The 51,673-nt window shown below is 69.7% G+C and carries 53 protein-coding genes, 1 pseudogene and 1 riboswitch; of the genes and pseudogenes, 30 read left to right on the top strand and 24 right to left on the bottom strand.

The genetic code is table 11. The features are described from left to right. Nucleotides 1-235: 235 nt before the first annotated feature. Complete coding sequence (locus Q0A34_RS10755) at nucleotides 236-907, bottom strand: GyrI-like domain-containing protein (protein ID WP_291479989.1); 672 nt, start codon at nucleotides 905-907, stop codon at nucleotides 236-238. Between the two features lie 58 nt (nucleotides 908-965). Between Q0A34_RS10755 and Q0A34_RS10750 the strand changes: the two genes are divergently transcribed. Continuing rightward, a complete protein-coding gene (locus tag Q0A34_RS10750; protein WP_291479988.1) occupies nucleotides 966-1,259 on the top strand; it encodes a hypothetical protein in 294 nt (97 codons plus the stop codon). Between the two features lie 18 nt (nucleotides 1,260-1,277). Here the strand turns inward: Q0A34_RS10750 and Q0A34_RS10745 are convergent, their stop codons facing one another. After that, nucleotides 1,278-2,204: an exodeoxyribonuclease III gene (locus tag Q0A34_RS10745; RefSeq protein WP_291479987.1), complete on the bottom strand. Its 927-nt coding sequence runs from the start codon at nucleotides 2,202-2,204 to the stop codon at nucleotides 1,278-1,280. A gap of 102 nt (nucleotides 2,205-2,306) precedes the next feature. On the opposite strand from Q0A34_RS10745, the gene Q0A34_RS10740 reads away from it, so the two are divergent. Both Q0A34_RS10740 and Q0A34_RS10735 read left to right on the top strand, forming a co-directional pair. After that, nucleotides 2,307-2,696, top strand: a complete 390-nt coding sequence (locus Q0A34_RS10740; RefSeq protein WP_291479986.1) for a metalloregulator ArsR/SmtB family transcription factor — start codon at nucleotides 2,307-2,309, stop codon at nucleotides 2,694-2,696. Beyond that, entirely contained in the window at nucleotides 2,693-3,325 is a 633-nt protein-coding gene (locus Q0A34_RS10735; protein ID WP_291479985.1) for an SRPBCC family protein, read from the top strand. Before Q0A34_RS10740 ends, Q0A34_RS10735 begins: the two co-directional genes overlap by 4 nt. Nucleotides 3,326-3,343: 18 nt before the next feature. Here Q0A34_RS10735 and Q0A34_RS10730 read toward each other — a convergent pair whose 3' ends face one another. The 15 genes and pseudogenes from Q0A34_RS10730 to Q0A34_RS10665 form a co-directional block, all read right to left on the bottom strand. After that, on the bottom strand, nucleotides 3,344-4,165 hold the full coding sequence (locus Q0A34_RS10730) for an LLM class flavin-dependent oxidoreductase (RefSeq protein WP_291479984.1): 822 nt from the start codon (nucleotides 4,163-4,165) through the stop codon (nucleotides 3,344-3,346). A 143-nt stretch (nucleotides 4,166-4,308) separates the two neighbouring features. Then, entirely contained in the window at nucleotides 4,309-4,611 is a 303-nt protein-coding gene (locus Q0A34_RS10725; RefSeq protein WP_007321360.1) for a hypothetical protein, read from the bottom strand. Between the two features lie 12 nt (nucleotides 4,612-4,623). Next, nucleotides 4,624-6,591: a cation-translocating P-type ATPase gene (locus tag Q0A34_RS10720; protein ID WP_068256101.1), complete on the bottom strand. Its 1,968-nt coding sequence runs from the start codon at nucleotides 6,589-6,591 to the stop codon at nucleotides 4,624-4,626. Continuing rightward, nucleotides 6,588-6,956, bottom strand: a complete 369-nt coding sequence (locus Q0A34_RS10715) for a metalloregulator ArsR/SmtB family transcription factor (protein ID WP_007321358.1) — start codon at nucleotides 6,954-6,956, stop codon at nucleotides 6,588-6,590. Before Q0A34_RS10715 ends, Q0A34_RS10720 begins: the two co-directional genes overlap by 4 nt. Before the next feature lie 87 nt (nucleotides 6,957-7,043). Beyond that, complete coding sequence (locus tag Q0A34_RS10710) at nucleotides 7,044-7,586, bottom strand: hypothetical protein (RefSeq protein ID WP_007321357.1); 543 nt, start codon at nucleotides 7,584-7,586, stop codon at nucleotides 7,044-7,046. Next, nucleotides 7,537-8,823: a relaxase/mobilization nuclease domain-containing protein gene (locus Q0A34_RS10705; RefSeq protein ID WP_138175222.1), complete on the bottom strand. Its 1,287-nt coding sequence runs from the start codon at nucleotides 8,821-8,823 to the stop codon at nucleotides 7,537-7,539. The genes Q0A34_RS10710 and Q0A34_RS10705 overlap by 50 nt, the downstream gene beginning before the upstream one ends. Further along, on the bottom strand, nucleotides 8,820-9,407 hold the full coding sequence (locus Q0A34_RS10700; protein ID WP_068256103.1) for a hypothetical protein: 588 nt from the start codon (nucleotides 9,405-9,407) through the stop codon (nucleotides 8,820-8,822). The genes Q0A34_RS10705 and Q0A34_RS10700 overlap by 4 nt, the downstream gene beginning before the upstream one ends. Further along, a complete protein-coding gene (locus Q0A34_RS10695; protein WP_229119931.1) occupies nucleotides 9,404-10,816 on the bottom strand; it encodes a Rep family protein in 1,413 nt (470 codons plus the stop codon). Before Q0A34_RS10695 ends, Q0A34_RS10700 begins: the two co-directional genes overlap by 4 nt. A gap of 351 nt (nucleotides 10,817-11,167) precedes the next feature. Next, on the bottom strand, nucleotides 11,168-11,380 hold the full coding sequence (locus Q0A34_RS13740) for a hypothetical protein (protein ID WP_007321352.1): 213 nt from the start codon (nucleotides 11,378-11,380) through the stop codon (nucleotides 11,168-11,170). Nucleotides 11,381-11,561: 181 nt separating this feature from the next. Continuing rightward, nucleotides 11,562-12,998, bottom strand: coding sequence for a recombinase family protein (locus tag Q0A34_RS10690; RefSeq protein ID WP_291479983.1), 1,437 nt, complete (start codon nucleotides 12,996-12,998; stop codon nucleotides 11,562-11,564). 46 nt (nucleotides 12,999-13,044) lie between these two features. Next, nucleotides 13,045-13,311, bottom strand: a pseudogene (locus Q0A34_RS10685) (LLM class flavin-dependent oxidoreductase); the annotation flags it as partial. Between the two features lie 54 nt (nucleotides 13,312-13,365). Beyond that, a complete protein-coding gene (locus Q0A34_RS10680; RefSeq protein WP_291479982.1) occupies nucleotides 13,366-14,508 on the bottom strand; it encodes an NAD(P)-binding domain-containing protein in 1,143 nt (380 codons plus the stop codon). After that, a complete protein-coding gene (locus Q0A34_RS10675; RefSeq protein WP_291479981.1) occupies nucleotides 14,509-15,912 on the bottom strand; it encodes an alpha/beta hydrolase in 1,404 nt (467 codons plus the stop codon). It abuts the gene before it with no gap. Continuing rightward, nucleotides 15,912-16,235 (bottom strand): hypothetical protein, encoded by a 324-nt coding sequence (locus tag Q0A34_RS10670; RefSeq protein ID WP_291479980.1) that lies wholly within the window; start codon nucleotides 16,233-16,235, stop codon nucleotides 15,912-15,914. The genes Q0A34_RS10675 and Q0A34_RS10670 overlap by 1 nt, the downstream gene beginning before the upstream one ends. Nucleotides 16,236-16,395: 160 nt before the next feature. Continuing rightward, nucleotides 16,396-17,871 carry a SulP family inorganic anion transporter gene (locus tag Q0A34_RS10665; protein WP_291479979.1) on the bottom strand — a complete coding sequence of 492 codons (1,476 nt, stop codon included), beginning with the start codon at nucleotides 17,869-17,871 and terminating at the stop codon, nucleotides 16,396-16,398. A 36-nt stretch (nucleotides 17,872-17,907) separates the two neighbouring features. Between Q0A34_RS10665 and Q0A34_RS10660 the strand changes: the two genes are divergently transcribed. Further along, nucleotides 17,908-18,798: a carbon-nitrogen hydrolase family protein gene (locus tag Q0A34_RS10660; protein WP_291479978.1), complete on the top strand. Its 891-nt coding sequence runs from the start codon at nucleotides 17,908-17,910 to the stop codon at nucleotides 18,796-18,798. A gap of 15 nt (nucleotides 18,799-18,813) precedes the next feature. On the opposite strand, the gene Q0A34_RS10655 is transcribed toward Q0A34_RS10660, so the two are convergent. Then, nucleotides 18,814-20,025 (bottom strand): hypothetical protein, encoded by a 1,212-nt coding sequence (locus Q0A34_RS10655; RefSeq protein ID WP_291479977.1) that lies wholly within the window; start codon nucleotides 20,023-20,025, stop codon nucleotides 18,814-18,816. Nucleotides 20,026-20,214: 189 nt separating this feature from the next. Between Q0A34_RS10655 and clpB the strand changes: the two genes are divergently transcribed. Continuing rightward, nucleotides 20,215-22,806 carry an ATP-dependent chaperone ClpB gene (gene clpB, locus Q0A34_RS10650; RefSeq protein WP_291479976.1) on the top strand — a complete coding sequence of 864 codons (2,592 nt, stop codon included), beginning with the start codon at nucleotides 20,215-20,217 and terminating at the stop codon, nucleotides 22,804-22,806. A gap of 109 nt (nucleotides 22,807-22,915) precedes the next feature. Here clpB and Q0A34_RS10645 read toward each other — a convergent pair whose 3' ends face one another. Then, a complete protein-coding gene (locus Q0A34_RS10645; protein ID WP_291479975.1) occupies nucleotides 22,916-23,899 on the bottom strand; it encodes a DUF559 domain-containing protein in 984 nt (327 codons plus the stop codon). 402 nt (nucleotides 23,900-24,301) lie between these two features. On the opposite strand from Q0A34_RS10645, the gene Q0A34_RS10640 reads away from it, so the two are divergent. From Q0A34_RS10640 to Q0A34_RS10610, 7 genes are all read left to right on the top strand, one after another. Then, the gene (locus tag Q0A34_RS10640) at nucleotides 24,302-25,258 is read left to right on the top strand and encodes an ABC transporter ATP-binding protein (RefSeq protein WP_291479974.1); all 957 of its coding nucleotides are present in this window, start codon (nucleotides 24,302-24,304) and stop codon (nucleotides 25,256-25,258) included. 11 nt (nucleotides 25,259-25,269) lie between these two features. Then, the gene (locus Q0A34_RS10635) at nucleotides 25,270-26,121 is read left to right on the top strand and encodes an ABC transporter permease (RefSeq protein WP_291479973.1); all 852 of its coding nucleotides are present in this window, start codon (nucleotides 25,270-25,272) and stop codon (nucleotides 26,119-26,121) included. 33 nt (nucleotides 26,122-26,154) lie between these two features. Next, on the top strand, nucleotides 26,155-27,345 hold the full coding sequence (locus Q0A34_RS10630) for a histidine kinase (RefSeq protein WP_291479972.1): 1,191 nt from the start codon (nucleotides 26,155-26,157) through the stop codon (nucleotides 27,343-27,345). A 3-nt stretch (nucleotides 27,346-27,348) separates the two neighbouring features. Beyond that, nucleotides 27,349-27,963, top strand: a complete 615-nt coding sequence (locus tag Q0A34_RS10625) for a response regulator transcription factor (RefSeq protein ID WP_291479971.1) — start codon at nucleotides 27,349-27,351, stop codon at nucleotides 27,961-27,963. 99 nt (nucleotides 27,964-28,062) lie between these two features. Beyond that, nucleotides 28,063-28,971: a rhodanese-like domain-containing protein gene (locus Q0A34_RS10620; RefSeq protein WP_291479970.1), complete on the top strand. Its 909-nt coding sequence runs from the start codon at nucleotides 28,063-28,065 to the stop codon at nucleotides 28,969-28,971. A gap of 103 nt (nucleotides 28,972-29,074) precedes the next feature. Beyond that, the gene (locus Q0A34_RS10615) at nucleotides 29,075-29,623 is read left to right on the top strand and encodes a PTS glucose transporter subunit IIA (protein WP_291479969.1); all 549 of its coding nucleotides are present in this window, start codon (nucleotides 29,075-29,077) and stop codon (nucleotides 29,621-29,623) included. A gap of 25 nt (nucleotides 29,624-29,648) precedes the next feature. Then, the gene (locus Q0A34_RS10610; RefSeq protein WP_291479968.1) at nucleotides 29,649-30,041 is read left to right on the top strand and encodes a hypothetical protein; all 393 of its coding nucleotides are present in this window, start codon (nucleotides 29,649-29,651) and stop codon (nucleotides 30,039-30,041) included. A 10-nt stretch (nucleotides 30,042-30,051) separates the two neighbouring features. Here Q0A34_RS10610 and Q0A34_RS10605 read toward each other — a convergent pair whose 3' ends face one another. Then, a complete protein-coding gene (locus Q0A34_RS10605; protein ID WP_291479967.1) occupies nucleotides 30,052-30,924 on the bottom strand; it encodes an SDR family oxidoreductase in 873 nt (290 codons plus the stop codon). 100 nt (nucleotides 30,925-31,024) lie between these two features. Here Q0A34_RS10605 and Q0A34_RS10600 point away from each other — a divergent pair, with 100 nt between their 5' ends. The 14 genes from Q0A34_RS10600 to Q0A34_RS10535 all read left to right on the top strand — a co-directional run bounded on the left by Q0A34_RS10600 (nucleotide 31,025) and on the right by Q0A34_RS10535 (nucleotide 44,970). Next, nucleotides 31,025-31,210 (top strand): hypothetical protein, encoded by a 186-nt coding sequence (locus Q0A34_RS10600; RefSeq protein WP_291479966.1) that lies wholly within the window; start codon nucleotides 31,025-31,027, stop codon nucleotides 31,208-31,210. A gap of 257 nt (nucleotides 31,211-31,467) precedes the next feature. After that, nucleotides 31,468-31,560, top strand: a riboswitch (glycine riboswitch). A 50-nt stretch (nucleotides 31,561-31,610) separates the two neighbouring features. Then, entirely contained in the window at nucleotides 31,611-34,514 is a 2,904-nt protein-coding gene (gcvP, locus tag Q0A34_RS10595; RefSeq protein WP_291479965.1) for an aminomethyl-transferring glycine dehydrogenase, read from the top strand. Further along, the gene (gcvT, locus tag Q0A34_RS10590; RefSeq protein ID WP_291479964.1) at nucleotides 34,514-35,689 is read left to right on the top strand and encodes a glycine cleavage system aminomethyltransferase GcvT; all 1,176 of its coding nucleotides are present in this window, start codon (nucleotides 34,514-34,516) and stop codon (nucleotides 35,687-35,689) included. Before gcvP ends, gcvT begins: the two co-directional genes overlap by 1 nt. Nucleotides 35,690-35,741: 52 nt before the next feature. After that, a complete protein-coding gene (gcvH, locus tag Q0A34_RS10585; protein WP_291479963.1) occupies nucleotides 35,742-36,134 on the top strand; it encodes a glycine cleavage system protein GcvH in 393 nt (130 codons plus the stop codon). Between the two features lie 81 nt (nucleotides 36,135-36,215). Then, nucleotides 36,216-37,994 (top strand): hypothetical protein, encoded by a 1,779-nt coding sequence (locus tag Q0A34_RS10580; protein WP_291479962.1) that lies wholly within the window; start codon nucleotides 36,216-36,218, stop codon nucleotides 37,992-37,994. 58 nt (nucleotides 37,995-38,052) lie between these two features. Further along, nucleotides 38,053-38,604, top strand: a complete 552-nt coding sequence (gene pyrE / locus Q0A34_RS10575; protein ID WP_291479961.1) for an orotate phosphoribosyltransferase — start codon at nucleotides 38,053-38,055, stop codon at nucleotides 38,602-38,604. Further along, the gene (locus Q0A34_RS10570; RefSeq protein ID WP_291479960.1) at nucleotides 38,604-39,323 is read left to right on the top strand and encodes a lysoplasmalogenase family protein; all 720 of its coding nucleotides are present in this window, start codon (nucleotides 38,604-38,606) and stop codon (nucleotides 39,321-39,323) included. Before pyrE ends, Q0A34_RS10570 begins: the two co-directional genes overlap by 1 nt. Next, nucleotides 39,320-40,015 (top strand): TrmH family RNA methyltransferase, encoded by a 696-nt coding sequence (locus tag Q0A34_RS10565; protein ID WP_291479959.1) that lies wholly within the window; start codon nucleotides 39,320-39,322, stop codon nucleotides 40,013-40,015. The genes Q0A34_RS10570 and Q0A34_RS10565 overlap by 4 nt, the downstream gene beginning before the upstream one ends. Nucleotides 40,016-40,057: 42 nt before the next feature. Further along, nucleotides 40,058-40,327, top strand: coding sequence for a hypothetical protein (locus tag Q0A34_RS10560; protein WP_291479958.1), 270 nt, complete (start codon nucleotides 40,058-40,060; stop codon nucleotides 40,325-40,327). Between the two features lie 59 nt (nucleotides 40,328-40,386). Next, on the top strand, nucleotides 40,387-41,151 hold the full coding sequence (locus Q0A34_RS10555; RefSeq protein ID WP_291479957.1) for a hypothetical protein: 765 nt from the start codon (nucleotides 40,387-40,389) through the stop codon (nucleotides 41,149-41,151). A 445-nt stretch (nucleotides 41,152-41,596) separates the two neighbouring features. Then, nucleotides 41,597-42,382, top strand: coding sequence for a hypothetical protein (locus Q0A34_RS10550; RefSeq protein ID WP_291479956.1), 786 nt, complete (start codon nucleotides 41,597-41,599; stop codon nucleotides 42,380-42,382). A gap of 46 nt (nucleotides 42,383-42,428) precedes the next feature. Continuing rightward, complete coding sequence (locus Q0A34_RS10545; RefSeq protein WP_291479955.1) at nucleotides 42,429-43,283, top strand: hypothetical protein; 855 nt, start codon at nucleotides 42,429-42,431, stop codon at nucleotides 43,281-43,283. Beyond that, nucleotides 43,280-44,011: a MerR family transcriptional regulator gene (locus tag Q0A34_RS10540; RefSeq protein WP_291479954.1), complete on the top strand. Its 732-nt coding sequence runs from the start codon at nucleotides 43,280-43,282 to the stop codon at nucleotides 44,009-44,011. The genes Q0A34_RS10545 and Q0A34_RS10540 overlap by 4 nt, the downstream gene beginning before the upstream one ends. A 95-nt stretch (nucleotides 44,012-44,106) precedes the next feature. Further along, nucleotides 44,107-44,970, top strand: a complete 864-nt coding sequence (locus Q0A34_RS10535; RefSeq protein WP_291479953.1) for a GDSL-type esterase/lipase family protein — start codon at nucleotides 44,107-44,109, stop codon at nucleotides 44,968-44,970. 47 nt (nucleotides 44,971-45,017) lie between these two features. Here the strand turns inward: Q0A34_RS10535 and Q0A34_RS10530 are convergent, their stop codons facing one another. From Q0A34_RS10530 to Q0A34_RS10520, 3 genes are all read right to left on the bottom strand, one after another. Then, the gene (locus tag Q0A34_RS10530; protein ID WP_291479952.1) at nucleotides 45,018-45,371 is read right to left on the bottom strand and encodes a DUF1801 domain-containing protein; all 354 of its coding nucleotides are present in this window, start codon (nucleotides 45,369-45,371) and stop codon (nucleotides 45,018-45,020) included. Between the two features lie 327 nt (nucleotides 45,372-45,698). Further along, nucleotides 45,699-46,046, bottom strand: coding sequence for a hypothetical protein (locus tag Q0A34_RS10525; protein ID WP_291479951.1), 348 nt, complete (start codon nucleotides 46,044-46,046; stop codon nucleotides 45,699-45,701). 210 nt (nucleotides 46,047-46,256) lie between these two features. Then, nucleotides 46,257-46,853 (bottom strand): DUF1707 domain-containing protein, encoded by a 597-nt coding sequence (locus Q0A34_RS10520; protein WP_291479950.1) that lies wholly within the window; start codon nucleotides 46,851-46,853, stop codon nucleotides 46,257-46,259. Between the two features lie 56 nt (nucleotides 46,854-46,909). Here Q0A34_RS10520 and Q0A34_RS10515 point away from each other — a divergent pair, with 56 nt between their 5' ends. The 4 genes from Q0A34_RS10515 (at nucleotide 46,910) to Q0A34_RS10500 (ending at nucleotide 50,689) form a co-directional block, all read left to right on the top strand. Then, nucleotides 46,910-48,070: a glycoside hydrolase family 76 protein gene (locus Q0A34_RS10515; RefSeq protein ID WP_291479949.1), complete on the top strand. Its 1,161-nt coding sequence runs from the start codon at nucleotides 46,910-46,912 to the stop codon at nucleotides 48,068-48,070. A gap of 86 nt (nucleotides 48,071-48,156) precedes the next feature. After that, a complete protein-coding gene (fbaA, locus tag Q0A34_RS10510; protein WP_291479948.1) occupies nucleotides 48,157-49,194 on the top strand; it encodes a class II fructose-bisphosphate aldolase in 1,038 nt (345 codons plus the stop codon). 13 nt (nucleotides 49,195-49,207) lie between these two features. After that, nucleotides 49,208-49,681, top strand: a complete 474-nt coding sequence (locus tag Q0A34_RS10505; protein ID WP_291479947.1) for a DUF3151 domain-containing protein — start codon at nucleotides 49,208-49,210, stop codon at nucleotides 49,679-49,681. Between the two features lie 6 nt (nucleotides 49,682-49,687). Continuing rightward, nucleotides 49,688-50,689, top strand: coding sequence for an endonuclease/exonuclease/phosphatase family protein (locus Q0A34_RS10500; RefSeq protein ID WP_291479946.1), 1,002 nt, complete (start codon nucleotides 49,688-49,690; stop codon nucleotides 50,687-50,689). Nucleotides 50,690-50,714: 25 nt separating this feature from the next. Here the strand turns inward: Q0A34_RS10500 and Q0A34_RS10495 are convergent. Further along, nucleotides 50,715-51,673 (bottom strand): alpha/beta hydrolase (locus Q0A34_RS10495; RefSeq protein ID WP_291479945.1); only part of this gene is annotated, 959 nt, incomplete at its 5' end.

Raw genomic sequence — 51,673 nt, 5'->3', positions numbered from 1 at the left:
CCAGGGGTGCGGTGAGGTGGTGCTCCCGGACGGTGTGGCCGTGGCGGCGGGTCGATGTGGTCCGCAGGTCGGGCGAGGCGCTGGAGTTCATGCCGTCCAGTCATACCGGAGATGCCCCGGAACAGTTCCAGGCAGGTGTACGCGTCCGGCCCGGAGGCGTGCACCGGGCCGGGACAACTCCCCGGACGACTCCCCGGGACAACTCCCCGGCACGGGGTCGGGAGGCCGCGTGCGGTCACCGGTGTGCCGGGGCGACCGGCTGGCGCAGCAGTGTCCGGAGCTTCGCCGGTGCGGTGCGGCGCGGGTCGCTGAAGTAGATCTCGTGGTGGGTCCCGGCCAGGCGCAGTCCGTGGGAGGGGAGGAACTCCCGGTGCATCCGTTCCAGGACCCCGGCCTCGTCGTCGAAGGAACCGGTGTGGAGGGTCTGCACGCACAGGCCCTCGGAGAGCTCCTCCAGGCGCACGTCGGCCAGCCGGTCCGGTGCCTTCGTCGTCGCGACCCGGTGCACGGCCGCGTCGAACAGGTCGCGTCCGACCCACTCCGGGACCATGACCATCATCGTCCAGTGCCACCGTGACTTGTCGCGGGCGGTGGTGAACGCGGCCATGTCCTCCGCCCACCACAGTCCCTCCAGCGGCGGGACGACGTAGTCGCGGCCCAGGACGCGCCGGCTGGCGAACTTCATCGCGTAGGCCACCGGGTAGAGCGATGCCAGGGCCGAGGCGTAGGCGGGTGAGGTGTTCGGGTCGCCGTGCCCGTCGACCATGAGGTAGCGGAACGTCGGCACCTCGACGACGCGGAACGCGCCGCGTGGGGCGCGGAAGGTGTCGAGCGTCTTCTTGAGGTCGACTTTGGGGGCGCCGTCGGGGACCTTGTTGGTGTCCTTGCCGGGGTCCAGGGTTGCCAAGGAATCGGGCCTCTCGCTGACGTGGTGACGGCTAGACTGCCGGTGGAGGGCAGAGACCATGCCTGTACCGCGTAAGGATACCCGTGGACACGAAAGGCGCCTGGACGCTGATCCACGCCGAACGCCGGCGGAGACCCTCGCGAACTTCCGTGCCGTCACCGGGAACACGGTGGCGCCCAGCAAGGACCACGCCGCGTGGCTGGGTGAGGTGATCGTCCACGGTCAGGACATCGCACGGCCGCTGGGGATCGACCTCGTGCCCGACCCCGCCGCCGTCCTCGAGGTCGCACGGTTCTTCGCCGCCCGGAACTTCACGGTGAACAACCTGCGTCGGTGGCGACGGAGCCGCTGAACTCCGGAGCAGGGTCGGTCACGCCAGGTCGTAGTCCACGACCACCGGGGAGTGGTCGGAGAGCCGCACGCCGTGGTGGTCCCGGTCGACGGTGGCGCACACCGCGGCACGTGCCAGACGGGGAGTGGCGAGGTGGTAGTCCAGCCGCCAGCCGGCGTCCTTTGCGAAGGACTGGCCGAGCCACGACCACCACGAGTACGGTCCGTCGTCGTCGGGGTGCAGGTGCCGGACGACGTCGACGAGCGTGCGGGGGGACAGTTGCCTGCCGAACCAGTCACGTTCCTCCGGCAGGAAGCCGTCGTTGTTCTGGTTGCGGCGCCACGCCGCGAGGTCCTGACGGGTGTGCGCGATGTTGAGGTCCCCCATGAGCAGGAACTCCCTCCCCGCCGCCGTGGCTGCGCGCCGGGTGCGGGTGAGGTAGCGGGAGAAGCCTGCCATGAACGCCATCTTGCGCCTGTAGCGGGCGCCCCCGTCGGGGGCCTCGCGCATCCGTCCCGGCCGCTGGAGCTCGGCGGGAAGACCGCCTTTGGGGAGGTAGAGGCTGGCGACGGTGACGGGGAGGTCGGCGAGGTCGACCTCGAGGTAGCGTCCCTGGTCGGCGAACGCCCGGAGTTCGCGGGCGGGTGCCACGTGGTCGGGTGCGGGGACCGGACGGAGGTCGTCGGGGCCGGCCCCCGGTTCGCCGAGCAGGGCGGTGCCGCCCCAGCTGCGCACCGCGTCGGGTTCCCGCCGGGTGAGCACGGCGACCCCGTTCCGCCCCGGGACGTCCCCGGTCTCCAGTGCGACGTGGTAGTCGCCGAAGGCGCCGGCCGGGACCTTGTCGGCCTGCGCCCGCACCTCCTGCAGCGCCACGACGTCGCAGTCACGGGTGGACAGCCAGTCGGCGAACCCCCGGCGGTGGGTGGCGCGGATCCCGTTGACGTTGGCGGTGGCGATGCGGAGCATGCACTGAGGCTACATTCCGGGGCCCTGGCACGGGTCGGGCGTCGTCGACGCACCCTTGTATAGCTGTTGACTTATATAACTCGCACCTGTATTAATGGGGTGGTGCACGCATTCGACATCCTCGGCGACCCGGTCCGCCGGCGCATCCTCGAACTACTGGCGGACGGCGAACTGACCTCCGGGTCGGTGACCGCCACCGTCCGGGAGGAGTTCGGCATCTCCCAGCCGGCGGTCTCCCAGCATCTCCGGGTGCTTCGGGAGAGCGGTTTCGCGACGGTGCGGCCCCAGGGGACCAGGCGGCTCTACGCCGTCGACCCCGGCGCCTTCCGCGACATCGACGCCTGGCTCGACCGCTTCCGTGGACTGTGGGATCAGCACCTGGACGCCCTGTCCACCGAGCTCGCCCGCGGCAGGCGTGAACGCCGCCGCGCCCAGGGGCCGGACAACCCCGGCACCACCCGTGCCGACCGAGAGGACACCGATCAACAATGACCATCGACATCCCGACCCACATCGCCGCCATCGCACGCGCCGTCTCGCGGCTCCCGGAGGACGGTGCGACCGGTGAACGCATCGGCGTCTCGCTGCGCCGTACCTACGACGCCCCGCCCGAGGACGTCTGGGACGCCCTCACCGACCCCGACCGGATCGCACGCTGGTTCATGCCGGTCACCGGAGACCTGCGCGTCGGCGGCACCTTCGAGGCCGAGGGCAACGCCGCCGGGGAGATCCTGGCCTGCGACCCGCCGCAACTGCTGCGGGTGAGCTGGGGCGGGCCGACCAGCATCGTCGAACTGCGTCTCGTCGCTGACGGTGGGCGTACACAGCTCGAGCTCGCGCACAACGTCCCCGTCGAGATCGCGCAGAACGGGGCGGGTGCGCTGTGGGTCGGCCCGGGCTGGGACGGGGCCCTGATGGGGCTCGCCCTGTATCTCGGCGGCGAGCCGATCGGCGACCCGGCGGAGATGGCGGCGTCCCGGGAGGTCCAGGAGTTCTCCGGGGCGTCGGTCCGGGAGTGGGCCGCCGCCGTGGAGGCGTCCGGCACGGCGACCGGGGAGGAACTCGCACAGGCGACCGAGATCTCCCTGGCGCAGTTCGCCCCCGACGTCAGCGGACGGTGACCTGCCGGGGCCACCGGCTCAGAGCGGGTAGCCCTGCACGGGGCCGGCGGTGTTCGGCTCCCACCCCAGCGCCGGGGCCACGTGTTCGGCGAAGGCGGAGAGGATCCGCAGGTTGGCGTCCACGCCCAGTTGGCTGGGGATCGTCAGCATCAGCGTGTCGGCTTCCGTCACCGCGGCGTCCTTCTGCAGCTGCTCGATGAGCCGGTCCGGTTCGTCGGCGTAGGTCCTGCCGAAGGTGGCGGTGCCGTCGTCGATGTAGCCGACCCCGCCGTCGTCGCCGGACCCGAACATGCGGCGGTCGGTCTCCGAGAGGATCGGGAAGATCGACCGGGACACCGAGGTCCGCGGGGTCCACGGGTGCCCGGCATCCTTCCACGCCTGCCGGAACAGCCGCAGCTGGTCGGCCTGGAGGTCGGAGAACTCGTCCCCGTTGGCCTCGGTCAGCAGCGTCGAGCTCATCAGGTTCACGCCTTTCTGTGCAGCCCAGACGGCGGTGTCCCGCGAGCCGGCGCCCCACCAGACGTGCCTACGCAGAGACGGTGACGTGGGCATCACCGGCACCTGTGCATTCGGCTGGTACATCCGCGGGTACTGCTGGTCGAGGGGGAGTGCGGTGGCGATCCCTTCGCCGTCGACGGCGGACATGAAGCGGTCGAACTTCTGACGTGCCATCTCCGCGCCCTTGGGGTCGTCGGCCTCCGGGTGGTAGCCGAACTCGGCGTAGCCGCGGTCCACCGGCTCGGGCGATCCGCGGGAGACGCCGAGGGCGACCCTGCCGTCGGCGAGCAGGTCGAGCTGGGCCGCCTCCTCGGCCAGGTGGAGGGGGTTCTCGTAGCGCATGCCTGGGTTGTAGCACTTGTTGTCAGCGTCGGCGCGCTCTACAGCACAACGTTGACGGCAATCCTGGCTGGTTTTCGATGAAGGCGGCTCTTCCTGCGCTGAGCGTCGGTGCGATGATCGCGCAACCCGGCGGTGCTCCACCCTCATAGAGGCGCATCGAGTACTTCGCGCAGCTGATCGACGGTGGGCGAACCAGCCAGCCCGGCAGGAGTGCGGAACACTCGACAGGCGAGCCCCACCGGCGTGTGCTCGTCGGCGAAGGGGTCGGAGCCGTCAATGAGGACGGTCGGGGACCCGTGGAACCCGAGGCGGGCGGCGTCCTCGGCAGTCTCGACTCGCTGATGCACGACGCGGACGTCCGATCGGCCGTCGAGGGCCTCGGTGAGCCGCCGGTCGAGCACCTCCCAGTTCGGGCACCCGTCGAAGTACTGCAACGTGATCTCCACGATCCACTCCTCTCAGGCTCTGTCCGCGCGGACCGCGGCCGGTGACGCCGTCTCAGGCGACGCAGCCGCCGCTTGGCTCTTGCGGGCACGCGCGGCGCGCAGCCCGTTGGCGATGACGACGACCTCGGCGACTTCGTGGACGAGGACGACTGCGGCCAGGCCGAGCACGCCGGTGATGGCCAGCGGCAGCAGCACGGTGATGATCGCCAGGGACAGCACGATGTTCTGGTTCATGATCGCCCGGCCTCGGCGGGCGTGCCGCAGAGCCTGCGGGATCAGGCCGAGGTCGTGACCGGTGAAGGCGACGTCGGCGGACTCGATCGCGGCGTCGGATCCGGTCGCGCCCATCGCGATGCCCACGGTCGCACCGGCCAGGGCGGGGGCGTCGTTGATGCCGTCGCCGATCATCGCCGTCGGCGAGGCCTTAGAGAGCTGGGCGACGATGCGGGCCTTGTCCTCGGGCCGCAGCTCGGCGTGCACGTCGCCGATCCCAGCGAGCTGCGCGAGCGCGTGCGCGGTGCGGGCGTTGTCGCCGGTGAGCATGCTCACCTCGACGCCCTGGGCCCGCAGCGTGCGCACGACCTCGGGGACCTCGGGGCGCAGCTCGTCGCGGACGCCGATCGCCCCGGCCAGTTCGCCGTCGACGGCCACGAGCACGCAAGTCTGGCCCTCGGCCTCCAGGTCCTCGACCCGGGCCTTGAGCGGCCCCGCGTCGATCCAGCGGGGGCTGCCCACCGTCACCCGGCGGCCGTCCACCATGCCGCCAATGCCGTGCCCGGCCTCCTCCGTCACGTCCTGCGCGGCGGGCGCTCCTTGGCCCGCGGCGGCGATGGCGGCGGCGAGCGGGTGCGTCGAGTGCTGCTCCACGGCCGCTGCCCAGGCGAGCACCTGGGCGTCGTCGAACCCGTCGGCGGCGACGACGGCGGTGACCTCGGGCCGGTTGCGGGTCAGGGTGCCGGTCTTGTCGACGGCGAGGTGGCGGATGCCGCCGAGGCGCTCGAAGGCGGCACCGCTCTTGATGACGACGCCGAACTTCGTCGCCGCGCCGATCGCGGAGACCACGGTGACGGGCACCGCGATCGCCAGCGCGCACGGGCTGGCGGCGACGAGGACGACCAGGGCGCGGGTGATCCAGGTCTCGGGGTCGCCGAGCAGCGAGCCGAGCACGCCGACAAGGACGGCGAGGACCATCACGCCGGGCACCAGCGGGCGGGCGATCCGGTCGGCGATGCGGGCCCGGTCGCCCTTCTCGGCCTGGGCCTGCTCGACCAGCTCCACAATGGTGGTCAGCGAGTTGTCGGTGCCCGCCGCGGTCGCCTCGACCTCCAGGACTCCGGCGGTGTTGATCGCGCCCGCCGACACTGCATCATCGGGCGCGACCTCGACCGGGATCGACTCGCCGGTGATCGCCGACGTGTCCAGACTGGAGCGGCCAACGCGGACCAGGCCGTCGGTCGCGACCCGCTCGCCCGGGCGGACCAGCAGCACGTCGCCGACGGCGATCTCCTTCGCCGGGATCTCGACCGAGGCACCGTCGCGCAGCACGGTGGCGGTCTCCGGCACGAGCTTGAGTAGCGCGCGCAGGCCGCCGCGGGCGCGGTCCATCGCCTTGTCTTCCAGGGCCTCGGCGATCGAGTACAGGAACGCCAGCGCGGCGGCCTCTTCGACGTAGCCGAGGATGACCGCGCCGACGGCGCTGATCGTCATCAGCAGCGCGATCCCCAGCTTCCGCTTGACGAACAGGTTCCGCAGCGCGCCGGGCGCGAACGTGTACGCGCCCAGCAGCAGGCCCGCCCAGAACGCGACCAGCGCCGCGACGTGCAGCCCCAACCACTCCAGCAACAGGCCGATGCCGAACGCGACGCCGGAGAGGATCGGCACCACCAGGCCCGGGTCGCGCCACCACGGGCGCTCGGCCTCCTCCTCCACCTCCTCGGCGGCGCTGGCGGCCGGCTCGTCGCAGCCGCAGGCCGCGCTCACGAAGCGTCCTCCGAGCCTGTCGCGGCGCAGCAACCGGGCACCGAGCAGTGCGGGTCGATGCACGGCGCGCTCTCGTCCACCGCCAGCGTCACGTCCACCAGCGCCGTCAGCGCCGCGGCCAGGTGTGGGTCGGCGATCTCGTAGCGGGTCTGGCGGCCCTCGGGCTCGGCGACCACGATCCCGCAGTCGCGCAGGCAGGTTAGGTGGTTCGACACGTTCGACCGCGTCAGCCCCAACTCGCGCGAGAGCACGGCGGGGTGGCTCGGGCCGTCGAGCAGGGACATCAGTATCTTGGAGCGCGTCGGGTCCGCCATGGCCCGGCCCAGCCGGTTCATGACGTCGAGGCGCGAAGCAATAGTCAGCATGCACTGAACTATACAGTGTGTGCTGACCTATCGTCCAGTTGCAGGGCTGCCGCACGCGCTCCGCGCGCTTGCCCTCGGGAATCACGGTCACCTCTTGCGCCAGCTCGGCCACGTCGGCATCCCGCGACCCTTCCACGTCTCCACGAGACCGGCGGCCCACCGGACGGACGCGAAGAGCCCGTAGCCGGACCCGGCAAGGCCAGCGCCGACCGCGAGCCACCGCCCGATGCCGAGCCACACGCTCCCGTCCACGTCCAGCGCCCACTGAGCGCCGGTGATGAGCCCGGCGATACCCATCCAAAGCCCGGCGACGACCACGACCACCGGCAGGAGGGCGAGGCACATCGCCGCGGCCGCCGACCAGAGCTGACGCGCTTCCAGCTTCGCCGTCGCCGCGATGATCCGCTCGGCCCGTTCGTTCGACGCATCGAGGTTCGCGGTCATCGTGGTCGAAGCCTCCCCGGCGACCTGCTCGACGGCCTTCTCGACCCGTTCCTCGGTGCGCTTCTCGATCCGCTGCACCGCGCCGCCGACCTGGCTCAAGAGCTTCTGGTTCGCCGCGGCCTGCGCCTTGAGCCCCTCAATCGCCGAGGCCGTAGCCGCGCGATTCTTCTGCGCCTCCGCGACCAAGCTCCGCGACGCGGCGTTCAAGCTCTCGCCGTTGAGACTCTGCGCGAACTCGCCGAGCGTGCTCGCGATCTCGTTCTGCCTGCTCTCGATACTCGCGATCCTCGCGGACACGTCGCTGGAGGGCGAGGAGGTCGACGCCGGGGCCGTGATCCGCTCCAGCCGCCTCGTCGTCTCCTCGTCCATGACCTTCACGAACCCCGCGAGCTTCTTCTGCTGCTCGGCCAGCGTGGCGATCCTCGTATTCTGCGCCTCGACGGCGGCGAGGATCGAGGTCAACAGCTCCATCGTCTCCGGACTGCCGAGCGGCGGCGGCGACTGCACGGGCCCGTTCTGCTGCTTCAGCCTGTCGAGTGCTGCGCTCATGTTCCTGCTCCTTCTGCTGCTGGTGGTAGTCGAAGAACGCCTGCGCGCCCTCCGGGGTGAAGTCCGCCGAGAGTGCGCTCGCGCGCTTGCGGCGCTCGGCGCGCCCGGACTCGCCGCGGCGGTCCTCGATGTAGAGCGTCCAGGTCTCCTGCCCGGCGCGCTTGCCCTTCTTGCTGACGGGGCTGTGCAGCCGCATCCGCGGCACCCTCTCCCCGTCATCGCCGAGCTGCTGGTTCTGCTCGTCGATCACCGCTTCGAGACCGGCCTTGTCCACCGCGCGGGGATCGGTCAGGGCAGCGCTCATCCGGTCGCCCATCTCGCGATCGAGCGATCCCTCGGCGAAGTCCTCGCGGCGCAGCTCCCAGTCCTTCGGCGCGTGCTCCAGACGCTTCACGACCGAGAGGCCGTGATCGCGCATCAGCTCGTCGTTCGCCGACTGCACGCCTTTCTGATTCCCGGCCTTGCGGTCGTGGAACGTGCGGTAGTCCGAGAGCGCCTTTCCCGTGCGGTTGTTGTGATTGAGGACCAAAATATGGTTGTGCGGCTTCTTTCCCCGCCCATCCACATGACTGACGATGAGGCAGTCGGAATCCGGGTGCATCTTCTTCGCGAGCTGGTAGCCCAGATCGTTCACCCGCTGCACGTGTTCGGGGTTCTTCGGGTCGAACTCCTCGTCGCTGAACGACTGGCGGTAGTGCAGCGCCTCGACCTCGCGCGTCGTGTTCTGCGTGAGCGCCCGAGCGCGCGCCGAGAACGCGCCGGGGCCTCCCGGCACGTCGCACGTGATCGCGACGCCCCGCTCGTCCTCCTTGCCACGGATGTAGCGCTCGGTGTCGGCGGCGCTGGCGCTCGGACTGTAATGCGTCGTGCTCATGAGGCCGCCCGATCCCCGAGCAGCGCGCGGACCTCGCGCAGCAGCTCGATCAGCTCGGGCACCTCCGCCGACAGCGCCACCGGCTCACCCGCGCGAGCACGGCGGTCCAGGTCGTTGACGTTGATCGCGAGCGGGCGCACCTGGGCGGCCAGCTCCCGAGCATCAGCAGACGCCTGCACGCGCTCCTCGACCCCGAGCAGGTGCGCGGCCACGGCGGCGTCCAGCTCCTCGCTCCGAGAGGCATGGAGCGCATCGCGCACGACGGTCCGCACCCACGTGCTCGGAGCCAGCCCGAGCCGCTTCGCACGAGTGCGAAGCGCCATGAGCGTCTCCTCTCCGAAGTCGGTATCGAGCTTCGCGCGGCCCCCACGACGCTTCGCGCCGCCGTGACTCTGCCGCACAGCCTCCGCATCAGTCCGACCGGTGTTCACCTGGGAGTCGGTCTGCTGCTCCACCTGTACGCCAGAGTGGCAAGCAGTAGCCGTGTCGGACATTTCGCTGGCGCTCATGTCCTCCCCGGCTGCTTGCGAGGGGCCTCCGGCCCCCTCGACCCCCTGGAAGAGCGCATCGCGTTCGGTGCTCATGCGGCACCTCCGATCAGCGCCAGCGGCACGTCAGGGCTCCGCACCGCGAGCCCGCCCAGCAGCTCAGCAACCGCGCCCTCCGCGTCATGTTCCGCCGAGGTCTCCGGACCGTAGGTCAGTTCCCGCGACCCGACGTTCTGGTGATACGCGTTGCCGTACATGCCGGGCGTGTGTGCGGCGGTCGGGATGCTGCACTGGTGCCACTCGTAGGGCTCGATCTTCCCGATGTGCTGCACGAGGTAACGATTGATGTCGTCGGCACGATAGACCTTCACGACCGAGGCCAAGCGGCGGATGAACTGGTCCAGCGCCTCGTCCACGTTGCCCTTCTGGCGGGCGTAGTAGAAGAACTCGACAGGCTCGATCGTCGCCGTGATGACGATGAGCCGCGGGGCCACCTCGCCCTTGTTCTTGTACCGAGCCTTCGCAGGCGAGGCGTTGTACGGATCAAGCAGCAGCAGCCAGTCGTTCGCATCCATCGCCGAGGCCCGCAGATCGTCCAGCAGCAGCACCTCCTCGCCTCGCCAGTCATCAAGCGGGTTCCCCGTCGCAGCCCGGTAGACCTGCCACCGTTCGCCGTGCGCGTTCGCCGCGTTGATCGCCTCGGTGATGAAGTCCGTGGCGAACCGGGTCTTACCGATCCCGGCATCCCCATGGACGAACACCACGTGCGTCGAGAACTCACCGGCGCGGAGCTTCGCCGCTGCCCGGTATGCGCGACGCTGGCCGTAGGCCGACAGCGCGTCGTCGATCTCCCGCTGATGCCGCGAGTAGATGTCGAACAGCTCGTCCGTGAGCATGATCTGATCCCGCGTGATCTCACCCTGGAGCACGCGCTCCCGCATGTCCTCGAAGTTCTCGGCGACGACCTTCTTCTTCACGTGGGCGCGGCCCTTCAGCCACGTCTCCCGGCGCTGGGCGTCGATCCCGAGATACTCAGGCCCGCGCACCGTGGCAACCTCCGAAGGCGCGTACTGGTGCTTGTCCGCGTACTTCACGTGCGTCAGATACGACAGCATGTTGTCGAAGGCGTACCGCCCGCGGCCAGGCTTCTCGACGTACTGAGGCTCGACACCGATGCCGAACGCGAGCCGATCCAGCGGCGCACTCTTCGCACGGCTGGCGAACTTGATCACGGCGTGCAGGTGCTCGGGCTTCAGTTCGACCACCAGGGCCTTCTCCGTGTCGCTCCAGACCTCGCGCTCGTCCTTGTCGTGCACGATGCCGTAGGCCTCGACGACCTCGCAGCCGGTGGCCTCGAGCCGCTGCACCACGTAGGCGAGGATCGCCTCGGCACCCTGCTGGAGCAGCGCGGCCCCGTTCGGGTCCTCGGCAGCCCAGGCCCAGTACGACGGATCGAGGTATTGCGTGAGCCCGATGCTCGTCGGGTTGTTCTCCTGCTTAGCCACGGCGACCACCCCCGCCGCGGGCGGCGCGGAGGGTCTCAGAGGGAGTGCGGCGCCTAAATGACCCCCTATTGACCCCCAAATGAGACCCAAAATGATCCCACGAGGCCACGCGACGGAGCGAGGGCGGAACCGGCTGCTGACCAGGCACGTTGTTGCATGGCGCGGCAATCGACAAGCCCTTGCCGCGCCCGTAGGAACGAATGAGGGTCTCGTAACTCTTGGAGTGCGAAGCACGGCTACGGGCAGTCATCACGACGACGGGCAGCCCGCCTTCGGCGGGTGCCAGGCCAGGCCCTCCGGGCGGGGTCAGGTCGGTGGGAGCGGTGCTGAGGTTGCGTGCGTCGGCGTACATCAGCGACCACCACCCATCACAGAGGCAACGGCGGCGCGCTGGCGCGGGGTCAGCGGAGTGAGTGCCAGGCGCTCACCGGCTCGGCGGCCAGCGGCACGGGCGGCGGCGATGACGGGATCGTGGCCGTCTGCCTGCGGCGAAGGAGTGGAGCCCTGATCGAGGCGAGGGTGGTCGAGCGCGGATGCGCGGGGGACGTCGATAACGACAGACATCGGAAGTCCTCAGACATGAGTATCTTCCGGTTCCCCGCCACGGTAATTGGGCTGTTTGACCGGCTACTCATCCGGGAGCAGAACCCCGCGCTTCTAAGTCGCGGCCCCGGTGGGATCTTCTTGTCTGCAACCATTCTCCCATGACTCGACTCACCAGTGCAATGACGAGTCGAGTCATGAGTCAGTCGCTTCTCGGCTCGATCCGCACGAGATCGGGGTCGAACTTCACGTGACCCGGCATTATGGGCTCGATGGTCACCGTCACCAGCTCGTCCACGAGCATCCGGCGACGGTCCATGTCCAACGCCTTCCACTTCGACTCGACGACCTCACGACGCTCCGCGGTGCCGACCGCCTCCTCCACGCCCGCCAGCAGCTTCGCCGCCACCGACACCGAGCGGTCCAGCAGCTCCGTGTCGATCTCATCGATGCGGGCCTTCACGTCGTTGATCGCCGCGGTGATCTCCAGGACCGGCTGATGGATGTCGCGCAGCAGCGGGCTCAGCTCTTTCACACGCTCGACCAGGGCGTTCCGCTCGGTCAGCAGTTCCTCGCGATCCGGCCCGTCGTCCTCCTGCGGCATCACGAGGTCGTGCACGTCCACGGACGACAGGCGCGTGAGCACCGCCTCGGTGACCATCGCATCGACGGGCTTGCGCTGGCGGGTGAGGTGGAACTGCTCGCCACAGCGGTACGTCGGCTGCTTGCGGCTATTTGTCCCCGAGACGAGCGTCGCGCCGCACTTCCCACAGAGGCCGATCGTGGACAGGAGGTACTTCGGCTGATTGCCCTGCCTCGCCGACCTCCGCACGTTGTCCTCCAGCTTCGCCACCGCGGCCCGCCACGTCTGCTCGCCGACGATGGGCGGGAACGCCTCGCCCTGCACCGGGTACAGCTCGCCGGTCTTGTAGTGGCGGATGAAGCCAGCGTAGAGCGAGTTCGCCAGCAGGTACCGCACGGCATCGACGGAGAACTCGGACCCGCGCGCGGTGAGATGACCGGCGTTGTTCAGGTCCTCTCGGATGCGCCGGATCGACAGCGATGGCTCGCCGAGGAACGCGTCGAAGGCCCGCCGGACGGCGGCGGCCTCCTCCTCGATCACTTCGCCCTCCCTCGTCCAGCCGAACGCCTTCCATGTGGACGCGGGGATGCCCTCGGCACGTCGGCGCTCGTTCGACCTGATCTGCCGCTCCGCCTTCCGCCGTGCCTCGAACCGGGCGAGTGCTGCGAGCATCGTCGCCCGAAACTCTCCATCTGCTGTCGAGAGATCGATCTCGCCGTCCACTGTGACGACGCGCAGGCCGAGGTCGATCAGCGTGTTGAGGTCCTTCGTGCTCCGCAGCAGTCGGTCCATGTCCACGGCGACGACCATCGAGAACCGACCTGCTCGGGCGTCGTCCAGCATCTCGGCCCAGCGGGTACCAGCTCGACGCTTCTTCGTCGCCGACACCGCGTTGTCCTCGTAGACCTCGACCACGGTCCAGTCCTTGGCCTCGGCCAGTGCCCTGATCTTCCTCAGTTGCGTATCGACCGTCCAGCGGTCGCCCTTGCGGTCCATGGAGGCGCGGACGTAGGCCGCCACCTCGTTCGTCTTCCTCAGCGCTACCAGTTCGACCATGCAACCAAGCTTACGTGGACGAGTGTTGTAACCACGATATGCGCTAACGCAGGTCGATCACCCCGGTTCCGACCTCGATGTGCCTGGTCCTGGCAGCGGCGGCGGCGAGGATCGGCATGGGTGCGGCGTGCTGCGGGGCGAAGTGGTGCACGCGCCAGTAGGCGCCGTTCACGCCGATCTCGTCGGCGCCGACGGCGATCTCCACCGCGTTCCTGATGTTCTCCTTCGCGCCGGGCATGGTGCGGCCCGGGGTGGAGCGTCCGGATGCTCCGAGGTCGTAGTGGCCGAAACTGAGGAAGCCGAAGCCCTTCATGGTGTCTCCTGGCGGACAGTAGTAGTTGACATGTCAACTATATGGCAGTTCCGGTCACTCCACAAGGCGTTCCGCGGCGACCCGGCCGGCAAGGCGCCCCGCACGGTTCGCCCCCACCGTCGAGGCCGTCGACCCGTACCCGGCGAGGAGCACGCGACGGTCGCGCACCACCTCCACCTCGTTGACCACGGTGATCCCGCCACCGGGTTCGCGCAGGTGCAGCGGCGACAGGTGGTTCAACGCCGGCCGGAAGCCGGTGTTCCAGAAGATCACGTCCACCGGTTCCCGGTGCCCCGCGGGGAAGGGCCGCCAGCTGCCGGGCTGCACCAGCTCCTTCCCGTCGGCGGGGTCGGCGCCGCCGAAGGTCACCGCCGAGTCGTCGATGCGGGTGAACATGCCGCGGGAGACCAGCGTGCCCGCCGCCACCGCATCCAGGTACTCCGGCAGAGCGGGGATGCCGGTGTTGTGCACCACCGAGGCCGGCCGTCGGCCACGCTCGGTGTCCGCCCGGACCCGGCGCTCCACGTCCCGCCCCCAGGCCCCGTCGTCGTTGCTGAAGGTCCGGTCCACGAAGCCCGGCGGGCGGCGCGTCGCCCACACCGTCGACGCCGCCCCGCCGGGTTCGTTGAGCTCCAGCAGGAACTGGACGGCGCTCAGACCACCACCGGCCACCAGCACCCGCTGCCCGGCGAAGTCCTCCTTACGCGTGTAGTCCACGGTGTGCAGCTGACGGCCGGTGAACCTGTCGATGCCGGGGATGTACGGGATGTACGGGTGGGTCCAGGTGCCCGTGGCGCTGATCAGCATCCTGGTCCGCAGGCGGGTGCACGTGCCGTCCGCCACCACCGTCACCGTGAGCGGCCCCGGCGTGTCGCCGTCGCCGTCGACGCGGATGACGCGGGCGGGGCGGACGACCTGTAGGTCGAAGGTGTCCTCGTAGGAGCCGTAGTACTCCGCCACCAGCTCGGACGCCGGGACGCCCGCACCCGGCCGGGGCATCGGCATCCCCGGCAGGTCGGCGATGCCGTGGGCGCGCCCCAGGGTCAGCGAGTCCCACCGGTGCCGCCACGCGCCGCCGGGGCCGTCGTTGCCGTCGAGGACGAGCATGTCCCGGCCCGGGGTGAACCCCCGGCGGACGAGTGCGTGGGCGGCGGCGAGTCCCGCCTGACCGGCACCGACGATGACCACCGAGTACATTCAGCGCACCTGTCCTAGGACGTGGTCGTCGGAGAGGTAACTGCTGTGGGAGTCCCATTCACCCCGGAACCACAGGTAGCCGTCGGTCATGCGCTCCAGGATACGTCCGACGGCACCACCCCGTCGGTCGGCGTCGACCCCGTTGACCGAGTCCGCCCCGAACCCCGCGGCCGTCGGGTCCACCCCGTGCACGCCACCCGCGCTCCCGGCCGCCGCACCGATGAGGTCGCCGGGTGCCCGCCAGGTGTGGACCTCCGCACGCCCGTCCAGGGCGTCGACGTGCAACTGGTCGGCACGCTGGACCCCGACACCGGGACTGCCGAGCAGGTGCAGCGTGTCCGCGGCCAGAGGTGCGGACGGGTCACGGGCGGCGGCACCGACCAGGGTGGTTCCGTAGCTGTGGGCCACGACCTGGAGCTCGGTGCCCCGGGCAGACGTGTCCCGCAACGACGACTGCAACTCCCGGAGTGCCGGCGCCCCGACACCGGCGAAGGAGGGGTTCATCCCGTGGCTGACGGACCCCGGTGCGGTGTAGCCGTGCCAGGTGACCACCGCGTGCCCGGGACCGGCGATGCGTCCGGCGCCCCCGGCGGAGCCCACCAGAGCCCCGTCTGAGGACGAGCCGACCCCACTGACCAGCGTGGAGATCTTGTCGGCCGTCCGGATGTCACCGACGACGACCGTCGGCTCCCCGCCGACCAGCTCCACGGCCACCCCGACGGCGTCCGGGTCCAGCCCGCGGAGGGCGAGTTCGCGGCGGGCCGCCACCACGGCCTCGCGCAACGCCGAACCACGGGGCCCGTCCGCCGTCCCGGCAGGCAGCGTCACCGCAGCAGCGGTGGCCGCGGGGTCCGCGAGGAGTTCGGTCACAGCGGCACCGGCAACCGAGATCCCCCGGTCCCCGGCGACCAACACCGTGTCCACCACCGGGGCGTCCCGGACCGCGCACACCGCCGAGACCACCGACGCCGGCGCCTCGTCCAGTGTGGTGGCGAGTGCACGGCAGGCGTGCAGCACCAGTGACGCAGCCGCAGCCTGCACCGTCCACGGCGGCAACGCGACCGGAGGGGTCACCGTCCCGTCGGGGGAGACCACCATCCCCGTCGCCAGGGACATCGTCAGGATCGGGGCGACCTGGGCCCTGAGCCGGGCGAGCACCGCGGCATGGTTGCGCAGGACCACGCCTGCCCACCGGGCGGCCACCGACACGGCGAGCAGCCGGTTCCCGGAACTGTCGAGGCGGTGGCGCATGGCGTCCGACGCCGTGCCGCTCCACCCCGGCAGCTCCGCGTGCCCGCGTACCGCCGTCCCCGACGACTCCGTCCCGCGCGCCACCTCCGACCACTGTTCGGCGGCGTCGGCGGCCGCCTCCACCGGCGCCGCGGCGAGGTCGTGGACGTCCATCAGCGTCCACCCCGCTGTGCGTCCTGCGCCGGGGTGGACAGGGACGCCGCGGCGTCCAGTTCGGCGGACTCCACCGCCCGGGAGAAGGAACGCAGGTCCCCGCCGATGACCTCCAGGACCCGGGCCTCACCACCCACCGCGTCAGCGACCCGGCGGGCCCCCTCCGCCAGCGCCGCCACCGTACGACCACCCGGCAGGGCCGCCGCCTGAGGTACCGCCGCCGGCAGTGTCCCGGCGGTCTCCTCCACCGCGGACGCCTGCACCTCCAACCCGCGGGCGGTGTCTCTGACCTGCGACGGGTGGATACCGAACACGGTTGTCATGCTGCCTCCTGGACGATCCGGTGAACTGTGGTCCACGGAGACTACGACACCCCGACGGCACGGCGGAAGGACGGCGTCCGGACCAGCCGAACCTGTGGACAACTTCCGTCGGATTCGGCCACCGGTCCGCGCCGGCCTGTGGACAACCCGTCCCGCGCCGTCAGCCCAGGCGCCCCTCCAGTCTCTCGATGTACGCCCGGCTCGTGGCGTCCAGACCCGTGAACCTCACCGACTTCCCCCGCCGTGCGTACTGCTCACGCACCCCCTGCAGTGCCGCGACCGTGGAGGAGTCCCACACCGTGGCACCCGAGAAGTCCACCGTGACCTCGTCCGGGTCGTCCGCGTAGTCGAACTGGTACACCAGGTCGTTCGACGAGGCGAAGAACAGCTGGCCCTCCACCCGGTACCGGCCACTGCCCGGGTCGCCGACCCTCACCACCCTGGTCAGGTGCGCCACGCGCCGGGCGAACGCCACCATCGCCGTGACGACACCCAGCACCACCCCGACCGCCAGATTGTCCGTGACCACCGTGGACACCACCGTCACCAGCAGCACCACGGTCTCGGACAGCGGCATCACCCGCAGGGTACGCACACTGTTCCAGTCGAAGGTGGTGAACGCCACCACCAGCATCACCGCCACCAGCGCGGCCATCGGGATCTGTCCCACCAGGTCCGACAACGACACCGACAGGACGATAAGGAACGCCCCCGCCAGGAATGAGCTGATCCGCGTCCGGGCGCCGGCCTGCTTCACGTTCACCATCGTCTGCCCGATCATCGCGCAGCCGCCCATGCCACCGAAGAACCCGGTCACCACGTTCGCCGCACCCTGCCCCAGCGACTCCCGGGTCTTGTCCGAGTGCGTGTCGGTCAGGTCGTCGACAAGCTTCGCCGTCAACAGAGACTCCAGCAAACCGACCAGGGCCAGGGCCACCGCATACGGTGCGATGACCCCCAACGTCTCCACCGAGAACGGGACGGACGGCACACCGAACCCGGGGAAGGACGACGGCAGCTCCCCCTGGTCGCCCACCGTCGGAACATCCCAGCTGAACACCGCCACAGCCAGGGTGATCAACAGGATCGAAGCCAGCGGGGCAGGGAAGTGCGTGGTCAGCCGGGGGAACAGGACGATCACAAGCAGCCCGGCAGCGGTCAACGGGTACACCAGCCACGGCACCCCGACCAGGTGCTGCAGCTGCGCGGAGAAGATCAGCACCGCCAACGCGTCGACGAAGCCCACCATCACCGACCGCGGGATGAACCGCATCAGCCTCGCCACCCCCACGGCGCCCATGACCATCTGCAGAACACCACCGAGAATCACCGTGGCCAGCAGGTACTCCACCCCGTGGTCGCGGGCCACCGGGAAGATCACCAGGGCGATCGAGCCCGCCGCGCCGGACACCATGCCCGGGCGCCCGCCGAGTACCGCGGTCACGCACGCCATGGTGAACGCCGCGTACAGGCCCGTCATCGGGTCCAGTCCCGCCACGATCGCGAAGCTCAGCGACTCCGGGATGAGGGCGAAGGCCGTCACCAGACCACCGAGGATCTCGACGGTGAGCAGTCGGGGGCTCCTGAGTGCGTCGGAGACGCGGGCCGGGGAGCGTTCGGCGGCAGAAGAACTCACCCGACAATCGTAGGTCGGTCACGTACCCTTGGCAGCATGCGCATCGCCGTCATCCAGATGAACTCCGTGCCGGACGTCGACAAGAACCTCGAGAAGATCAGATCCTATATCGCCGGGTCCGCCGAGAACGGCGCTGACCTGGTGGTCTTCCCCGAGGCGGCGATGTTCCCCTTCGACGCGGGAAGGCTGGACGTCATCGCCCAGCCGCTCGACGGCCCCTTCGCCCGTGCCGTCGAGAAGGCGGCGAAGGACGCCGGGACGACCGCGGTGGTCGGGATGTTCACGCCCGCCGACACGGTGTACCGGCTGCCCTCCGGGGAGGCGCAGACTGAACCGGTGGAGGGGTCGGGGCAGGCGAACAAGTTCCGTCGCGTCCACAACACCCTGCTGGTCACCGGGCCGCAGGGCACCGACCACTACCACAAGATCCACACCTTCGACGCCTTCGGGTACCGCGAGTCCGACACGGTCAAGCCGGGGACCCGGCGGGTCACCTACGACATCAACGGGGTGACCATCGGCCTGGCGACCTGCTACGACATTCGTTTCCCCGGCCACTTCTACGCGCTGGCGGAGGAGGGCGCCACGGTGATGGTGGTGCCCACGGCATGGACGGACGGCCCGGGGAAGCTCGACCAGTGGCGCACCCTCACCGCCGCCCGGGCCCTCGACACCACCAGCTACGTGGTGGCGGCCGGTCAGGCGCGCCCCGGTTCACCGGACCGCTACGGGCAGAACGACGGCCCGACGGGCATCGGGCACTCGGTGATCGTCAGCCCCGGAGGCGCACGGCTGGCGGAGACCGGTTACGTCGCGCAGATCCTCATGGTCGACATCGACCCGAACCACGTGGAGAAGGTGCGCAAGGGACTGCCGGTGCTCAAGGGGCACCGGCAGGACGTGGAGATCGGCCGCACGGGCGCGTGACGGACACCGGCCCCGTCACGGCTCGGCGATGATCTGTTCCGGGTCGACACCGGCGTCGGTGAGGGTACCGACCTGGGCCCCGACCGACGCCGGGTCTTCACCGGAGACCAGGACGAAGGTGCCGTCGCGGTGGGGCGGGGCCAGCGACGGGGCCGACGGGTGGGCGAGAGCCGCCTCGGCGGCGGTGCAGTGGTCCTCGTCGGCGACGACGGGGGTGAAGGTGAGCCACGGGAACCCGCTCTCGAGCCCCCGCAGGTCGCTGAGACTGTGCAGGTCCCGGGAGCTGTCGGTGCCCCAGAACAGGTGGACCGGGGGCGGGTCGTCCATGGTGGCGACGTCCAGGACCAGAGAGCGCAGCGCCGCGAGGCCGGTGTTCAGGGCGATCATGACCACGGCGGCGGGCGTGTCGGCGCCGGTGGGGACGCCGAGGCCGCCGGTCGGGTTGGCGACGACCCAGGTCTCGCCGACCTCGGGCTCACCGGCGGACGCGGGGCAGTGGAACTCGAGGTAGCCGGCCGGGTTCGGCGGCAGCGCCGAGGCGTACTGGTGCCAGACCTCCGGTGCGGACGGGGTGAGGACCTCCAGTGCCTGCCCCGCCCAGCCGGTCTCCGGCGAGGACGCCTGGAGCCGCACCACGGTGGTCTGCGCGGTCCGGTGCAGTACCTCGAGCACCGTCGCCGACAGGCTCGCCGGGACGCCGGCCTCGTCGTCCTCGACGGCCCCCAGGGCGACGATGCGCACGGCGTCGTCGACGACCTGCAGGAGCTCCGTCAGTCCGTCCGGGATGCCCAGTTCGGCGGCACGCCGGTAGGTCAGGTCGACCCCGGGGTAGGGGACGCCGAACTCCTCGCAGAGTGCGCGGCCGGCCGCCGCGGCCGCGGCCTCGTAGTGTGTCACGGTGACCCCGTACTTGCGCAGGTCCCGCCCGAGGTCGGCGAGGTAGGCGGTGTGCTCGGCGGTGAACTCCGCCTGGTTGTCGTCGATCCCCTCCGAGGCGTACAGGACGGCCCGCCGCAGCATCGCGGGAGGCACCGGTGACGGCGGCAGGACCGTGCCGTGGGCGGTGGACGGCGAGTGCTCGGGTGTGAGCGGGGAGGCCAGTGCGGTGAGGTGGCCCCGGGCGCGTGCGGTGATGTTGTCGATGCGTCGGCGCGCGGCACGTACCGTCGACTCGAGCGAGCCCAGCTCGGCGAGGTCGGTGGCGGCGCGTCCCCTCTCGTCTGTCATGGGGACCATTGTGACACGTCCGCGGGGTCCTTCCCGGCAGGGCGGAAAAAGTGATGCACATCACACCCGGGTACCGTGGTTGAGTGGAACAGACTCAACATTGGCGGCGTTGGAATGACCGTAAGCGAAAGTTGACACGAACGCGCTAAAGTAGATTCCGGCACGCACACGCAGAACAGGAGACTGACGATGAGCGGATTCACACCCACCACCCGTACCCAGGAGGCGATGCAGGCTGCACTGCAGTCGGCGAGCGCCAACGGGAACCCGGACATCCGTCCGGCCCACCTTCTCGTGGCGATCCTCGACCAGGAGGACTCCATCGCCCGTCCCGTCCTGCAGGCGGCCGGCGTCGACGCCGACGACGTCCTGCGCGACGCCCGCGACCTCGTCGCCGGCTACCCGCAGGCCTCCGGCTCCGGCCTGGCGAACCCGAACTTCAATCGGGACGCACTCAACGCCCTCACCGCCGCCCAGGAACTCGCCGAGGAACTCGGCGACACCTACGTCTCCACGGAGGTGCTGCTCGCCGGCATCGCCAAGGGAGACTCCGAGGCGGCCAAGGCACTGCACGCCCGGGGCGGCACCTTCGACGCCGTCCGCGGCGCCTTCGAGTCCGTCCGCGGCAACCGCAAGGTCACCTCGGAGGAACCGGAGGGACAGTTCCAGGCGCTGGAGAAGTACTCCACCGACCTCACCGCACGGGCCCGGGAAGGCAAGATCGACCCGGTCATCGGACGTGACCAGGAGATCCGCCGCGTGGTCCAGGTGCTGTCCCGCCGCACGAAGAACAACCCCGTGCTCATCGGTGAACCCGGTGTCGGCAAGACCGCCATCGTCGAGGGGCTGGCCCGGCGCATCGTCGCCGGCGACGTCCCCGAGTCCCTGCGCGGCAAGAAGCTGATCAGCCTCGACCTCGGTTCCATGGTCGCCGGTGCGAAGTACCGCGGCGAGTTCGAGGAACGGCTCAAGGCCGTCCTCGACGAGATCAAGGAGGCCGAGGGCGAGATCGTCACCTTCATCGACGAGCTGCACACCATCGTCGGCGCCGGTGCCACCGGTGAATCCGCGATGGACGCGGGCAACATGATCAAGCCCCTGCTCGCCCGTGGTGAACTCCGCCTCGTCGGTGCGACGACCCTCGACGAGTACCGCAAGTACATCGAGAAGGACGCCGCCCTGGAACGCCGCTTCCAGCAGGTCTACGTCGGCGAGCCGTCGGTGGAGGACACCGTCGGTATCCTGCGCGGCCTCAAGGAACGCTACGAGGTCCACCACGGCGTCCGCATCCAGGACTCCGCGCTGGTCAGCGCCGCATCCCTGTCGGACCGCTACATCACCAGCAGGTTCCTCCCGGACAAGGCCATCGACCTTGTCGACGAGGCGGCGTCCCGGCTGCGCATGGAGATCGACTCACGCCCCGAGGAGATCGACGACTCCGAACGGATCGTCCGACGCCTCGAGATCGAGGAGATGGCGCTCAGCCAGGAGACCGACGAAGCCTCCAAGGAACGCCTCGCCAAGCTCCGCGCCGAACTCGAGGACGAGCGCGAGAAGCTCAACGGGCTCATGGCCCGCTGGGAGAACGAGCGCGGGTCCATCGACCGGCTGCGTGAACTGAAGGAGGAGCTCGACAACCTCCGCACCGAATCCGAGATCGCCGAGCGCGACGGCGACTACGCCCGTGTCGCCGAACTGCGCTACGGCCGTATCCCGGAGCTCGAGAAGCAGGTCGGCGAGGCCGAGTACGAGGCGGCCCAGGCCGAGGAACAGCGCATGCTCACCGAGGAGGTCACCCCGGACACCATCGCCGAGGTCGTCTCCGCGTGGACCGGAGTGCCCGCCGGCAAGATGCTGGAGGGCGAGACCGAGAAGCTGCTGGCCATGGAACAGGTCCTCGGCGGGCGCGTCGTCGGCCAGGACGAGGCCGTGACCGCGGTGTCCGACGCCGTACGGCGCTCCCGCGCCGGTGTCGCCGACCCGGACCGTCCGACCGGTTCCTTCCTCTTCCTCGGGCCGACCGGAGTGGGCAAGACCGAGCTGGCGAAGTCGCTGGCGGAGTTCCTCTTCGACGACGAGCACGCCATGGTGCGCATCGACATGTCCGAGTACGGCGAGAAGCACTCCGTGGCCCGGCTGGTCGGTGCACCCCCCGGATACGTCGGCTACGACGCCGGCGGCCAGCTGACCGAGGCGGTGCGGCGTCGCCCGTACACGGTGGTGCTGTTCGACGAGGTGGAGAAGGCGCACCCGGATGTCTTCGACGTGCTGCTGCAGGTCCTGGACGAGGGACGCCTGACCGACGGCCAGGGCAGGACGGTGGACTTCCGCAACACCATCCTGATCCTCACCTCGAACCTCGGCGCCGGCGGCACCGACGAGCAGGTGATGAACGCGGTGAAGGCGGCGTTCAAGCCGGAGTTCATCAACCGGCTGGACGACGTGGTCATCTTCGACTCGCTGTCGGCCGAGCAGCTGACCTCCATCGTGGAGATCCAGGTCGCGCAGCTCGCCGAACGCCTGGCGGCCCGGCGCCTGGACCTGCAGGTCACCGAGGACGCCAAGCTGTGGCTCGCCGAGCGCGGCTACGAACCGGCCTACGGTGCCCGTCCGCTGCGCCGGCTGATCCAGAAGGCGATCGGCGACGCGCTGGCGAAGAAGCTCCTGGCCGGCGAGGTCCGCGACGGTGACACCGTGAAGGTCGACGTGCCGCGGGTGGACGGGGTCGCCGACCCCACCGCCGACGCGCTGGACATCGAGCCGGTGGCGCACGAGGCGTAGTTCCTCGCGCCCCCACCGGAACACTGGGAAAGGCACCGTCCCGGACACGCATCACACCCTGATCGCGTGCCCAGGGCGGTGCCTTTCTGTGTCGGTGTCAGGGGCGGTGTCAGTGCCCCGGGTGCAGGCGCAGGGCCGTGGCGACGGCGTGCCGCACATGGTCGAGCATCTCCTCCCGGTCGCGCAGGAGTTCCTTGTTGACCCGCACCGCCTCCCACCCGAGGGTCTTGAGCTTCTGGTACAGGCGGAAGTCGGTCTCCTGCTGTTCCGCACCCGCGTGGTGCCTGCCGTCGTAGTAGAGCGCCACCTGCAGTTCACGGCAGACGAGATCCGGTGTGGTCCGCCTGCCGCGGAAGTGCCGCTCCTCCTCCCCGTCGAGCGTCCCACCGTCCTCCAACGAGATCGTGACCTGGGACGTCCAGGCGCAGTGCGCGGGGAGTTCGTCCCGGACGACGAGCCGCAGGACCGTCTCCATGGGGGACTGCGCTCCTCCGTCACTGAGCTCGAGGAGTCTCGTCAACCGGCGTCGGTCCACGATGTGCCTCGCCCCGGTCAGGAAGTCGCCGGCGGTGAGGGTCGTGCACTGGCGGAACGCGTCGATGAACTGGGCGGCGCGGACCTCCTCGTCGGGCAGCCCCGGTACCCCGGGCGTCCACCAGGTCTTCTTTCCGGCGAGGATGGTCGCCACACACTGGGCGGCGGCCGTCGGGGCGTCCACGACGTGGAGTCCGGGGAACCGGGCGTCGACGTTCACGGTCGGTTGGCCGTCCCGCAGCCTGCGGAACACGGCACCGCCCGGGGTGGTCGGGTTGCGGCGCAGCGTGCGGGACAGCAGCAGGACCGGTTCGCCGTCCGCCCAGTAGGGCAGGCCGTGTGCGGCCGCCGCGCACCAGCCGGCTCCCACGCAGTTCTGGGCCAGCAGCCAGTGGCAGCGCAGTCGAGTGAGGATGTCCCACCGGTAGGGGTCGGGGTCGCACCCGCTCCACCCGTCGGGGCCGAGGCGGTGCCCGTCCATCCCCGCTGCTGTCGGAGCCGGCGGCAGCAGGACGCCCCGGACCGGCGCGTCCCACCTGTCGGCAGTGCGTCGGGGCACGCCGGACGAGAGTGCCTCCCTGCGTAGTCTCGGTGTCCGCGACGGGTAGACGCGCCGGGTGAACAGCGGCCCCCTTCCCGGTCTGATGCGCCCGTGCCGGACGGCCGTGTTCCAGTGGTGTCCCCCGAACTGTGTCCCCATGGGTCCGATCTAACACCACCGGGGCAGGAGGGCCGCCGGGTTGTCCACAGCCCCCGGGAATGGCCACCATCCTGGGCACACGATCCGGGCCGTTCGCGTACCCGGGCCGGTGGTGATTTCCGACGGGCAGGGGCGGGGCAGGGGCTTTGCGGTGCGGATGAGAGCGGATGACATCTGTCACCCGGAACCGGTGACATCCGCGCCGGAAGCGGTGACAAACCCCTCTACCCGCCCCGGTGCGGACCCGGGAAGATCGGTGTCATGACCACGACAACCAAGTCACCAGCCATCAGCGTCAACGACCTGACACGTACCTACCAGGCGAAGAAGAAGGGCGACTCCTACACCGCCGTGAAGGGCGTCTCCTTCGACGTACACCACGGCGAGGTCTACGGCCTGCTCGGTACCAACGGAGCAGGCAAGACCTCCACCCTCGAGATCGTCGAGGGGCTCGCCGCCCCGACGGCCGGCACCGTCCGCGTCCTGGACAGGGACCCTGTCGCCGACCGTGCGCTGATCCGTCCCGAACTCGGCATCATGCTGCAGTCCGGCGGGTTGCCCAAGGAGCTCACCGTCGCTGAGACGATGCGCATGTGGGCCGGTACCTGTTCGACCCCGCTGCCCGTCGACGGGGTTCTCGACGAGGTGGACCTCGCGCACCGCACCGACGTCCGCGTCGGTTCCCTGTCCGGTGGTGAGCAGCGGCGGCTCGACCTCGCCTGCGCCCTTCTCAACGACCCCAGCATCATCATCCTCGACGAGCCGACCACGGGTCTCGACCCGGAGTCACGCAGCCGGACGTGGGAGTTGCTGTCCTCGTTGAAGGACCGTGGGGTGACCATGATCCTCACCACCCACTACCTGGAGGAGGCGGAGCGGCTCGCCGACCGGGTCGCCATCATGAACCGGGGTGTCATCGCCGTGGAGGGACGGCTGGACGACCTCGCCGCCACCGAGGGTGCGGAGATCAGCTTCACCCTCCCTGAACCCGGACTGTCCGACGGCGGCACGCAGGACGTCTTCCCGGCGTTCCCGGGGGCGCAGGTCACCAGGGACGGTGACCGTCTGCGGATCGAGACCTCCCGGCTGCAGGAGGACACCCACCGCCTGCTCGACTGGGCCGCCGCCAACAACGTCTCCCTGGGCCACTTCTCCGCCCGCCCTGCCAGCCTCGAACGTGTCTTCAGCAAGATCGCCGGCACCGACTCCTCCGTCTGAAAGGACCAGCCATGAGTACCGCAACCGCTTCATCCTCCGACGTCACCGCCACCCGTTCGGGCGGTTCGCCCGTCCGACGGTTCGCCGCCCTGGCCCGCGCCGAGACCCTGCAGTTCCTCCGGAACAAGACCCTTCTGGTCAACGCGATCGTGGTGCCCATCGGTGCCGCCACGGCGATGTTCTTCATCATCTCCGGCGACGACGAGGCCTCGCGCATCGACGCCAGTGCGATGGCGATGGAGTTCTTCCTCGTCTTCGCGCTGATGTTCGTGCAGTTCTACACCGTGTTGTCCATGGTCACGACGCGCCGTGACGAGGGCGTGCTCAAACGTCTGCGTACCGGCGAGGCCCGCGACGTGGAGATCCTCAGTGCCTCGTCGTTCCCCGGGGCGGTGCTGACCGTGCTGTTCACCGTGGTGATGTCGGTGCTGCTCATGGTCTTCGGTGCCCCGGGCCCGGTGAACGTGGTGCCGATCATCGTCGCCGTCCTGCTCGGGCTGGTCGTTGTCAGTGGGCTCGCACTGGTCACGAGTGGTTTCACGAAGAACCCCGAGGCCGCCCAGATCACCTCGTTGCCGGTGATGCTGCTGTTGTTCGCGTCGATGGGGAACTTCCGCCAGATCTTCCCGGAGGCGGTCGACGACGTGGTCGCCCGGACGCCGTTCGCGTTGATCTTCGACCTCACGCAGTACGGGTGGGCCGGCAACACGATGACCGACCGTATGGCCGAGGGCGGTGCGGCCCCGCTGGCCTCCGGCGAGGTGTTCGGCGAGACGTGGCAGATGATGCTGATTCTCGTTGCCTGGGCGGCGGTCTGTGTGTGGGCGGGTGCGCGCTACGTCCGTTGGGACGTCCGGCACTGATGATCACTGATGATCACTGATTAGATGGAGTCCATGAACCCGACAGTGCTGCAGTCAGTCACCAGCCCGCGCCGGACGTGGCGCGGGCTGGGCGCGGGTGCGAAGCTGGCGGTGTACACCCGGTTGTCGGTGCAGTCGGCGGTCCTCGCCTTCGGTGTCCTCGCCGTCCTGCTCCCGGTGCTCGCCGCCCGGAGGGGCGGGGTGCTCGGCACCGTGCAGCAGGCGGTGGTCGCCGGTTGTGCCCTGGTGCTGGTCGTCGCCGGTCTGGTGATCGTCGAGTGGCGTCCGGAGTTCAACACCCGGCCTCGGCGGCGGTCGGAAGGGCTGGTGGCGGCGACGGCCGCTGTCAGCGCGGTCGTCTGGTCCGCGGGCATGGTCATGTACGCGACGGGTGACGGGGCGACGGCGCTGACCGGCATGAGCCTGGCGTTCACCACGGTGATGCTCACCCCGTTGACGGTGCTGGCGTGGCTGCCCTGGCGCTGGACGGTCACTGTGCTGTTCTCGCTGGCGACGTCGGTGCTCATGTGGCGGGAGGTGAACTGGCTGCCGCTGTTCTTCGGCACCTTCCTGTTGTGCACCTCGACCCTGTCGGCCTGGACGGTGGGGATCGCCAAGGAGCTGGACCGTGCCCGGCTCACGGAGTCGGCGCTGCAGGTCAGTGAGGAGCGGCTGCGTTTCTCGCAGGAGTTGCACGACACCCTCGGGCAGCGGCTGGCGGCGATGTCGGTGAAGGCGGAGCTCGCCCGCGCCCTGGCCAGGCGTGGCGACGGCCGGTTGGACGGGGAGCTCGCCGAGCTGCAGGAGCTGGCCCGGACGTCGGTCACCGAGATGCATGAGGTGGTGGACGGCTACCGGGCGGTGAACCTGTCCACGGAGGTGGAGGGTGCCCGGCAGCTGCTGGACAGTGCCGGGATTCACCTGGAGGTCGACGGGGACCCGACGGAGTTGTCGGCGTCGATGCGTGAGCTTGCCGCCTGGCTGGTCCGGGAGGGGACGACGAACGTGGTGCGCCACTCCGCCGCCACGCGCGTGCGTCTGGTGTTCACCGGCGGTAACGGTGGCTCCGAGTCCGTCAGGATGAGCAACGACGGCGTGACGCGCGGGATTGAACGGTTGTCGGGCCTGGCGGGGATCCGGCGCCGTGCGGAGCCGCTCGGGGCGACCCTCGTCGCCGAGCGTGACGGTAGTCTCTTCCACGTCACCCTCACCCTGAAGGAGTAGGTCATGAGCGACAGTGCCGCCATACGGGTCGTCGTGGTGGACGACGAGTCCCTGGTCGCCAGTTCCCTGTCGACGCTGCTGTCGCTGGAGGACGACCTGGACGTGGTCGCGACCCTCGGTTCCGGGGAGGAGCTGATCGACTGGTGCAGCCGACGTGCTGCGGTGGACGTGGTGGTCATGGACCTTCAGATGGGCGGGATGGACGGCATCGAGACCGCGGAGTCGCTGCCGGACGGGGTGCGGGTGCTCATCGTCACCAGTCACGGGCGGCCACGGCAGCTCCGGCGCGCCCTGGCGGGCGGGGTGCTCGGGTTCGTCCCGAAGACCTCCTCGGCGGAGGAGTTCGCCACCGCGGTGCGCACGGTGCACGCCGGTCGCCGGTACCTGGACCCGGAGCTCGCGGCGGCGGCGATCGGGGCGGGGGAGTCGCCGTTGACCGAGCGGGAGTCCCAGGTCCTGGAGGTCGCCGGGCAGGGTGGTTCGGTCGAGCAGATCGCCGCCTCGGTGCATCTGGCGGCGGGGACGACGCGCAACTACCTGTCCTCGGCGATGGGCAAGACGGGGGCCTCGACGCGTTTCGAGGCCTGGCGTATCGCCCGTGAGCGGGGCTGGTTGTGACACCGGTTCGGACACCTTTCCGGACACCTGTTCGGACCTGTGACCGGGGTGGACGACCCTGCGCGGCACGGGGACGCTTTCCCTCGTAAACTGGCCTGCATGACGCCGAGCCACACTGACCTTCCGTCCGGAACCCCCGCCGAACCGTTCATCTCCGCCCGGGAACTCTTCGAGGCCAGTACCCGTGGCGAGCCCGTGACAGTCCTCGACTCGGACTGGGAATGGGGCGAGAACGCCGCATGGAACCTCTACGTGACCCGGCACATCCCGGGCTCCTTCTTCTGCGACCCGGGCACCATGCTCTCCGGGTCGCCGTCCGCGGAGGCGGGTCGTAACCCGCTGCCGAACCGGCACGTCCTGCAGCGGTACGTGGACGACTGGGGCATCCGTCCGGGGCAGCCGGTGCGTATCTACGACCGTGGCGGACTGCTCTACGCCGCCCGCGCATGGTGGGTCCTGCGGTGGGCCGGGGTCACCGACGTGCGGATCCTGGACGGCGGGACGCCCGCCTGGCTCGCCGCCGGGGGCGACATCGCGGCGGGGATCGGTTGCCTGCGCGGGCGCGGGACGTTCGAGATCCTCGCCGGTGGTGCGCCGACCATGCCCACCGCCACCCTGGACGAGGTCAGGGAGATCTCCGCGTCGGCGGCCGGCGGTGCGGCGGCGCCGCTGCTGGTGGACACCCGCCCGGCGGACCGTTTCGAGGGGCTGCGGGAACGTCTCGACCGGCGGGCCGGCCACATTCCCGGGGCCATCAGTGTCCCTGTCGGTGACCTGTTGGACGGGGGTCGTGTCCCGTCCCCGGAGGTCGTGCGTGAGCGGCTGGCCGCCCACGGCATCACCGGTGACGACGTCGCCGCGGAGGCCGTGGTCTACTCCGGTTCCGGGGTGAGCTCGGCGCTGTTCATCGCGCTGATGGAGCACGCCGGTCTGCCGGTGGCGCGGCACTACGTCGGCGGCTGGTCGCAGTGGGCGTCCGACCGTTCGCGGCCGGTGGCGCTGGGCTGACACTTTTATCGGCGAAATTACGCGGTAACGCCACGCCGGGACTTCCTGACGGTCTATCATTTTCCCAGCGCCACACATGCACCGCACGAGGATCGGAGGTCCCATGAAGGACGCACGGGACACAGTCAGGCCGGGTACGACGGACACCGCCGGGGAGCCCGGGGAGTCTGGGGAGTTCGGGGCGAGCCGGCGTCTGGGACCGCTCGACGTCGTCACGCCCATGCCGGGCACCGTGGCACCGCTGTCGGCGGTGCCGGACCCGCTGTTCGCGGCGGGGACCGTCGGCCCGGGCATGGCGGTCGTGCCGGACCCCGGCGTGGAGTACGTGACCGTGTGCGCCCCGGTGGAGGGGGTGGTCACCCGTCTGATGCCGCACCTGTTCCTCATCCTCACCGACGACGGTCTCCCGGTGCTGGTCCACATCGGCATCGACACCGCCCAGCTGGACGGGCAGGGCTACTCCCTGCACGTGGAGCAGGGGCACCGTGTCCGGGTCGGCGAACGCGTCACCACCTACGCGCCGCTGTCCATCGGCCGGCTCGGCTTCGACCCCATCGTGGCCGTGGTGATGATGCAGCAGGACGGCGGCGTGGAGGAGGGGCTCATGCCGGGGGAGCCCTCCGAGCCCGGGGACGTGTTGTTCCGGTTCTGACCCGGACAACGCCTATGCTGGTGCCATGCTCCGTCGATTCACCACTGTGGCGTGCGTCCTGCTGATGCTGCTGGGGGTCACCCGTCTCGGGGACCGGGTGGACCCGCAGTGGGGGGAGCTGATCTTCTACACCTACTTCGGCGTCCTGATCCTGCTGATGCTCAGTGCGATCGTGTTCACCGAGCGCGGCTACTTCGGCCCGGCCCGGCACCCGGTCAACCGCGTCTTCACCGGCCTGAGCTGGGTGGGTACCGTCGGCGCTGTCGTCCTGATGCTGGAGCTGGTGCTGGGCAGCGGGATGCTGCTGTGGGTCAACGTGATCGCCAGCGCCTGCATGTTCACCGGTATCGTCGGTGCCGCGGTCGTGGCACTGTCGGCCCGGCCGTGGCGGGACCTGTTCTACTCCCGGAGGCCCTGAGCCGGGGGCGTCACAGGCCGTGCTTCGCCGCGATGATCCCGCCCATCGTGTCGCGGGGGAGCAGGCGGGCCGCCGGGAAGGCGATGCCGGCACTCGACCCGGCGGCGTAGAGCGGACGGGGACGCCTGTCGGTGACCGCCCTGAGGATCTCGGTGGCGACCTCCCCGGCGGAGATCCCCTTCGCCTCGTTGTCATTGAGGTGGGTCAGCATCGTCCGGAACTCCTCGGCGTAGTGGCCGTGGTCGTCGACGTAGATGGTGCGCCGCTCCGACAGTCCGGTGTTGATCGCCCCGGGCTCCATCACGCTGACGCCGATGCCGAACCGGCTGACCTCGCGCCGGGCGGAGAAGGCGAAGGCCTTCACCGCGGCCTTGGACGCGCCGTAGCTGCCGCGGTAGGCCAGGGGGAAGCTGCCGAGCATGGAGCCGACGAAGACGATGCGCCCGCGCCGGGCGTCCCGCATCGGGGGGAGCAGCAGCTGGGTGAGCTCGACGTGGCCGATGACGTTCACCTGGAACAGCCGGACCAGGGCCTCCCGGGGGAGTTCCTCGAGAGGGCCGTTCTGGCTCTCGCCGGCGTTGTTGACCAGGACGGTGACCGGGCCGGCGTCGAGCTTCTCCAGTTCGGCGGGGACGGCGGCTATGGAGTCCGGGTCGCCGAGGTCCAGGGGTATGAGCTCCACACCGTCCGGGGTGTTGGCGCGGGCGGCCTCGGAGCCGGGGTCGCGTGAGGTGCCGATCACCCGGAACTGCCTCTTGAGCAGTTCCTCGGCAGTGGCCCGTCCGATACCGGAGGTGGCCCCGGTGACCAGGGCGGTGTCGCCCTGACGGGGGACGGGGAGCCGGGGGGTGCGGTAGCGGGAGAGGAAGGACGTTTTCTTCATGTAACCAGTGATACCCGTTTCGCCGTCGTCCCGTGGGCCGGAACCCGGAACTCGGATCCCTGACCCCGGCACCCGGAGCAGGGTCAGGTGGACGCTGGACGTGGGCGGGCTCGCCGCGGTGGCGATCGTCTCGGGCGCGCTCCACCGGGGACGTCCCCGCACGAACGACGACTTCACCGTCATCGAGGACGGGTTGTCCGGCGGAGTGCCCGCCGGGATGCTCAGCTACTGGCTCGCCGGGTGGGTCGCGGCGGTCCCGGCCGTGCTCGCCGTGGGAGTCGCGTGACCGGGTGTCGGCGCCGCCGATCGTGGGGCAGGTGTCGGGCTCGGCGATACGTCGTCGAGGGGGGAGTGGCCAGGGGTCCGCAATCTCGCGATGAGGGTGTGCCACGTCACGCCTACGGTTATACTGACCCCGATCGCCGCATCATCCACAACTGAATCCGCCGTTCGCAGCCACTGTGGGAGAGGCCAGGCCCAGCGCCGGCCGCCGTAGGAGCAACACCTCCCCGTCGACACTCTCAGGCACCAGCACCACTGTGGCGAGGCAGCTCTGGAAAGAGCCGGTCACCGTCGTCCGTGACCCGGCCGCCGAAGGAGAAAAAGCTCTCAGGCACCATCGACAGAGTGGGGAGGGAGTACACCCGTGTCCGCACGACAGCACACAGGAAGAGACCCCCTGACACATGGCAACGCCCCACGACGCATTCCCGAACCGTCATATCGGCCCTGACGCCGACGCCACCTCCGAGATCCTCGCGACCCTCGGTTACGGAAGTTCGCAGGAGCTCGCCGCCGCAGCCCTGCCGGCCAGCATCGCCCAGAAGGGCCCCATCGGCCTGGCCCCGGCGCTGGACGAGACGGAGGCGCTGGCCACCCTGCGTGGTTTCGCCGCGAAGAACACGGTCAAGAAGCAGCTCATCGGCGCCGGCTACTACGACACGGTCACCCCGGCGGTCATCCGCCGCAACGTGGTCGAGAACCCGGGCTGGTACACGGCCTACACCCCGTATCAGCCGGAGATCTCCCAGGGCCGTCTCGAGGCCCTGCTGAACTTCCAGACGATGGTCGAGGACCTCACCGGCCTGCCGATCGCCGGCGCCTCCCTGCTGGACGAGGCCACCGCTGTGGCCGAGGCCGTGCAGATGATGGCCCGCCTGAACACGAAGGCGGCGAAGAAGGGCGGCGTGGTCCTGCTGGACGCCGCGCTGCACGCCTCCAGCATCAACATCACCCGTGCCCGCGCCGCCGCGGTGGACATCCCCGTGGAGGTCGTGGACGTCACCGCCGAGGCGGTCGCCGCGCGTGAGGACGCCCTGATCGGCGTCGTCGTCTCGAACCCGGGCACCACCGGCGGGGTGCGCGACGACCTGGCGGAGGTCATCGCCGCGGTCCATGACAGGGACGGCCTGGCCACCGTGGCCTGCGACCTGCTGGCGCAGGTGCTGCTCACCTCGCCCGGTGAGCTGGGCGCGGACATCGCCGTCGGCTCGGCGCAGCGTTTCGGTGTGCCGCTGTTCTTCGGCGGCCCCCACGCGGCGTTCCTGGCCTGCCGGGAGAACATGCAGCGTAAGCTGCCGGGCCGCATCGTCGGTGTGTCGGTGGACGCCGAGGGCACCCCTGCCTACCGGCTGTCCCTGCAGACCCGTGAGCAGCACATCCGTCGTGACAAGGCGACCTCCAACATCTGCACCGCCCAGGCGCTGCTGGCGGTGGTCGCCAGCTTCTACGCCGTGTGGCACGGCCCGCAGGGTCTGCGTGAGATCGCCACGGCGGTGCACGGCCGGGCCACCGCCCTGGCCGTCGGCCTGTCCGGGGCGGGGCTGACGCTGGCGCACGACCGCTTCTTCGACACGGTCACCGTCGAGGTGCAGGACGCCGCGGCGACCGCCGCCGCGGCCTGTGAGCGGGGCTTCAACCTGCGGCACGTCGACGACACCCACGTCGGTGTCTCGGTCGGCGAGTCGACGACCGACGGCGACATCTCCGCACTGCTGCAGGTCATCGGCGACGTCGACGGCTCGGTGTCGACCGCGGAGTTCACCGCGCAGGACGGCCCCCTGGCCGACCTGCTGCGCACCGACGAGATCCTGACCCACCCGGTGTTCCACTCGGTGTCCTCGGAGACGCAGATGATGCGCTACATGCGTCGCCTGGCCGACCGCGACCTGGCCCTGGACCGCACCATGATCCCGCTGGGCTCCTGCACCATGAAGCTCAACGCCGCGGTGTCGATGGAGCCGATCACCTGGCCGGAGTTCGCCGGCATCCACCCGATGGTCCCGGCCGACCAGGCCACCGGCTGGTGGGAGCTCATCGACGACCTGGAGGACCGGCTGGCGAAGATCACCGGTTACGCGGCGGTCTCCGTCCAGCCCAACGCGGGTTCCCAGGGGGAGCTCGCCGGCCTGCTGGCGATCCGCCGCTACCACGTCGCCAACGGTGACGACCAGCGCACCCTCGTCCTGATCCCGGCGTCCGCCCACGGCACGAACGCCGCGTCCGCCGCCCTGGCGGGGCTGAAGGTCGTCGGCGTGAAGAACGCCGCGGACGGGTCGATCGACCTGGACGACCTGGACGCGAAGATCGCGAAGTACGCCGACGAGATCGCCGGCATCATGATCACCTACCCGTCCACCCACGGCGTCTTCGAGGAGCACGTCCGCGAGGTGTGCGCGAAGGTGCACGCCACCGGCGGGCAGGTGTACATCGACGGTGCGAACCTCAACGCCCTGGTCGGGCTCGCGCAGCCGGGTGAGTTCGGCGGCGACGTCAGCCACCTGAACCTGCACAAGACCTTCACCATCCCGCACGGCGGTGGCGGCCCGGGCGTCGGCCCGGTGTGCGTGGGCGAGCACCTTGTCCCGTTCCTGCCGTCCGACCCGTGGGCCGACGTCACCGCCGAGCCGGGTGTGCACGAGGGACGTCCGGTCTCCGCCGCGAACCAGGGCTCCGCCGGTGTGCTGCCGATCTCCTGGACCTACATCGCGATGATGGGCGACGAGGGGCTCACCGAGGCGTCCCGCATGGCGCTGGTGAACGCGAACTACATCTCCCGCCAGCTCGCCGACAGCTTCCCCACCCTCTACACCGGGGAGAACGGCCTGGTCGCCCACGAGTGCATCCTGGACCTGCGTGAGCTGACCAAGCAGTCCGGTGTCACCGCCGCGGACGTGACCAAGCGGCTCATGGACTTCGGTTTCCACGCGCCCACCCTGGCCTTCCCCGTCGCGGGCACCCTGATGGTGGAGCCGACGGAGTCCGAGGACAAGCACGAGCTCGACCGCTTCATCACCGCGCTGCGCACCATCCGCGCCGAGATCGACGAGGTCATCGCCGGGGACGTCGCCGTGGAGGACTCCGTCCTGCGCCACGCGCCGTTCACCGCCGAGTCCGTGGTCCGCGACGACTTCGAGGACGCCGTCTCCCACGGCCACTTCTCCCGCGAGAAGGCGGCCTTCCCGGTGCGCACCCTCCGCCGCGACAAGTACTTCCCCGCCGTGCGCCGCATCGACGACGCCTACGGCGACCGCAACCTGATGTGCTCCTGCCCGCCGCTGGAGGACTTCGACATCGAGAGTGAGAACTGATGACCAAGCACACCGCACTGCACCCGGTCCACGAGAAGCTCGGCGCGAAGTTCACCGACTTCGGCGGTTGGGACATGCCCCTGAAGTACGACCGGGAGCTCGAGGAGCACCGGGCGGTCCGTGAGACCGTGGGCGTCTTCGACCTCTCGCACATGGGCGAGGTCCGCGTCACGGGACCGGACGCCGCGGCATTCCTCGACCACGCGCTGGTCTCCCGCCTGTCCGCGGTGAAGGTCGGCAAGGCGAAGTACTCGATGATCTGCACCGAGGAGGGCGGCATCATCGACGACTTGATCACCTACGTCCTGGCGGAGGACGAGTACCTGGTGATCCCCAACGCCGGCAACGCCCCCGCCGTCGCTGAGGCGCTGCGCGAGCGGGCCGCCGGCTTCGACGTCACCCTGACCGACGAGACCGACGACATCTCGCTCATCGCCGTGCAGGGCCCGAAGGCCGCGGCGGTGATGCTGGAGATCGTCGACAGCGTCACCGACGCCCCTGAAGCCTCCGGCGCCGGCGACTCCGTGGAGACCGCGGTCGCCGGACTGGGCTACTACGCCGCCTTCCAGGGCACCGTCGCCGGCGTCCCGGCGATCATCGCCCGCACCGGCTACACCGGCGAGGACGGTTTCGAGATCTTCGTCGGAAACGGAACCGACGGGGCACAGGCGACCGCCGTGTGGGACGTCGCCCTGACCGCCGGCGAGCCCCACGGGGTGCGCCCCTGCGGGCTGGCCGCCCGCGACACGCTGCGCCTGGAGGCCGGCATGCCGCTCTACGGCAACGAGCTCAGCGTGGACCTCACCCCGGTGGACGCCGGGTTGGGGATCCTGGCAGCCACGAAGTCCAAGGACTCCTTCGTCGGGCGCGACGCCATCGTCCGCGCCAAGGAGGAGGGCACCCGGCAGACGCTGGTCGGCCTCGTCGGCGAGGGGCGTCGTGCCGCCCGCAGCGGCTACGAGATCCGGGACGCCGACGGCAACCGGCTCGGGGAGGTCACCTCCGGTGCCCTGTCGCCGACCCTGGGCTACCCGGTGGCGATGGGCTACGTGACGGCCGACGCCTCCGCCGAGGGCGGCGCCGCGGCCGTGGGGTCGACGGTGACCGTCGACATCCGTGGCAAGGCACATCCCTACACCGTCGTTGCGCTGCCGTTCTACTCGCGCGACAAGTAACATCCACCCTGACTGTCCCCACCCCTGACTGCACTTTCCCGAGGAGAGAATCATGACCGCACTGCCCACCGACCGCCTGTACTCCGAGGAGCACGAGTGGGTGAACTCCACCGACGTCTCCGAGGGCGACACCGTCCGCGTCGGCATCACCCACGTCGCCGCCGAGGCACTCGGCGAGATCGTCTTCGTCGAGCTGCCTGAGGTCGGCACCGAGATCGAGGCCGGCGAACCCTACGGCGAGGTCGAGTCCACCAAGTCCGTCTCCGACATCTACGCCCCGGTGTCCGGCGAGATCACCGCGGTGAACGAGGACCTGGAGGACAACGCCGGGGTGATCAACGACGACCCCTACGGTGCCGGCTGGCTCTACGAGGTCGCCGTGTCCGCCACCCCCGCCGACGGTGACCTGCTCGACCACGAGGCCTACGCCGCCGCCAACCAGTAGGTTCCGGGAGCGGGGCTCCCCGGCCGGTGGTCGCGCCGTCCGACGGTGTCTGCCGGGGCCGCCTCGTTTATGCTTGGCATGATGACTGTCGCTGTTGTCGCACTGGTGCTCGGGCTCGCGCTGCTGGTTCTCGCCGCGGGCCTGTTCTGGCGTGCGTCGGATCAGCCGCAGGGCCGGGGGGCGCGGCAGACACAGCGGACACAGGCGGCGGAACAGGGTCAGGTGGCACAGGACGTCCCCGGCGGGGACTCCGCGGCCACCATCACCCCTGCCCAGGAACCGGCCACAGGACAGGCCACAGGACAAGCTCCGGAAGAGGCCCCGGACCAGTCTCAGGAACCCGCGTCCGAACCTGCTCCCGCTTCGGACCGGTCCCCGGACCCGGCGGGGGAGGACGTCCCGCCGGAGCAGGGCGCCCCCGCCGGGCGGGACACCGTGGAGGAGCCGGCCGGGGAGCCGATCCCGGAGTCCAGGAACACCGACGCCGCGTCGTCGGAGACGGCTCCCACCTCGGCGACCGCGGCGACCGCGGCATCTTCGGCGACGTCGCCTGCGTCCGGGCTGTTCGCCGGGCGTCGTGCCCGCCGGCAGTGGGCGCAGTCCCACGGCTACGAGTACGCCCGGGAGGACCGCTACCTGCCGGGGGAGTGGCCGGACAGCCTCATGTCCCTGATCAGGGACGACGCCACCGCAGGCTCCGCCACCACCGTCGCCCGTGACCTGGTCTCCGGGTTCACCGGAGGCCACCAGTTCCACCTCGCCGAGGTCAACGGGACCACCGTGGTGGCGCTGCGCCGCGAGGTCTACTCCCCGGTGCAGGTGCACCTGTCGGACGGGGCGGCGATGCCCGCGGGGATGCGGCACTCCGAACTGTGCGACCGGCCGCCGTACACCGGCTACTCCTCGGACAACAGGGCGTTGGACAGGATGCTCGACAGCCGGGTCGACGCGGCCCTGCACGCCCTGGCCGGCAGCGTGTCGGACATCGCGTTCAGCACGACGTGGGTGGCGATGAAGATGTCCCGCCGTACCGACCCGCCCATCTGGGACCACGTGATCGTGCAGGGGCGTGCCCTGGTGGCGGCGTCCCGTGTGCTTCCTCCACGGGTGACCTCCCAGGAACTGGACATGACCAACGCCGACCCGACGCGTCCCCGCGTCCGCGGCACGGTGGAGGCCGCCGTCGTCGACGGTGACGCCGCCGACAGCACCGACGGAGGTGACGGCGCCGACGGGGCACCGACGCAGCGGGGCCACCTGCGCGCCGTGCCGGACGCAGGGGCGGCGCCTGCTACGCCTGCTGCGACTGCTGCGTCCGGGGCATCCGACGTTTCTGACGAGACCGGCGATCCTGAGGGGACCACCGGCGTGGACGCCCCCGCACCGGAGGACTCACGCCCGCGAATGGAGCGTTCAGCCACACCTGTCGACTTCCCCACCCGCGCCGAGGCCCGGACGATGGGCGACGTCTCGGGCTTCCCCGGGTACCCCGGGGACGGGGACGACGGAGAGGACGGCGAGGCCCGGGCCGCCGACCCGATCCCGGCGGTCGGGGAGGACCCGGAGCACAGCCGCACGATCTCCGGCGGCGGGCCCCGGGTGATCCGGGCGTCCGAACAGCGGTCCACCATCTTCGGGGACGATCCCGAGACTTCCGGGACCTCTGACGGGTCCGACGTCCCCGGTTCCCCCCGCACCACCTCCGCCGAGGTGGACATCATCGGCCGGGTCCCGGGGCAGGCGTCCCGCGGCCGGCACCGCGCGCCGTCGGCACGCCACGCACGTCGTGCGGGGGAGGCGGGGGAGGACACCGACTACCCGGAGGTCGACGCCGAGGTCGTTGATCCCGAGGACACCTGAACCCCGTAAGATCCACACCAGTAACCGCCACAGCCGCACGAGATGTAAGGACGCCTCCATGAGCACGCCCACCGTCAACGCCGACAAACTGCAGCGACTCGCCGAGCTGGTCACCGAGCTGGCCGTCGTCCACGGACGGGTCACCCTGTCCTCCGGCAAAGAGGCCGACTACTACGTGGACCTGCGCCGGGCCACCCTGCACCGCGAGTCGTCGAAGCTGATCGGTGAGCTGCTGCGCGAACTCACCGCCGACTGGGACTACGTCGCCGTCGGCGGGCTGACCCTCGGCGCGGACCCGGTGGCCACCTCGGTGATGCACGCCGGTGACGGCGTGGACGCCTTCGTGGTGCGCAAGGAGACCAAGAAGCACGGCATGCAGCGGCGGATCGAGGGGCCGGACATCGAGGGCCGGCGCGTCCTCGTCGTCGAGGACACCACCACCACCGGAAACTCCCCGCTGACCGCCGTCGCCGCCGTGCGTGAGGCCGGGGCGACGGTCGTGGGCGTGGCCACCGTGGTCGACCGGGCCACCGGCGCGAAGGACGTCATCGAGGCCGAGGGTGTGGAGTACCGCAGCCTGCTCGGCCTGGAAGACCTGGGACTGGCCTGATGCGTCTGTGGCGTGCGGTGTACCTCGCCGCTGGTGCGGTGTCGGTGGCGGCGGCAGCGGCGGGACGCCGTGGCGACGGGGTGACCCGGGTGGTCAAACCGGCGCTGATGCCCCTGCTCGGCGCCCACGCCTGCGCGCGTGCCTCCCGGGCCCCCGGGGCCTCTCACGGTGACCGCCTGCCCGTGGTGCTCGCCGGGCTCGCCGGTGGCCTGCTGGGCGACGTGATCCTCATGGGGAAGGACGGGCGCAGCGACGACCCGTCGGTGCGGGCCCGCAACCTCAACCTCGGGTCCGCCGCGTTCAGCGTCAACCAGCTGGCCTACATCAGTGAGCTGTGGCGGCGGGGCCACCGTCCGCGACGGTCGACGGTGGTGCTGCGCGCCCCGGTGCTGGCGTCCGGGGTGGTCACCGCTGCGACGGGTGCACCGGCCGCACTGCCCGCCGCCGCCGGCTACGGCACGGCACTGGCGGCGACCTCGGTACTGGCCGCGGACCCGGAGGCACATACGGGCGGTTCGTCGGCGGACCTGTCCGGGATCGGTCTGGGCGGCAACCTGTTCGTCCTGTCGGACGGGCTGATCCTGGCCCGCCTGGCGTTCCTGCGCGGCGAGTCCCCGCTGGTGCAGCGGCTCGACGGGGTGGTGGACGGCATGGTGATGGCCACCTACGTGGCGGCGCAGCTGCTCATCGTCGAAGGCCTGACCGGACGGAAAAAGTGAGCGGGGAGACCCCCGGCCAGTCTTCGGGCCAGTCTTCGGGCCGTGGCCCCACGGAGTGGTTCGGGCACCCGGTGGGCGTCGGCCCGTGGAGCGAGGAGCACCCGGGCGTCCCGGTGCCGGAGGACGAGCGTCTCGACCCGGAGCTGCTGGCGGACGGCGACCGGCGCAACGTCGTCGACGGATACCGCTACTGGCGGCTGGAGGCGATCGTCGCCGACATCGACACCCGACGGCACACGCTGCACATCGCGATCGAGAACTTCGAGAACGACTCCAACATCGGCACCGTGGTGCGCACGGCGAACGCGTTCGCCGTGGACACGGTGCACATCGTGGGGCGCAGGCGGTGGAACCGGCGCGGTGCGATGGTCACCGACCGCTACCAGCACCTGATGCACCACACCGACACCGAATCGGTGACGGCGTTCGCGCGGGAGCATGACCTGACCGTGGTGGCGGTGGACAACACGCCCGGGTCGGTGCCGTTGGAGACCGCGCAGTTGCCGCAACGGTGTCTGCTGCTGTTCGGGCAGGAGGGCCCCGGGGTGACGCAGCAGGCGCAGGACGCCGCGGCGTTGACGGTGTCGATCGCGCAGTTCGGGTCGACGAGGTCGATCAACGCCGGCGTCGCCGCCGGTATCGCCATGCACACCTGGGTCCGCCAGCACGCGGACCTGGGGAACGCGTGGTGACGTGGTCCTCCGGCGCGTGACTGCGGTGTTAGCATCGCGGACATGAACTACTGGCAGTACCTCACCACAGGCGTGAAGTCGGACGATGTGGTGTACCGGAAGTCGCTGTACAGCACGACGCTCATCGACGGCGCCCTCGGTGTGGTGTTGGCCGCAGTGGTCTACCTGGCCACGGGCGGGAACCTCATCGCGACCGGTGCAGCGTACCTGGTGGGCTTCTTCGCGCTGAACTACGTCTTCTTCCGTCGTTACCGGAGCAAGCGGCTCCAGCGCGACGCCAGCGAGGAGAAGGACGAGTTCTCGTTGCTGTGAGCCGCAGGGTACATTTCTCTGGACGTTACATTTCAGAGAATTAAGGATGTTCGGCTCCCATGATCCGCCGTTTCGCCAGGCCCCTGTCCCTCGCCGTGCTGCCGTTGGCGGTGTCCGGTGCCCTCGTCTCCTGCAGCTCCGACGACTCCGACGCGTCCGCGGACGACGCATCCTCGCAGGGCGCCCTCCAGAACCCGCCGGCGTCCGACGCCCCGGGCGACCTCATCCTCGACGATGCCAGTACGCCGGAGGGGTACACCTTCGAGCGCACCGGTTCGGACAGCGACGAGGACCTCAGCGACCTCTTCGGTGACGAGGCAGGGGACAGCGGCGACGTCGTCACCCCGCCCCAGTGCGCGTCCCTGGCGGTCGACGCCAGCATGGTCTTCACCTGGATGATGGAACCCTCGGACAAGACCGCGGTCGTGTCGTACACCCACGGTGACGACGACGAGTCCGGGGCCTTCGTGCGCGTGACCACCGGGACGCCGGAGGGCGGCATGCCGGACGTCGCCGGATGCGCGGAGTTCTCCAGCGAGTCCGACAGCGAGTTCGGCGCGATGTCGAAGTCGTTCCAGGTTGCCCCGGTGGATGTCAGCGTCGACGGCGCCGACGAACTGACCGCCGCCGACGTGACGGTGACCGGTCTGCTCCTCGACGGCGAAGACATCGGTGACGAGGCGGTGGGCCAGACGGCCCGCTACATCGTCGGCACCGTCGGTGACCGTACGTTCAACCTGCTCGCCGTCGGGCAGGTCGGGGACGACGTCGTGCAGCAGCTGGCCGAAGACCAGGTCGCGCGGATGAGCCACGCCGGCGCGTAGTCCCCCGTCCGCACGACGACAGGAGCCCATGTAGAGCTCCGATTCGGAAAGAAGAAGAGCCAGCCCCCGCGTCCGGAGCGGGGCTGACGGCGGTCAGCGACCGGCCGACCCGGCTGTGGCTGCAGTCCGCGGCACTGGGGCTGGACCAGCTTGACCTGACGGGTGTGGACCTGCGCATTGAGGTCTCAGGCGCGCCGGAGTCCTCGTTGACCCATGATGCGTTGACCCCGCAGCGCCGCGCCGAGGCCCTCGCGTCACGGTCCGGTCGGTTGTCACCGGTGGATGACGGACCGGCAGTTGGCGATGACGGTGTCGCAGACGGGTGAGATTGTCGCGGACTGCATGACAGGACTCGCAGGCGAGATCACCGGCTGACGGGCCGACGCTCGAGGGGCGGAGAGGACTACACTCGGCCCGGTCAATCACCCCGTCCCGGAGGACACACGTGAAGCTCCCGAAGCCTTTCTCCCGTCGCCGCAATGCCGGCACGCCCGCGCCGTACATGGAGCCCGCGGAGGTCAGCGACGACGAACTGTCCCCCGAATCCCGCGAAGCGCTCAAGGGCATCGCCGACCTCGACGAGCCGGACGGGAAGCTCGCCCGCCGGTTCTTCAAGGCAGTGGACAAGGCGTCTGAGGTGCAGACCCCGGCCATCGAGAAATACGTCAGCTACATCCGGCGCAGGCACAGCAGGAAGTCCGTCGCACGGCAGCAGAAGGTCATCGACCGTCACTTCCGGACCCTGGCGACCGGCACCGGTGCCGGGACGGGAGCACTGGCGTTCTTCCCCGGTATCGGGACGCTGCTGAGCATGGGTGCGGCCGGCGGTGAGGCGCTCGGCGTCGTCGAGGTTTTCGCGCTCTACACGCTGTCCAGTGCGCGTCTGCGCGGCGTCGACATCAGCCACCGGGAGGCGCGCCGACGGCTGATCCTTTTCAGCATCGCCGGTGCCGCCGGGAACGACGCGGTCTCGGCGGCGTCGGGTGCGAAGGGCGTCCGGGGACTCCGGAAACTCGGAAGCGCCAGCGATGCGGAGAAGAGGAACATCAACTCCCGCCTGGGGCGCATCGCCTTCCGCCAGCTGCGTCGGCGCATGGCGGGGGCGGCGTTCGCGAAGATGCTGCCCCTGGGCATCGGCGCGGTGCTGGGCGCGCGGGCGAACCGGAGGCTGGCGCACATGATGATCCGCCACACCCATGCGGTGCTCAGCGAGACGGGAAAGCGCGGCTGACTCTGCCCTTGACCGCGACGCAGCGTCATAGTTGAGACTGAGGGCTATGGCTCAGCAACGTCGATGGACGAGGACAGCGCATCGGGCGCACGCGGGGATCACGGCTGTGGTCTTCGTCGCCGTGTTGGTGCTCAACCTGACCAGAACAATTGACGGGTACACGGCGCTGCGAGTGTTCCTCGCCGTCGAGATGCCACTGCTCGTGGTGTTTGTGGTGCTGACCCTGCTCCGACTCCGCCGTGTCGCACGCACTCCTGCCGACGACGACCACAGCATCCTCGACCGCGTACTCACGGAGGAGCCACTGCTCCGTCCCGCCGTGTCGGAACTCCGCTACTACCACAGTCTCGTTCTGGCGGTGGCAGGGAAACGACGGGTACCGGCAGGTGCGATGCCTTTCGGCTATACCAAGGGGACGATGGGCATTCCGATCGCGATCGGTACCGCGAGCCTTGTGGAGTTGATCGTCGTCCACATCCTTGTCCCGTGGCCGTGGCTGCGGATCGTCCTGCTGATCCTCAGTATCTGGGGCGTTCTCTTTGTCGCAGGGTTCTTCGCCTCCCAGGTGGTGCATCCGCATATCGTGACGGCCGAGAACCTTCATCTGCGGTGGGGACACACGACGGTGCTCACCACGTCGCTCGCCAACGTATCCTCGGTGGCACGCCACACGAACCACTCCGACACCCAGCCCCATGCCGACGGTGACCGATTGACTCTTACACAGTTCCAGAGCACGAACGTGGCGCTACGTTTCGCAGACCCGGTACCGACGGATGCGCCAGTGCCGAAGAAAGATCGTCCACTCGATGCCCACGTCACCGAAGTACAGCTCTATGTGGATAACCCTGATGCATTTCTTCAGGCGGTCGCACCGGTGACGGACGGAGCGACGGCGTGAATGACCCGGTGCTTCGGAGTCGGGAGGTTGCCGACATCGCTGGGACGACACCCCGGGCTCTACGGCACTATCACTCGATCGGACTGCTGCCGGATGTCCCGCGCGACCCGAACGGCTACCGGCGCTACAGTGCCCGCGATCTTGTGCGTGTCCTGCGGATTCGCCAGCTTGCTGCAAGCGGCATGCCGCTGCGCAGGATCCGAGAGATGCTCGACCAGGACGTCCGGAGCCAGGATGAACTCCTGGATGACCTCGACTGCGAACTCGCAGCACAGGCCGCGCGCATCGGTGAGCAACGGAGGATGCTCGCAGACGTACGTCGGCTTTCTGTCCGGAACGTCTGGCCGGTGTCGGAAGACCGTGCCACAACCACCGCAAAGTTCGATCAGGATGTGTGGACGCTGGTGACGGCGACCGGCGCATTCGACGGTGACAGCGCGGCCGCCGTCCTCGAGGTGTTGGGTGGCGGGGACACCGCGGCACAGGTCGTCGCGCTTGCGACCGAGTTTGAGCAGCTGGCAGAGCGGAGTCACATTGACGATGCGGAGGCCGAACGTCTAGCTGAGCAGATGGTGGCCGCCGGTGAGAGCGTCCTTACGGAAGCAGGCATCGAACCCGCAGACGAGGAACAACCGGTTGCGGCGCTGATCCAGAACATGCATATTGATGTGCTCAGTCCCGTCCAGCAGAAGGTGTGGAAAATGTTCCTGGCCCGTGTGCGCGGCTGACGGCCACGTCGTCCTGATGTCGGGGCGGGAAGGGTTACAGTTCTGGGTGGCCGGCCACGACCGTGGCCGAGATCTCTCCGGAAGGACACCCCTCAATGCGTCGGTTCACCCGTGTAGCCGCCACCTGCCTGCTCCTGTCCGCGACCGTCGGTTCCGCCACAGCCGCGGCGCAGACGGCCGCGCCCACCACCACGAAAGTGGTGACCTACGGCGACTCCTACACAGCCAACCCGAGCCAGCTCGTCGGCATGGCGAACCAGTACGAGGAGCTGAAGCCGTTCCTCACCGACTACCCGAGGACGGGCCAGCTGGAGTCGGGCAAGGAGTGCCTCCAGGCGCCGGACAACTGGCCGCGTCTCTTGCAGGGCAGGGGAGTGGACGTCCGCGACTGGTCCTGCACCGCGCAGACGTCGCGCACGATGCTGGACCGGATCGACGCCAGCATCGCCGCCGGGGACCTGACCGCCGACACCGACTCGGTGATCTTCCCCGTGGGCCTGAACAACTTCGGCCCCTGGGGTCAGAAGGACGGCGTCGACGTCACGGACTTCGACGCCGTCCAGGACGCCTACCGGGCGGACATGCGCGAGGCGGCCCGTCGCGTCCGGGCCGTCGCCCCGGACGCGTCACTGGTGGTCAGCGGGATGCCGCAGATCGGCCACGGCGACAGGTACTGCGTCGTCAACGTGGTGCCTGACCGTCCCGCAGGGCTTTCCGTGCCGTACCTGGCGAAGGCTGAGACGGCCGTGCAGATGATGCAGCGGCAGTCCGCCGCGGAGATCGGGGCGAGGTTCGTGGACCTGAAGACCGCCAGCCGGGGCCACGAATCCTGTGCCCCGGACGCTGAGCGGTACATCGCCGGGCTCATCGACACGACCACCCCGGACTACAAGATGATCATCCACCCCTCGCAGGCCGGACAGCGGTTCATCGCCGCGGAGTTGGGTGCGGCGGTGTAGATGCCCGTCCGTCCGGTCGGACGACCGCGACCCCGGGGTGACGGTCGTCAGTCGACGACTGAGCGCACGATATCGGCGATGCGTTGCTCGGCGGCCTCGTCGACGGTCTCGAAGTACCATGCGGCGGGCATCAGCGTCCCGTCCTCACCACCTGAGGGGCGGAGGGTGACCTTCTCGGTGAGGGCGAGGTTGAGGCGCTCGTCATTGCGGAGCGTCACCAGTGCCGGGGTGCTCGCAGAGGCGGCGTAGGCCGGCATCCCGTACCAGATCCGGGGCTTCAGGACGGGCGCCGCCGTCATGATGATGTCGTGCACCTGCCGCATCACGGAGCGGCGGGGTTCGTCCATTGCGGAGATCTTCTCGAGAACGCGGGAGAGGTTCTTCTCGTCCTTCGGTGACATGGCTGTCCTTTCCTCGGCCGACGGCGGGCGTCGGCGGCGTGAAGTCGGCGCCCGTGGGCGCCGCACCCCATCCGGACATGTCCTGAGCTGGTCAGGCCTCTCCGCAATGATTCACGTGGTCTTCACGTGGAAGTGCGTGCGGTGGGTTGAATCACCGAGGTCAGAATACAGGGTCGGTGGCGCCCGGCGGAAGGGATTCCTCGCGCTGATCGGAGACATGCTCCCGTCGCTTACTCCCGGCTGGTCACCGAAGCCCGGGGCATTGTCGGTCTCCGTACTCAGAAACCGACAATGCCCCGGGCTCCGGAAGCGTGTGGAAGCTCCGGGCTACCAGACCTTCTCGACCCAGGCGGAGTAGTTGAATCCGCCGGGAACGAACACCTGGCCGAGGGAGTACATATCCGGTGTGCCGGGGACTCCCCTGAAGTGCTTGCCCGGCTGAGTGTTGCAGTCACCCTGGGTCCGGCCGCCGAAGACCGGGCCCACCCGGGCGTCGTGGTCGACGACGCAGTTCACGGTGTTTCCGTGCCGGACCAGCGTGACCGTGTTGGCGCCCGCGGCCGGGGCGGCGAGACCGGCGACGAGTCCGGCACCGGCGGCGGCGACGGCGGCGCGGGTGGCCCAGCGGCGCAGACCGGAGGTGGTGGCGGTCAGGGACGAGTCGGTACGGGGCATGAGGCACTCTCCTGTGGCGGTGCGGTATGTAGGAACAGCGGGGACAGAGCGGCAGTTCCTGAGAACGTCATACTCAGGACCTGTCGATGTAGCGATCATTACATAAGCGCTTAAGGTCCTCAAGGTTTCCCGGAAACCTGTACGGGCAGGGGTAGTGCGCCCGCGTACCCACACCGCGTACTCCAACCCCCAACCCCTGAACCCCGCGGCTCAGTCGTGCTTGTCCCGCGGCTCCAGTTCGTGCATCCGCTCGGCGGCCCGGCGCAGCCGTTCCTTCCGGGTCTCCTGCTCGGTCTCCTTGATCTCCTCGAAGAGTTCCTCGTCCTCGTCCGAGTACTTCAGCAGCATCCGCGGAACGGACAGCGTCACCACCAGTGACGGCCACACGATCCACGCGTGACTCACGTTGAACACGAACTGCAGCGCCAGGAAGGTCACCAGCGTCACGCCGAGGACCGCCCCGTCGATGGTCTGCACCAGGTTCCCGCGTCGGCGCAGGTTCTCCAGTTCGGCGGCCTCCGGGTCGCGGGGAGACACCTCCGCGGCGGGACGGTCGAACGCCGTCCGGTCCTGCCCCGGTACAGCGACCGCCGAACCCTGCGCGTCGAAGGGGAGCCCTCCGGGCAGGTCGGTGAACAGGGGGCGCAGGTCGCCGACAGTCGTCGCCTCCGCCACGGCCCCGGAGCGTTCGTTGAACTCGCCGTCGTCGAGCCGGCCGTCGGCGAAGTGGGTGCCCAGCACGCCCATCGCGTGGATCCGGTCGTTGTCACTGAGACGGAGGTTGTCCGCTCCTTCGGCGCTGCTCATGTGGTCAGGCTACCAATACGTGCGGAAACCGGTGTTGCGCATGCACAATGTGAACCATGCAGGAACGTTGGGATCACCGCGCCGATCTTGCCGAGCAGGCAATCACCGAACGCCACGGCGGGCGGCTCTGGGGTGTGCCCCGCACGAACCTCGCCGTCGTCGCCTGGCCGCCGACCACCCGTGACAAGCTCTTCTACCACTGGCACTACTGGTGGCAGGCCCATTACATCGACTGTCAGGTGGACGCCGCCCTGCGCCGCAGCACCCGGTTGCGCCTCAGCTTCATCCGCCGGACGATCCGTGGCATGCGGATCCGCAACTTCGGGCGGCTCACCCGCAACAACTACTACGACGACAAGGCCTGGCTGGCGCTGGCCATGGAGCGCGTCGAGGGGCTCGACCGCTACGGCCGGGTCCGTTACCGCCACGCCCTGGAAGCCGACATCTTCAACGGGGTCGACAACCTCACCGGTGTGATGCCGTGGCGCACGGGCGAGACGTTCTACAACGTGCCGACCAACGGTCCCGTCGCGATCCTCGCCGCCCGCACGGGGCGGACCGGGTTGGCCGAGCAGCTCATCGACTGGGTCCACGCGAACCTGATCAACACCGACGGTCTGGTGATGGACGGGATCAAGATGAAACTGTCCGGCCCGGAGACTGTCCCGGAGATCCACGCCTACTGTCAGGGGGTGATGATCGGCGCAAACCTGGAGCTCGCCCGGGCCCAGCGTCGGGAGGCCGGTATCGACATGGACGCCGTCGACCCGGTCGGCACCCAGGCGCTCACCCGTGTGCACCGGCTGGTCGAGGCCGTGTCCCAGCACATGACCAACCCGAACTGGTCGCTGGACTGGAAGGCACGCGGCGGGGACAACGGCCTGTTCAAGGGGATCCTCGCCCGCTACCTCGCTCTCGTCGCGACCTCCCTGCCGGGGGACGACCGCGCCAGTGCGGCGACCCGTCGTCTCGCCCGGCGGATCGTCCTGCGTTCGGCGGAGTCGGTGTGGCGTTACCGGCTGGAGATCGACGGGCTGCCCGTCTTCCCCGCATCCTGGGGTGGGGACGCGGTGCTGCCGCAGTCCGGCGGGCTGATGGGCGCGGCCCTGTCCGGCTCCGCCGCGGCGGCGGAAATCCCTGAACGTGACCTGTCCGTGCAGTTGTCGGGGTGGATGCTCATGGAGGCGGCGGCCGCCGTCACCCGCGACAGTGAGTGACGGCCGACTGACAGATCCGTCGGCGCACGGCATACTTGAACTGAGAACGCGGAACCCACCCGTCGACCCCACACGGAGGAGCACCCATGCCCATCGCAACACCCGCCGTCTACCGCGACATGCTGGACAAGGCCAAGGAGGGCGGTTACGCCTACCCGGCCATCAACTGCACCTCGTCGGAGACGATCAACGCCGCCCTCAAGGGCTTCGCGGACGCAGAGTCCGACGGCATCATCCAGTTCTCCACCGGTGGTGCGGAGTTCGGTTCCGGTCTCGGTGTGAAGAACATGGTCGCCGGCGCCGAAGCGCTGGCCCACTTCGCGCACCAGGCCGCCAAGCACTACGGCATCAACGTCGCGCTGCACACCGACCACTGCCAGAAGGAGAAGCTCGACACCTACGTCCGTCCCCTGGTCGAGATCTCCCGTAAGCGCGTCGAGGCCGGCGAGAACCCGCTGTTCCAGTCCCACATGTGGGACGGGTCCGCCATCCCGATCGACGAGAACCTCGAGATCGCCAAGGACCTGCTGCCCCGCTGCGCCGAGGCGAACATCATCCTCGAGATCGAGATCGGTGTCGTCGGTGGTGAGGAGGACGGTGTCGAGGCCAAGGCCGGCGACAACCTGTACACCACCGCCGAGGACTTCGAGAAGACCGTCGACGCCATCGGCGCCGGCGACCAGGGGCAGCGCTACCTGCTCGCCGCTACGTTCGGCAACGTCCACGGCGTGTACAAGCCCGGCAACGTGAAGCTGCGCCCCGAGGTCCTGGACATGGGCCAGAAGACCGCGGCGAAGAAGCTGGGCCTCTCCGCGGACGCGCAGCCCTTCGACTTCGTCTTCCACGGCGGCTCCGGCTCTGAGAAGGAGAAGATCGAGGAGGCGCTGCGGTACGGCGTGATCAAGATGAACGTCGACACCGACACCCAGTACGCCTTCACCCGCCCCGTCGCCGGCCACATGCTCAGCAACTACGACGGTGTGCTGAAGATCGACGGTGAGGTCGGCAACAAGAAGGTCTACGACCCGCGTTCCTACCTGAAGAAGGCGGAGGCCGCGATGAGCGAGCGTGTCGTCGAGGCCTGCAACGACCTGCACTCCGTCGGCACCACGGTGTCGAAGTAGGGGCGGCGGTCCAATGGCGGAACAGATCCGTAAGGGGCGTGACCTTTTCGGCGCGGAGCACCCGGAGGTGCGCCTGCCCGTGGAGCTGGCGACCGCGGTGACGGGGTCGGAGTCCCTCGAGGAGCTCGAGACCCTGGCCGTGGCGAACCCGAAGGACTCGGGGGTGTGGGCCGCGCTGGCCGGCTACCACCTGTCCCAGGGCAGCGCACAGGGCACGGGGACCGAGAAGGTCACCGCCTACGCCTGCGCGCGTACCGGGTACCACCGCGGGTTGGACGCCCTGCGTTCCAACGGCTGGCGCGGCACCGGCCCGGTGCCCTGGTCCCATGAACCGAATCGCGGCGTGCTGCGTGCGGTCATGATGCTCGCTACCGCGGCCCGCGCCATCGGCGAGGAGGACGAGTACATCCGTTGCCTCAACCTCGTCAACGACTGCGACCCGAGCGCTGCCGACGCCATGTCCTCCGGGGCCGGCTCGGAGTCGTAAGCCACGGTGCGACGACTGCTGCGTCCCGTTCCGGCGGTCGCCCTCGTGCTCTTCCTGGCGTGGGCGTCCACCCCGTTGTGGCGTATCACCGGTGCTCTCCCTGACCGCCTCGCCCGGCTTGTTCCCGCCGCGCAGGCGGTCTTCGCCGTTGGTGTGCTCGGGGCGCTTATCTGTCTGGTGGTTGTGTGCTGGCAGGCGTGGCAACGGCGCTCGGCGTGGCCGGCGGTACTGGCGGTGTTGCTCACCGCGGCTGTCGTCCTACCTGTCGGAATCGTCACGACGCAGGCTGGCGCACCGAACCACGGGGCATCGGCAGAGCGAGGTGGGTCAGCGGAGACGCTGCGGGTGATGGCGCTCAACACCTATTTCAACGGCGCGGATGATGCGTCGATTGTCGGGGAGACCCGCCGTCTCGACCCTGATGTTCTCGTCCTGTCGGAGACCTCGCCCGCGGAGGTTGCCGCGGTCGAGAGGGGAACAGGGTTGACGTCCACGTCTGCCGTCGACGACAGTGGCGGGGCCTCCGGGACGGCCGTCCTGGTTCGGCCGGGTACTCCGGTGTCCGATGCGGCCACGGACCACGGGTTCACCGGCCACCAGACTCCGTCAGCCCGGTTATCCGAACCCGCTCCGGTCGATGTCTACGGCGTGCATACTCTTCCGCCGGCGTTCAGCGACCTGATCACCGGATGGGAGGAGGACCTCGGGACGCTCAAAGACTCGTTCGGCAGCAGTGTTGTCGGGGACGTCCCCCTGGTGCTGGCGGGGGACTTCAATGCCACCGTTGCCCACCCGGAGTTCCGGGAGTTCCTTGACCATACGGGGCTGACCAGGTGTGAGGGGAGTAGTGGGGTGCAGCGCGTGACCGGTATGCCGACGTGGCCTGACCGGTTCCCGCTGGTCCGGATCGACCATGTTCTCGTCCGGGACGGTACCTGTGAGGACGGCGGCACGGTGCGGGTTGAGGGGACGGATCACCGTGGGGTGTGGGCAGATATCGCGGTCTGATCCGGTTGGATCCGGTTGGATGCGGTCAGAGCCGGGGACTCAGAAGCCTGGCAACCCAGGAGTCCCTCGCCTCCAGCGCGGAACGGCTCACCGCCGTGTCCGGCACCATCATCGCTGAGCCGTGGAACGCCCCGGCCCACACATGCAGTTCAGCCTGGATGCCCGCGGCCCAGAGCGCGGACGCGTAGGCGACGTTCTCGTCACGGAAGACCTCCGCAGACCCGCAGTCGATGAACGTCGGAGGAAGCCCGGCAAGCCCGTCCGTGGTGTCGACGGCCCGACCCGGTGCGGAGTAGACGGGCACGTCCTCCGTTCCGCGACGGTCGCCCAGCAGGCACGTCCAACCGAAGAGGTTGTCACCACGGTCCCAGACGCCGGTCCCGTCGATCTGGCGGGAGGACGTGGTGGTGTTCCGGTCGTCGAGCATCGGGCTCATGAGGATCTGGCCCAGCAGTTCCGGACCGTTTCTGTCACGGGCGAGCAGTGCCGTGCCCGCCGCCAGGCCACCGCCGGCGCTAGTTCCACCGATGAGGATGCGGGTGGGATCCACATTCAGCGTCGCGGCATGCCCGTGCATCCACACCAGGCCGGCGTAGCAGTCCTCGACCGGAGTCGGCGCCGGGTGTTCCGGTGCCAGGCGGTAGTCCGGCGTGAGCAGGACGGCGTCGTGGTCGATGACCCACTGGATCATGAATTCCACGGCGTCCAACCGGCGGCCGCTGACCATACCGCCGCCGTGGAGGAAGTAGATGCCGGGGCCCGCGGGGCGCGTGCTGCGGTCCGAGCGGCCTATCACGGTGGCAGGAAGGTCGGCCCCACGGTGACCGGACACCGTCACATCCCGGGTGGTCAGACCGCGACTGTGGATGAGCTCCAGGGTCTGCGCGGTGCGGTCGCGCGTCCGTAGTCCGGGGAGGTCCTCGACCAGGAGCTCCGGTGGAGTCACGGACCGGATCGCCTCGAGGGTGGGGATGAGCTCGGGGT

The organism is Corynebacterium sp. (assembly GCF_022712195.1).
Classification (GTDB): Bacteria; Actinomycetota; Actinomycetes; order Mycobacteriales; family Mycobacteriaceae; genus Corynebacterium.
This window is presented reverse-complemented; position numbering and strand designations above follow the sequence as displayed.

Coding starts and splice junctions, on each gene's coding strand:
- Q0A34_RS10625 (WP_291479971.1), top strand. CDS start 27,349: ATGAGCGACAGTGCCGCCATACGGGTCGTCGTGGTGGACGACGAGTCC.
- Q0A34_RS10715 (WP_007321358.1), bottom strand. CDS start 6,956: ATGCTGACTATTGCTTCGCGCCTCGACGTCATGAACCGGCTGGGCCGG.
- Q0A34_RS10605 (WP_291479967.1), bottom strand. CDS start 30,924: ATGAAGAAAACGTCCTTCCTCTCCCGCTACCGCACCCCCCGGCTCCCC.
- Q0A34_RS10515 (WP_291479949.1), top strand. CDS start 46,910: ATGCAGGAACGTTGGGATCACCGCGCCGATCTTGCCGAGCAGGCAATC.
- Q0A34_RS10580 (WP_291479962.1), top strand. CDS start 36,216: ATGACTGTCGCTGTTGTCGCACTGGTGCTCGGGCTCGCGCTGCTGGTT.
- Q0A34_RS10705 (WP_138175222.1), bottom strand. CDS start 8,823: ATGAGCACGACGCATTACAGTCCGAGCGCCAGCGCCGCCGACACCGAG.
- gcvP (WP_291479965.1), top strand. CDS start 31,611: ATGGCAACGCCCCACGACGCATTCCCGAACCGTCATATCGGCCCTGAC.
- Q0A34_RS10690 (WP_291479983.1), bottom strand. CDS start 12,998: ATGGTCGAACTGGTAGCGCTGAGGAAGACGAACGAGGTGGCGGCCTAC.
- Q0A34_RS10675 (WP_291479981.1), bottom strand. CDS start 15,912: ATGGACGTCCACGACCTCGCCGCGGCGCCGGTGGAGGCGGCCGCCGAC.
- Q0A34_RS10630 (WP_291479972.1), top strand. CDS start 26,155: ATGAACCCGACAGTGCTGCAGTCAGTCACCAGCCCGCGCCGGACGTGG.
- Q0A34_RS10635 (WP_291479973.1), top strand. CDS start 25,270: ATGAGTACCGCAACCGCTTCATCCTCCGACGTCACCGCCACCCGTTCG.
- clpB (WP_291479976.1), top strand. CDS start 20,215: ATGAGCGGATTCACACCCACCACCCGTACCCAGGAGGCGATGCAGGCT.
- Q0A34_RS10520 (WP_291479950.1), bottom strand. CDS start 46,853: ATGAGCAGCGCCGAAGGAGCGGACAACCTCCGTCTCAGTGACAACGAC.
- Q0A34_RS10570 (WP_291479960.1), top strand. CDS start 38,604: ATGCGTCTGTGGCGTGCGGTGTACCTCGCCGCTGGTGCGGTGTCGGTG.
- Q0A34_RS10700 (WP_068256103.1), bottom strand. CDS start 9,407: ATGAGCACCGAACGCGATGCGCTCTTCCAGGGGGTCGAGGGGGCCGGA.
- Q0A34_RS10535 (WP_291479953.1), top strand. CDS start 44,107: ATGCGTCGGTTCACCCGTGTAGCCGCCACCTGCCTGCTCCTGTCCGCG.
- Q0A34_RS10610 (WP_291479968.1), top strand. CDS start 29,649: ATGCTCCGTCGATTCACCACTGTGGCGTGCGTCCTGCTGATGCTGCTG.
- gcvH (WP_291479963.1), top strand. CDS start 35,742: ATGACCGCACTGCCCACCGACCGCCTGTACTCCGAGGAGCACGAGTGG.
- gcvT (WP_291479964.1), top strand. CDS start 34,514: ATGACCAAGCACACCGCACTGCACCCGGTCCACGAGAAGCTCGGCGCG.
- Q0A34_RS13740 (WP_007321352.1), bottom strand. CDS start 11,380: ATGTCTGTCGTTATCGACGTCCCCCGCGCATCCGCGCTCGACCACCCT.
- Q0A34_RS10660 (WP_291479978.1), top strand. CDS start 17,908: ATGCGCATCGCCGTCATCCAGATGAACTCCGTGCCGGACGTCGACAAG.
- Q0A34_RS10735 (WP_291479985.1), top strand. CDS start 2,693: ATGACCATCGACATCCCGACCCACATCGCCGCCATCGCACGCGCCGTC.
- Q0A34_RS10615 (WP_291479969.1), top strand. CDS start 29,075: ATGAAGGACGCACGGGACACAGTCAGGCCGGGTACGACGGACACCGCC.
- Q0A34_RS10745 (WP_291479987.1), bottom strand. CDS start 2,204: ATGCTCCGCATCGCCACCGCCAACGTCAACGGGATCCGCGCCACCCAC.
- Q0A34_RS10680 (WP_291479982.1), bottom strand. CDS start 14,508: ATGTACTCGGTGGTCATCGTCGGTGCCGGTCAGGCGGGACTCGCCGCC.
- Q0A34_RS10730 (WP_291479984.1), bottom strand. CDS start 4,165: ATGCGCTACGAGAACCCCCTCCACCTGGCCGAGGAGGCGGCCCAGCTC.
- Q0A34_RS10750 (WP_291479988.1), top strand. CDS start 966: ATGCCTGTACCGCGTAAGGATACCCGTGGACACGAAAGGCGCCTGGAC.
- Q0A34_RS10530 (WP_291479952.1), bottom strand. CDS start 45,371: ATGTCACCGAAGGACGAGAAGAACCTCTCCCGCGTTCTCGAGAAGATC.
- Q0A34_RS10505 (WP_291479947.1), top strand. CDS start 49,208: ATGGCGGAACAGATCCGTAAGGGGCGTGACCTTTTCGGCGCGGAGCAC.
- Q0A34_RS10655 (WP_291479977.1), bottom strand. CDS start 20,025: ATGACAGACGAGAGGGGACGCGCCGCCACCGACCTCGCCGAGCTGGGC.
- Q0A34_RS10525 (WP_291479951.1), bottom strand. CDS start 46,046: ATGCCCCGTACCGACTCGTCCCTGACCGCCACCACCTCCGGTCTGCGC.
- pyrE (WP_291479961.1), top strand. CDS start 38,053: ATGAGCACGCCCACCGTCAACGCCGACAAACTGCAGCGACTCGCCGAG.
- Q0A34_RS10640 (WP_291479974.1), top strand. CDS start 24,302: ATGACCACGACAACCAAGTCACCAGCCATCAGCGTCAACGACCTGACA.
- Q0A34_RS10620 (WP_291479970.1), top strand. CDS start 28,063: ATGACGCCGAGCCACACTGACCTTCCGTCCGGAACCCCCGCCGAACCG.
- Q0A34_RS10670 (WP_291479980.1), bottom strand. CDS start 16,235: ATGACAACCGTGTTCGGTATCCACCCGTCGCAGGTCAGAGACACCGCC.
- Q0A34_RS10555 (WP_291479957.1), top strand. CDS start 40,387: ATGATCCGCCGTTTCGCCAGGCCCCTGTCCCTCGCCGTGCTGCCGTTG.
- fbaA (WP_291479948.1), top strand. CDS start 48,157: ATGCCCATCGCAACACCCGCCGTCTACCGCGACATGCTGGACAAGGCC.
- Q0A34_RS10560 (WP_291479958.1), top strand. CDS start 40,058: ATGAACTACTGGCAGTACCTCACCACAGGCGTGAAGTCGGACGATGTG.
- Q0A34_RS10545 (WP_291479955.1), top strand. CDS start 42,429: ATGGCTCAGCAACGTCGATGGACGAGGACAGCGCATCGGGCGCACGCG.